General features: G+C 45.2%; 35 protein-coding genes. 12 read left to right on the top strand and 23 right to left on the bottom strand.

All coding sequences use genetic code 11. The features are described 5' to 3' along the window. Positions 1-157 precede the first annotated feature (157 nt). From QUB11_RS17730 to QUB11_RS17750, 5 genes are all read right to left on the bottom strand, one after another. On the bottom strand, positions 158-781 hold the full coding sequence (locus tag QUB11_RS17730; RefSeq protein WP_333201321.1) for a heme-copper oxidase subunit III: 624 nt from the start codon (positions 779-781) through the stop codon (positions 158-160). Positions 782-924: 143 nt separating this feature from the next. Then, positions 925-2,730 (bottom strand): cytochrome c oxidase subunit I, encoded by a 1,806-nt coding sequence (gene ctaD, locus QUB11_RS17735; protein ID WP_333201323.1) that lies wholly within the window; start codon positions 2,728-2,730, stop codon positions 925-927. A 78-nt stretch (positions 2,731-2,808) separates the two neighbouring features. Beyond that, entirely contained in the window at positions 2,809-3,810 is a 1,002-nt protein-coding gene (locus QUB11_RS17740; RefSeq protein WP_333055530.1) for a cytochrome c oxidase subunit II, read from the bottom strand. A gap of 221 nt (positions 3,811-4,031) precedes the next feature. Next, positions 4,032-4,790: a class I SAM-dependent methyltransferase gene (locus tag QUB11_RS17745; RefSeq protein WP_333201326.1), complete on the bottom strand. Its 759-nt coding sequence runs from the start codon at positions 4,788-4,790 to the stop codon at positions 4,032-4,034. A 104-nt stretch (positions 4,791-4,894) separates the two neighbouring features. Beyond that, positions 4,895-5,908, bottom strand: a complete 1,014-nt coding sequence (locus QUB11_RS17750) for an LD-carboxypeptidase (RefSeq protein WP_333201328.1) — start codon at positions 5,906-5,908, stop codon at positions 4,895-4,897. A gap of 194 nt (positions 5,909-6,102) precedes the next feature. On the opposite strand from QUB11_RS17750, the gene QUB11_RS17755 reads away from it, so the two are divergent. Together QUB11_RS17755 and QUB11_RS17760 are read left to right on the top strand one after the other, a co-directional pair. Next, positions 6,103-7,536: a carotenoid oxygenase family protein gene (locus QUB11_RS17755; protein ID WP_333201330.1), complete on the top strand. Its 1,434-nt coding sequence runs from the start codon at positions 6,103-6,105 to the stop codon at positions 7,534-7,536. Between the two features lie 712 nt (positions 7,537-8,248). Beyond that, the gene (locus QUB11_RS17760) at positions 8,249-9,070 is read left to right on the top strand and encodes an SDR family NAD(P)-dependent oxidoreductase (RefSeq protein WP_333201331.1); all 822 of its coding nucleotides are present in this window, start codon (positions 8,249-8,251) and stop codon (positions 9,068-9,070) included. Positions 9,071-9,576: 506 nt separating this feature from the next. On the opposite strand, the gene QUB11_RS17765 is transcribed toward QUB11_RS17760, so the two are convergent. Then, the gene (locus QUB11_RS17765) at positions 9,577-12,396 is read right to left on the bottom strand and encodes a tetratricopeptide repeat protein (protein ID WP_333201333.1); all 2,820 of its coding nucleotides are present in this window, start codon (positions 12,394-12,396) and stop codon (positions 9,577-9,579) included. Positions 12,397-12,547: 151 nt separating this feature from the next. On the opposite strand from QUB11_RS17765, the gene QUB11_RS17770 reads away from it, so the two are divergent. After that, entirely contained in the window at positions 12,548-12,811 is a 264-nt protein-coding gene (locus QUB11_RS17770; RefSeq protein WP_333201335.1) for a hypothetical protein, read from the top strand. 292 nt (positions 12,812-13,103) lie between these two features. On the opposite strand, the gene tsaB is transcribed toward QUB11_RS17770, so the two are convergent. Together tsaB and QUB11_RS17780 are read right to left on the bottom strand one after the other, a co-directional pair. Continuing rightward, positions 13,104-13,943 carry a tRNA (adenosine(37)-N6)-threonylcarbamoyltransferase complex dimerization subunit type 1 TsaB gene (gene tsaB, locus QUB11_RS17775; protein ID WP_333201337.1) on the bottom strand — a complete coding sequence of 280 codons (840 nt, stop codon included), beginning with the start codon at positions 13,941-13,943 and terminating at the stop codon, positions 13,104-13,106. A gap of 2 nt (positions 13,944-13,945) precedes the next feature. Further along, positions 13,946-15,658: a serine/threonine-protein kinase gene (locus QUB11_RS17780; protein WP_333201339.1), complete on the bottom strand. Its 1,713-nt coding sequence runs from the start codon at positions 15,656-15,658 to the stop codon at positions 13,946-13,948. A 65-nt stretch (positions 15,659-15,723) separates the two neighbouring features. On the opposite strand from QUB11_RS17780, the gene QUB11_RS17785 reads away from it, so the two are divergent. Next, complete coding sequence (locus QUB11_RS17785; protein WP_333201341.1) at positions 15,724-15,882, top strand: hypothetical protein; 159 nt, start codon at positions 15,724-15,726, stop codon at positions 15,880-15,882. A gap of 74 nt (positions 15,883-15,956) precedes the next feature. On the opposite strand, the gene QUB11_RS17790 is transcribed toward QUB11_RS17785, so the two are convergent. Continuing rightward, positions 15,957-16,205: a Ycf34 family protein gene (locus QUB11_RS17790; RefSeq protein ID WP_006632635.1), complete on the bottom strand. Its 249-nt coding sequence runs from the start codon at positions 16,203-16,205 to the stop codon at positions 15,957-15,959. A gap of 108 nt (positions 16,206-16,313) precedes the next feature. On the opposite strand from QUB11_RS17790, the gene QUB11_RS17795 reads away from it, so the two are divergent. After that, positions 16,314-17,567, top strand: coding sequence for a CCA tRNA nucleotidyltransferase (locus QUB11_RS17795; protein WP_333201343.1), 1,254 nt, complete (start codon positions 16,314-16,316; stop codon positions 17,565-17,567). A gap of 257 nt (positions 17,568-17,824) precedes the next feature. On the opposite strand, the gene QUB11_RS17800 is transcribed toward QUB11_RS17795, so the two are convergent. From QUB11_RS17800 to QUB11_RS17815, 4 genes are all read right to left on the bottom strand, one after another. Continuing rightward, positions 17,825-18,172 carry a DUF952 domain-containing protein gene (locus QUB11_RS17800; protein WP_333201345.1) on the bottom strand — a complete coding sequence of 116 codons (348 nt, stop codon included), beginning with the start codon at positions 18,170-18,172 and terminating at the stop codon, positions 17,825-17,827. Between the two features lie 19 nt (positions 18,173-18,191). Then, positions 18,192-19,784, bottom strand: coding sequence for a CocE/NonD family hydrolase (locus QUB11_RS17805; RefSeq protein ID WP_333201347.1), 1,593 nt, complete (start codon positions 19,782-19,784; stop codon positions 18,192-18,194). A 272-nt stretch (positions 19,785-20,056) separates the two neighbouring features. Beyond that, the gene (locus QUB11_RS17810; RefSeq protein ID WP_333256453.1) at positions 20,057-20,494 is read right to left on the bottom strand and encodes a cupin domain-containing protein; all 438 of its coding nucleotides are present in this window, start codon (positions 20,492-20,494) and stop codon (positions 20,057-20,059) included. A 227-nt stretch (positions 20,495-20,721) separates the two neighbouring features. Then, entirely contained in the window at positions 20,722-21,492 is a 771-nt protein-coding gene (locus QUB11_RS17815) for a cysteine hydrolase family protein (RefSeq protein WP_333201353.1), read from the bottom strand. A gap of 212 nt (positions 21,493-21,704) precedes the next feature. On the opposite strand from QUB11_RS17815, the gene QUB11_RS17820 reads away from it, so the two are divergent. The 6 genes from QUB11_RS17820 to QUB11_RS17845 all read left to right on the top strand — a co-directional run bounded on the left by QUB11_RS17820 (position 21,705) and on the right by QUB11_RS17845 (position 29,039). Next, the gene (locus QUB11_RS17820; RefSeq protein ID WP_333201355.1) at positions 21,705-23,222 is read left to right on the top strand and encodes an amidohydrolase; all 1,518 of its coding nucleotides are present in this window, start codon (positions 21,705-21,707) and stop codon (positions 23,220-23,222) included. Between the two features lie 113 nt (positions 23,223-23,335). After that, entirely contained in the window at positions 23,336-24,475 is a 1,140-nt protein-coding gene (locus tag QUB11_RS17825; protein ID WP_333201357.1) for a serpin family protein, read from the top strand. 131 nt (positions 24,476-24,606) lie between these two features. After that, positions 24,607-25,809: a glycoside hydrolase family 10 protein gene (locus tag QUB11_RS17830; RefSeq protein WP_333201359.1), complete on the top strand. Its 1,203-nt coding sequence runs from the start codon at positions 24,607-24,609 to the stop codon at positions 25,807-25,809. A 14-nt stretch (positions 25,810-25,823) separates the two neighbouring features. Then, positions 25,824-26,501, top strand: a complete 678-nt coding sequence (locus tag QUB11_RS17835) for a TIGR02117 family protein (protein ID WP_333201361.1) — start codon at positions 25,824-25,826, stop codon at positions 26,499-26,501. A 137-nt stretch (positions 26,502-26,638) separates the two neighbouring features. Continuing rightward, positions 26,639-27,412, top strand: coding sequence for a 1-(5-phosphoribosyl)-5-[(5-phosphoribosylamino)methylideneamino]imidazole-4-carboxamide isomerase (gene hisA / locus QUB11_RS17840; protein ID WP_333201363.1), 774 nt, complete (start codon positions 26,639-26,641; stop codon positions 27,410-27,412). A gap of 256 nt (positions 27,413-27,668) precedes the next feature. Beyond that, positions 27,669-29,039: a cation:proton antiporter gene (locus QUB11_RS17845; RefSeq protein WP_333256456.1), complete on the top strand. Its 1,371-nt coding sequence runs from the start codon at positions 27,669-27,671 to the stop codon at positions 29,037-29,039. Between the two features lie 357 nt (positions 29,040-29,396). Here QUB11_RS17845 and QUB11_RS17850 read toward each other — a convergent pair whose 3' ends face one another. From QUB11_RS17850 to kaiC, 4 genes are read right to left on the bottom strand one after another with little or no spacing between them, the layout of a single operon-like run. Beyond that, positions 29,397-32,102 (bottom strand): PAS domain S-box protein, encoded by a 2,706-nt coding sequence (locus QUB11_RS17850; protein WP_333201367.1) that lies wholly within the window; start codon positions 32,100-32,102, stop codon positions 29,397-29,399. Then, a complete protein-coding gene (locus tag QUB11_RS17855) occupies positions 32,077-32,469 on the bottom strand; it encodes a circadian clock KaiB family protein (RefSeq protein WP_333201369.1) in 393 nt (130 codons plus the stop codon). Before QUB11_RS17855 ends, QUB11_RS17850 begins: the two co-directional genes overlap by 26 nt. Positions 32,470-32,502: 33 nt before the next feature. Then, positions 32,503-32,841, bottom strand: a complete 339-nt coding sequence (locus QUB11_RS17860; RefSeq protein ID WP_333201371.1) for a circadian clock KaiB family protein — start codon at positions 32,839-32,841, stop codon at positions 32,503-32,505. A 24-nt stretch (positions 32,842-32,865) separates the two neighbouring features. Further along, positions 32,866-34,563, bottom strand: a complete 1,698-nt coding sequence (kaiC, locus tag QUB11_RS17865) for a circadian clock protein KaiC (RefSeq protein ID WP_333201373.1) — start codon at positions 34,561-34,563, stop codon at positions 32,866-32,868. A 539-nt stretch (positions 34,564-35,102) separates the two neighbouring features. On the opposite strand from kaiC, the gene QUB11_RS17870 reads away from it, so the two are divergent. Then, positions 35,103-36,293, top strand: a complete 1,191-nt coding sequence (locus QUB11_RS17870; protein ID WP_333201375.1) for a transposase — start codon at positions 35,103-35,105, stop codon at positions 36,291-36,293. Between the two features lie 35 nt (positions 36,294-36,328). Here QUB11_RS17870 and QUB11_RS17875 read toward each other — a convergent pair whose 3' ends face one another. The 6 genes from QUB11_RS17875 to QUB11_RS17900 form a co-directional block, all read right to left on the bottom strand. Further along, the gene (locus tag QUB11_RS17875) at positions 36,329-39,160 is read right to left on the bottom strand and encodes a PAS domain S-box protein (RefSeq protein WP_333201377.1); all 2,832 of its coding nucleotides are present in this window, start codon (positions 39,158-39,160) and stop codon (positions 36,329-36,331) included. A gap of 41 nt (positions 39,161-39,201) precedes the next feature. Continuing rightward, positions 39,202-40,290 carry a BMP family protein gene (locus QUB11_RS17880; RefSeq protein ID WP_333201379.1) on the bottom strand — a complete coding sequence of 363 codons (1,089 nt, stop codon included), beginning with the start codon at positions 40,288-40,290 and terminating at the stop codon, positions 39,202-39,204. A 219-nt stretch (positions 40,291-40,509) separates the two neighbouring features. Further along, the gene (locus QUB11_RS17885) at positions 40,510-42,684 is read right to left on the bottom strand and encodes a glutamine synthetase III (protein WP_333201381.1); all 2,175 of its coding nucleotides are present in this window, start codon (positions 42,682-42,684) and stop codon (positions 40,510-40,512) included. An 876-nt stretch (positions 42,685-43,560) separates the two neighbouring features. Next, positions 43,561-44,835: an alpha/beta hydrolase gene (locus QUB11_RS17890; RefSeq protein ID WP_333391299.1), complete on the bottom strand. Its 1,275-nt coding sequence runs from the start codon at positions 44,833-44,835 to the stop codon at positions 43,561-43,563. A gap of 356 nt (positions 44,836-45,191) precedes the next feature. Continuing rightward, positions 45,192-46,997: a serine hydrolase gene (locus QUB11_RS17895; RefSeq protein ID WP_333391301.1), complete on the bottom strand. Its 1,806-nt coding sequence runs from the start codon at positions 46,995-46,997 to the stop codon at positions 45,192-45,194. 47 nt (positions 46,998-47,044) lie between these two features. Next, the coding region (locus QUB11_RS17900; RefSeq protein WP_333391302.1) for a hypothetical protein at positions 47,045-47,303 on the bottom strand (259 nt) is incomplete at its 5' end.

The following is a 47,303-nucleotide window of genomic DNA, read 5'->3' on the forward strand; positions in this document are numbered from 1 at the left end:
TGGACGGGCGGGACGCCCATCCCACAATAACAATTAAAATTGTAAGTTATTTAATTCGCGATCCTATGAAAGTCGATCGCACTTTCCAAACAATAAAAAAACCCCCAATTGGGGGTCATACAAATCTCTTGTGGCAGAGGTTAAAAAGCCTCTGGGATCACAAAATATACAGTAACAGAAACAAAACAATCCAAATCACATCGACAAAGTGCCAGTAAATCTCAGTCGCTTCGATGCCGAAGTGGTGCTCGCTAGAATAGTGACCTTGCGCGCGCGATCGCCACACCACACCGGCCATCAGGAGCACTCCAAACGTAACGTGCAAGCCGTGAAAAGCAGTCAAAACGTAAAAGCAACTGGCATACAAATTCGTCGTCAAGCCAAACTCTAAATGAGTGTATTCGTAAACCTGACCTGCCAAGAAAACTGCGCCCATAGCAATAGTTACGAGCAACCAATTCCGCATTCCGGTGGCATCATTCTTTTTGATTGCAGTATCAGCATTGTGAATCACAAAACTGCTAGCAATCAAAATCACCGTATTAATTCCCGGCAGCAATAACTCTCGCCCCGGCGTACCTTCAGGAGGCCACACGGGGGCCATCGCCCGATAAATCAAATAGGCGGCAAACATACCGAAAAATATCATGCCTTCAGCGCACAGGAAGACAATTACACCTAACATTCGGTGGTCGGGATGCTCGACACCGTGTGCTTCTACTTCGCCCTCGTGGTGGTAATTTAGGGCTGTTTTTGTCGGATCGATCGCTGGAATTTGCATAAGAAATTGGTAATGAAGAAGTCAGTTGTCAGTTGTCAGTTGTCAGTTGTCAGTTGGCATTAGTCATCAGTCATTAGTTAACAGTCAACCGTCAACCGTCAACCGTCAACAATTCCCAATGACTAATGCCTGATGACTAATAACTATTCGCCATCTTGACTTTCATCAGCAGGAGAATCAACATCTATCTCTGATTCAGGAGCGACCAAAGTGGCAGTACCGCCAAAGAAAGTTGAAGCTTGAGCCTCCGCAATAGGAATACCTGTTTTCTGGGCGTTGCGAGTGGCATTTTCCCTCAACTTAAGTCTGAGACGTTCCCCTGTATTCTGAATTTTTTCCATGCCGTAATCGTAAGGCCCCGTTGCCAATACCGGCACTCCTTCAAAATTTTCGATCGGGGGCGGCGAAGTCGTCATCCATTCCAAACTCAAAGCTTGCCAAGGATTGTCACCTGCTTTCGGGCCATATCTCCAGCTCCAAATCACATTAATGATAAACGGGATTGTAGACACTGCCAGCATATAAGCACCGACAGTACAAATGACATTAATTGTGGTAAATTTCGGGTCGTACATTGCCACCCGCCGGGGCATTCCTTGCATACCCAAAGCGTGCATCGGCAGGAAAGTTACAGTAAAGCCCACATAGGTTAAAACAAAGTGAACTCTACCCCAAAATTCATTAATCATCCGCCCCGTCATTTTGGGGAACCAGTGGTAAAAAGCAGCGTAAATTCCAAACACTGAGCCGCCAAACAGCACGTAGTGTAGGTGAGCGACGACAAAATAAGTGTCGTGAACGTGAATGTCGAAAGGTACGGAAGCTACCATGATCCCGGTGATGCCGCCGAGGACAAATGTTGAGATAAAACCCATCCCAAATAGCATCGCGCTGACAAGCCGGAGTTTTCCTCCCCAAATAGTTGCCAACCAGCTAAATATTTTAATCCCAGTTGGTACGGCGATGATCATAGTTGTGATCATAAAAAACATCCGCAGCCAGCCGGGAGTGCCGCTGGTAAACATATGGTGCGCCCACACGATCAAGCCTAAAAAGCTGATAGCGAGACTCGAATATGCGATCGCCAAATAACCAAAAATTGGCTTGCGGGAATGCACCGGCAAAACTTCTGAAATCACCCCGAAAAAGGGCATAATCATAATGTAAACTGCCGGGTGCGAATAAAACCAGAATAAATGCTGGTAGACGATGGGATCGCCGTTGCCAGTCGGGTTAAAAAATGCCGTCCCCGCTAACAAGTCAAACGACAGCAAAATCAAAGCTGCTGCTAAGACTGGAGTAGCAATCAAAGTCAGCGCTGAAGTCGCAATCATCGCCCAGCAAAACAAGGGCATATCATTGAGACCCATGCTGGGAACGCGCATGGTAAAGATGGTAATGGCAAAATTTACCGCCCCCAAAATCGAAGAAGTTCCCAGAATCAAAACGCTGAGAATCCAAATTTCTTCTCCGGCTTGAGCCGTAACTAAGCTCAAAGGCGGATAGGAAGTCCAACCCGCCTGTGGAGCTCCTACCAAAAAACTGCTCAATAGCAACACGCCGCCTACGGGAATCATCCAAAAGGCAACGGCATTTAGCCGGGGAAATGCCATGTCTTTGGCCCCGATCATTAAGGGTATCAAAAAGTTAGCAAATCCGGCTCCGGCGGGTACAATCCACAGGAAGATCATCACCGTCGCGTGAACAGTAAATAAACTGTTATAGAGTTCGGGGGTGACAAAATCGGAGTCGGGGGTGGCGAGTTCTGTTCGCACCAAAGTTGCCATTACGCCGCCGATTAGATAGAAAATAAATGTTGTGACTAGGTATTGAATACCGATGACTTTGTGGTCGGTATTAAAAGTGAAGTAGTCGCGCCAATGTCTATCGGCGGGCGCTGTTCCGCGAGCCTCAGTGTTTGCACTTTCTTGGAACTGTGCTTGTGTCATAGTTATTAGTCATTAGTTATTAGTCATTAGTTATTAGCTCAGGGTCAAAGACCCAGTGCCAGGAACTAATGACTATTTTTAGTGATGAGTTGGGTGAAGTTGTTCTAGGGTTTCGGAATTAATTTTTATTTCCCTGACGTAGGGAGCCAAAAATTCACCGTCTGACAATTCCCCTGGATTGACTGCAACTGCTTGCTCTAAGTTTTGACTGCTAGCAACTTGCTGTTCTTGCAGCCAACTGTCGAATTCTTCGGGCGTGTGAACGACTGCTACAGCTTTCATCGCTCCGTGATAAGCGCCGCACAATTCAGCACAAACAACCCGGTATTCGCCGGTTTTAGTTGGTGTAAATCTCAGTTCGCTCGGCCGGCCGGGAATTGCATCTTGTTTGAGGCGAAATTCCGGCAGCCAAAATGCGTGCAGCACGTCTTGAGCTGAGATATTTAGCTGTACGTCGCGGTTTGCTGGCATATGCAGTTCGCCGGAACTAACGCCGCTTTCTGGATAGCTAAAAATCCAGGCGTACTGCAAACCTGTGACATTTACAACTAAGTCTGCTGGTTTGTCTTCATTTTCTGGGGAAGCGCCGACGCCTAGAGCAACAAGTTTTCTAGACGGAATTTGAGGGGCGTTTTGGGGTGTATCTGAGAGTGTGGCTGCGATCGCACTTCCCCGCATTTTAGAGTGCGCTTGCATCGTGCCGTGGTCATGATTGCCCATCGGATCGAGGCCTCCCATTGAGTTGTAAATCTCAAAACTGTAGACTCCGATTCCTAAAATAATCACCGCTGGCACGGCTGTCCAAAGAATTTCTAAGGGAAAGTTGTCATGCCAAGGCGGCCCGTCTGTGTTGTCTCCTTGACGGCGGCGATATTTAATTGCAGCAACGATGAGAATTCCTTGGACCATGATAAATAGTCCAGTGGAAATGGTCATCATTGTATTGAAAAGTGCGTCTATGTCGGATGCTTCGTCAGAGGCGGCGATCGGCATCAAACCGTGATTCTGCCCGTACCAGAGACTGATCAGAGTCACTCCGATGCCGGCGAGCATGGTGAGGATGGAACTTGGAATGTTCACGCTGGTACTTCTTAATAGCGACACTTCTTCGCTTGAAAAATGAAGGAAGCGCCTCTGGGTTATCAATTTTTAATTGTAAATGGTATTTTTAGTAAAATGTCTCTCTTAAGGGTTACTTAAGGCTTAGAATTTTTGACCGATCGCCTGCGCGCATCAAAAATACGTCTTTTGTACCTTGACAAAACTCAGTAAAAATGGTAGACAATCGCTCTATTTGGCTGCTAAATTTGAGATTTTTTCTCAAACACCATCAAATGCTGCTGGGGCAACATATCTTTTGTCTCTTTCCATACTAAACCGACGGCGGCCATTTCTTTTTTTACCTGCTTCTGCGTCATTTTGTGCAAACCTTTAATGGGAATCAGCGGGTTTTCGCCCCGATACTCGATCGATACCGTGCGGCCTCCCGGTTTAAGTGCTTTCACAATTCCTTGCATCATTTCTCTGGGATATGCAAATTCGTGATAAGCATCGACCATCACAACTAAATCCACGCTGTTTTCCGGTAAATTCGGATTGTCGATACTTCCCAAAACTGGCTCAACGTTAGCAATATTTTTTTCTTGTTTATTCAATTTAATAAAATTAATCATTTCCGGCTGCACGTCAACTGCCAAAACCTTTCCTTCTGGAACTAAGGGAGCGAGGCGAAAGCTAAAATATCCCGTTCCCGCTCCAATGTCTGCTACAATATCGGTTGGTTTTAAATCGAGATTGTTCACTAACCGAGCTGATTTTTCTTCCATGCCGCGGGACGGTCTTTCCAGCCAACTAGCGCCTTGGTATCCCATGACTTGAGCAATTTCTCGACCCATGTAAAATTTGCCGATTCCGTCGGGATTGTGGACTGTTCGCTGCTGGTAAATTGGGTCGCTGTTAGCGGTTTTACTTGCTGCTGCACAGGCATTGAGTGGCAACAGGCAAAGAATTGTCAAGATTATTGCTGTTAAGGGTTTAATTAATTGTTCAGCTTTTTTCACGATATTTCTGATTTTGTGTTTAAATTTATTTCTCGTTCCCTGGCTCTGCCTGGGAACGCAGATCCAGAGGCTCTGCCTCGGTAATATCCAGAAGAGTTCAAGATTTAATGGACAGCGGATTCTAACAATTTAATTGTACCAGAGTCAGCGTCGATTTCGACTTCTTGGCCGATCGGCAAAGTGAACTGCTCCCGAATGTGTCCCACCATTGAACCATACCACGCAGGAATATTCAAAGGGCGAATGTGGTCGGACAAGACTTGAGGCAAGGTTAGGGACTCTTGGGGTTTTTCAGCTTCGCACTTGGTACACTGTCCGAAAATAAAACCTGATATTTTATCAAGAATGCCCGCTAATTTAAGCTGCGTCAACATTCTATCGATGCGATAAACCTCTTCGCCCACTTCCTCAACAAACAAAATACTATTTTCCCACTGCGGTAAATATGCAGAACCCACCATTGCTGCTATTACTGATAAATTTCCGCCGATGAGTTTTCCCCTAGCTGTGCCGCGCCCGATTGTTTGAACTTGCACGCTTGGGGAGTTTTGCATGGTTATAGAGCCGCCCTCAAACAAAAGTTTTTTGACGTATTTTACTGTCAATGGACTCCAAGTTGACACACCTAAAGGGCCGTGAAAAGTAACTATATTAGTTTTAGCATAAATCGCCAATAATAGCGCCGTAATATCGCTGAATCCCATAATGATTTTGGGATTGTTGCGGATAATATTGTAATCCAGGAGTGGCAATATCCGACCGCAGCCCCAGCCCCCCATTCCGGTAAAAATAGCTCGCACTGAGTCATCGGCAAAGGCTGCGTTGACATCGGCGGCGCGATCGGCATCCTTGCCGGCTAAATAGCCGTAGCGGTCGTAAAAATGCTCTCCCAATTTAACTTTTAAACCCAGGTTATCCAGAACTTTAAAAAATGGCTGCACTTCTTTTTCGTAGTTGAAAGCCGCAGGATTGATTAAAGCTACAGTATCGCCGACTTGCAGGCGGCGCGGCTCGATCGCACTTTTGGGAGATAGGTTGGTTTGGGCGCTTGGCAAAAGCTGAGTACCAATAGCAGTCAGCCCAAAAGTTGTGAGCAGAGCGCGGCGGCGGAGAGTCATAGGTGTTATACCCTTGTTCGATTAAGTGAGGTACAGGTTGAGATTTTAGATTTTAGATTTTAGATTTTAGATTGGGGGATTGAGCAATTGTTAATTCATTGATGAATGGCTCACGCGAGAACTGTTATAGATGGTTTTTGCTATAATTGTATAGCAAAATATCTGTCAGATCAGTTTAAAATTGCGAGTTTCAAATGAAAACAGACACTAAAATCTCAGCTAAAAAATCTTGGGCTAAATCTTTAGCCAGTCCGGCGGCAGAGTTTCCGCTGACTCAGCTATCGGTTAAAACTGGTAAAATTCCCGACGGATTGCGCGGCACTCTCTACCGCAACGGGCCCGGACGTTTGGAACGCGGCGGTGTTGCTGCGGGACACTGGTTTGATGGCGACGGTGCAATTTTGGCAGTACATTTTACCGATGTCGGTGCTACGGCTGTTTATCGCTACGTGCAAACAGCGGGATATCTAGCTGAAGAAAAAGCTGATAAATTTCTCTACAGTAATTATGGCATGACAGCACCGGGCCCTGTGTGGTTGCGGTGGACTAAAACTGTTAAAAATGCGGCCAATACTTCTGTTTTAGCTTTGCCCGATCGCCTTTTAGCTTTGTGGGAAGGTGGCCCGCCTCACCGCCTCGATTTGCAAACCCTGGAAACTCAGGGAACGGACGATTTAGGCAGTTTAGATAGTAAATTTGTTTATTCTGCTCACTGCAAGCGCGACCCGATTACCGGCAATATTTTCAACTTTGGAATTACCAACGGTGCGACTACAAAGTTGAATCTGTATAAAAGCGATTTTACTGGAAAAATCGTGCAACAATCAACAGTTGCTTTAGATGGAATTTACGCGCTCCACGATTTTGTTTTTGCGGAAAAGTATCTGATATTTTTCATCCCGCCGGTGCAAGTCAATTTTTTGCCATTGTTAACGGGAATTAGCAGTTATAGCGAGTCCTTTAAGTGGAAACCGGAGTTAGGTACTCAGATATTAGTTTTTGACTCAGAAACTCTCTCTTTAGTTAGTCGCGGCGAAACCGAACCTTGGTTTCAGTGGCATTTTGCTAATGGTTTTGTGAAGGAAGATGGTTCGGTGGCTGTAGATTTTGTGCGCTTCGCTGACTTTCAAACTAATCAGCGACTGAAAGAAGTACCGACTGGTGAAACTAGCACCGATGCGGAGGGTACTCTTTGCCGAGTGCATCTCAATCCTCTGACGGCGAAAGTGACAGGAATAGAAGAATTGTTGGATAAACCTTGTGAGTTTCCGATCGTACCTGATGCCGAAATAGGGCAAGACGCACGATATATTTATCTGGCAATGTATCGGCCTGACGTTGATATTGTAGCCGAACGTTACGGTGCGATCGGCCGTTTGGACACGCAAAGCCGCAATCTCACAATTGCCGACTGTGGCGAAAATCGCTATCCCGCAGAGCCCATCTACGTTCCAGATATTTCCTCGGAAAAAGGTTGGATAGTAACAGTTATTTATGACGGCAATTCTGACAGCAGCGAAGTCTGGATATTTGACAGCGACGGACTTTCCCGCGAACCTGTTTGCCAGCTAGAATTGCCCGGTGTCATACCTTTGGGCTTTCACGGCACTTGGAAATCGGCAGTCTGAGAAAATTGTAAAGAAGTGTTGCGGAAGATTTATTAAAAATTGTTGCCGCTTCTCCGTCAAGTTGTTAAGGTGTGTGTAGATAGGAAATTCTCATATCTAGGAGGTGTGGAATTGATAATCTGCATTGCTCAATTATCCTGTGCTAATTCGCACGAATCCCCGGCGATTGTAAGTCGCGGTGGCACAGGATATGGTCTGCCTCTGCGGACTAAAAAAAGGGGTAATTAAGCCCCGAACAATGACTAATTCGAGGGGAATATTCCCGGCGAATAAATTCGCGGCTACACAGGCTTGCGTCCGCCTCTGCGGACTGAAGAAAACCAATCCCTGGCGAATAAATTCGCGGCTACACAGGCAAAGTCCACCTCCGCGAACAGAAGAAAAAGCGGTAACAAAGCCCGCTTGGCCATGATTTCCGACTCGGTTTGCCATCTCAGGTTTGTCTGCTTGCATGAGGTTAAATGACCAGATATTTGACTGATTCGTGGCAAACCAAAAGTTTAGTTCAACTCACGCGCACGTTAGCGATTCAACAGTTTTGGGTTTTGAGTTAACCCCACGAATAAATTAGGCTTATCGGAACAAGATAGCCTTTTAAACAATTATGAATTATGAGTTGTTATCGCCAAAACATTCAACTCATAACTAATAATTCACAACTCACAACTCATAACTCCGTGCCGCGATGAGAATCAACCAAAAGGTTTAATCTATGCAACTTCAAGGAAAAACAGCTCTTGTTACAGGAGCTTCGCGCGGAATTGGGCGATCGATCGCCCTGGCATTAGCGAGACAAGGAGTCAAACGTTTGTTGATTGTGGCGCGCAACCGCAAGCAATTAATTGAACTGGCAGAGGAAATCGATGTTTTGGGCACAGAAGTAGTGCCGTTAGCTTTGGATTTAACTCAGTCAGTTGCGGTGAATATTGCGATCGCCCAAGCTTGGCGAGATAGCGGCCCGATTCACCTGCTAGTCAACTGTGCAGGCGTCGCCCACCAAGCATCATTCTTGCGTTCCCCGCTGCCGTTAATCGAGGAAGAAATCGCCTTAAATTTGCTCGGAACCTACACAATTACCCGCTTGATAGCTCGGCGAATGGCGACTCAAAAAGAGGGAACAATCGTCAATGTTTCGAGCTTAATGGGCAAAATTGCCGCTCCGACAATGGCGACTTATTCTGCTACCAAATTTGCCATTTTGGGATTCACCCAAGCTTTACGCAGCGAGTTAACTCAGTACAATGTTCGAGTCACAGCTTTGCTGCCATCTCTAACAGATACCGACATGGTGCGAGACTTGGAACAATTCCGCTGGGTAGTGCCCACAACTCCCGAAAAAGTTGCCCTAGCACTTGTCGCGGGATTGCACAAAGATGCGCCGGAAATCTTGGTAGGATGGCAAAGTCATCTAGCAGTTTGGTGTCACCGAATTGCGCCTTGGTTGCTGGATTTTGTGTTGCGGATGGCGACTCCCGAACTTCGGGATAAATCGCGGGGCCGCAAATTGCGGGAGGCTTTAGCTAGCGGGCGATAAACTTTTTTCTGGGCGGGCTCTTCGGCCATTGGTGTCAACTTAAGCTGTCAGCCCGCCCACCCGTTAGTCCGCCAGTCCGCCAGGGGTTGAAACCCCTGTCTAATAGCTAAAGTCCTCTGAAGAGGACTGGGAAAAAGAATCTTTGACGTTGCTGATTCTGGCGTAGGAATCAACTTTTCGCTTGATGTTACAAAACTGACCATACTTGTTTTATAGCAATTGGGAAATCTGAATTCCTACCTGTATTCAGCAACGCCCAGCAACGCCGAATTTTTAAACTCATTAGTCCTCTTCAGAGGACTTTAGCTATTAGACAGGGAATTCATTCCCTGTCGGACTGTCGGACTGTCGGACTGTCGGACTATCGGACTATCGGACTATCGGACTATCGGACTGTCGGACTGTCGGACTGTCGGACTACGGATTTAACGTTAAGTTGACACCAAGGGGCATTGCCGTGTCCGTACAAGGGCTATGTACTTACTTACCAGCAAAAGTGCTATATATCATTTCCACTCCCCTTGCAAGGTAAAAGCAGCCCAATAATAGGGAGATTTCCATTTTTCCTGCTGCATCATTTCCATCTGCGCCGCCCTCAAAGCAGCAGCCGGCGCTAACTTTTGTTGCACCATGTTTTGATAAAACTTTTGCATTAACAAAGCAGTTCCTTCATCATCCACATTCCACAAACTCACCGCCACCCGCTGCGCCCCCGCATACATAAAACCCCTTGTTAATCCCACCATTCCTTCGCCTTTAACATTCTGTCCCCTGCCCGTCTGACAAGCACTTAAAACCACTAAATTTGCCGCCAGTTTCAAGTTGAAAATATCGGTGAGGCGCAAAAAGCCATTGACAAGATTGCCCTTGTCATCTACCATCGACATCACAATTCCTGAGAGTTCGGGATTTTTGCTGTTGGCAATGCCGTGGGTGGCGAAGTGAACGATTTGATAATTAGCTAAGCTGCCGTCGGTGGCGGTAGTGCGATTGGCATCAAAATCAATCTTTTGACTGCTAGAAGTTGAGGGGAATAAGCTGGATATTGTTTGGGCTTCTTGGCGGGTAAATGCGAGACGTTCGGGCGGCCATCCCCGATTAGAAGCACGAAGCGATTGATTTAAACCGAGGTTGTTTACTTCTAATTTTTCTGTTGTTGCTTGGGTGATTTTTCCTTTAATTCTTTCATCATCTGGGCTGAAAACTGGGTCTGCTAAAATTGCTAAATTTCGGTTCGGTGGTTTTCTATCTCCGTAATTTTGCCTGAGAATGGCGAGAGTTGAGGCGGAAGGCAGGGTGATAATTTCATGTTCGGCAATTAAGGGAACATTGGTGTTTTGTCCAGCGGTTTGGGGAAGAGTTAAAGCCGAAAAAGGGGTATAATGCAGCACGCCGTCGGGAACAATTAATAGGCGTTTATTGCCTAATTGGGCTGCTGCGGGTTGTAAAATCACTTGACCTAGATTTGCACTCGCTTGGGCAACTTGTTGGGGAATATCTCTTTGAACTGGGCTAGTTATTGCTTCTAGGAAGTTCTTAGCTGCTGTTTCAATATCTGCGCGTTTTGGCAATTCATAGCTAGTTAGTCCTGTTGATGTCACAACCCACAAATAACTGCGGTTTGTGCCGAGGGAATACTGCAATAAAATCGTGTTTTCATCGAGAATCTGTTTCTGAATTTCTGGCAGTGTTAAAGGTTGGGGTTGGGTGAGGGCAGCGTAGCGGGGGCTAGCGGTACGAATCTTGGTTTGAAGTTCCTGATATTGTTCCAAAAGTGCGAGGCGCTGTTTGTCGATTTCAGCGATTTTAGTTGCGTTGGGATTGGGGGTGCTGATTGTTTCGATGCGCTGCTTTTCAATGGCATCGAGTTGCTGTTGCAAGCTCTTTTCTTGTTGCAGTAAATCGGGGGAAATACCTTCGCGAATGTTGGCGTTACTTTCAACGAGGAGTTCGAGGAGACTGCGGGCCCTCGAACGTTCGCTGGCTTCTAAGGCTTTTGTATCGTAACCGGATTTAGGATGAGTTTTATGCAGTTGCATTAACAAATCGATGTAGAATTCATAGTAATCCTGTACTGTGGAAAAGTATGAGCTGCGGAGTTCAGGACTGACAATTTTAGTGCGGAGGTTTTCGATGATTTTGAGAGAGGATTCAATATCGTTGAGGGCTTCGGTAAAATTGTTTTGAGCGCGTTTGGCAACAGCTATGTTGTAAAGGGTGATAGCTTCCCCAGCGCGATCGCCAACTGCCCGAAACAGGGGAAGCGACTGGCTGTAATACTCTAGCGCTTTCTGTTTTTCTCCCAATTGTGAGTAGACTACGCCGATGTTGGTGAGGGTGTAAGCTTCTCCGCGGCGATCGTCGGTTGCCCGACTCAGGGAAAGCGACTGGCTGTAATACTCTAGCGCTTTCTGTTTTTCTCCCAATTCTGAGTAGACACTGCCGATGCTGTAAAGGGTGACAGCTTCCCCACGGCGATCGCCTACTGCCTGCACTAGGGAAAGCGACTGGCTGTAATACTCTAGCGCCTTCTGTATTTCTCCCAATTCTGAGTAAACACTGCCGATGCTGGTGAGGGTGTAAGCTTCCCCACGGCGATCACCTACTGCCCGCACTAGGGGAAGCGACTGGCTGTAATACTCTAGCCCTTTCTGTATTTCTCCCAATTCTGAGTAGACTACGCCGATGCTGGTGAGGGTGTAAGCTTCCCAACGGCGATCACCTACTGCCCGAAATAGGGGAAGCGACTGGCTGTAATACTCTAGCCCTTTCTGTTTTTCTCCCAATTGTGAGTAGACTACGCCGATGCTGGTGAGGGTGTAAGCTTCTCCGCCGCGATCGCCGGTTGCCCGAAATAGGGGAAGCGACTGGCTGTAATACTCTAGCGCCTTCTGTTTTTCTCCCAAATCTGAGTAGACTACGCCGATATTGTTGAGGGTGCGAGCTTCCCCACCGCGATCGCCTACTGCCCGCCATAGGGGAAGCGACTGGCCAAAATACTCTAGTGCTTTCTGTTTTTCTCCCAAATCTGAGTAGACACTGCCGATGTTGCTGAGGGTGGTAGCTTCCCCGCGACGATCACCCGCTTTTCGATACAGTTTTAATGCTTCTTCATATTTGACGATCGCACCTCTTAAAGCTTCCTCCGTTCCTTGCTGGGACAGTCGCATCGCCTCTTGGAATGCTGTTTTAGCAGCGTCGTTACTGTTAGTTTGTGCTGTTTGTACGACTTTGCCAACGGGCACGGCTGCTGCCACTGGCTGACTTAACTGAAGCGAAAGTGCGATCGACATACCAGCCAAAAACCATTGAGTGCGATCGAACATAACCACCCTTTTTGTATTTTTGTCGATTTTAGTTACTAGCCTGCTTAGTGTTAAGGCAGGAAGAAGTCAGGGCGATCGGCATTTTTGCTAGAGTTAACGAGTAGGTGCGATTCCCTACGGGATCGCTACGCCGCGCGTACTTTTTCCCAGCATGAACAACATCCTAACTACCCCCGATCCCGTAACAACCCACTGGGATTGCCCCGAATGCGGCGGCACTGGTACCCTCAGCCCAGAAATTTGCCCTGTTTGTCTGGGAGCAAAATACATCGATCTCGCTGCGATAACTAACTGGATGCTCGATTTTATGGAATCTCGCGGCTGCGATCGAGCTGAGATCGATCGATTGCGAACCGAAAGCCCAGACCCCCTAACATTAACTTTTTGCCTCGAAGTTTGTATCGCCCTTAAATAAACAACGATATCAAGTCTACTTAAGGGCTTATCAATCATTTACGGGCATCGAGCATAGGGCATCGAGCATCGGGCATTGTCGGAAAAAAAACGCACTCTACAAGTTGATTTAATTTATATCTTGCATTATTCTAAATTAGCCTTTTAGGAACAGGCAAGATGCCTGTTCCACAAAGAGTAGATTCTCTTGTGGAACAGGCATCTTGCCTGTTCTTGAGAATGGTGCAAGATGTGAGTTTAACTGAAACGAAATAATGCCCAATTCCCTATTCCCAATGCCCAATTCCCTATATTCAGTGTCCCTTAACCGGATGTTGACCGTAAAAAGGCAAAGCATCCGACCAATCAGGACGACTTCCCATTTGCCACTCCAAATAAGCCAATTCCAACACACTAGAAACCGACCATCCCAACTCGCTACCAACTTCAATTAACTGATAAGAATTCCCCCAATTATCCAACTTTTCCTGCCAAGATTCAGGAGTCATCACCGTATCAAGAAACAACTCAGTTAAACCAGAATCTTTGTTAACTGAATAAACCGCCCCAAACAATTGTCCCCGCTGTGCAGGCATTTGCAGCGCTATATCCTCTCTCAAAAGCCCCCCCTTAGCAAGGGGGGGTTGGGGGGGTTCGGTATTCAAAAGCCCCTCCTTAGCAAGGAAAGGTTCTGCACTCAAAAGCCCCCCCTTGCTAAGGGGGGGTTGGGGGGGTTCGGTATTCAAAAGCCCCCCCTTAGCAAGGGAAGGTTCTGCACTCAAAAGCCCCCCCTTAGCAAGGGGGGGTTGGGGGGGTGCCGCCCAAGCGACAGCCGCCAAAGTTGAAATCGCAAAAACCGGAATATCCAACTGTTGAGCCAAAGTCCGCGCCGTCACCATACCCATGCGAGTCCCCGTGAAGCCTCCGGGCCCCTTCGCCACAGCAATAAAAGCCAAATCCGCCCAAGTTTGCGGCTGAATAAACTCGACTAAATACTGATGCAAATGAGTTGCTAAATCGCGATCCAAATTCCAAGTTTGGCAGCGAGAATCCCCGGCAAAATTGCTGATGGCTAAACCGAGTTCGCGACTAGCTGTGTGCAGGGCTAAGCCGTATTTTTTAACTAATGTTCCGTCTTGGGGATTGCTATTCACGATTACTGATAATTTTCCTTAACAAAAAACAGCGGTAAAGCCACAACTAAGCAACCCAAAAGAATGCCAAATATTCCCGTATTTAAAATCCTCGAATTACCCATGCCCCCACTCACCAAAAACAGCACTACTAAACTTGCAAATAAATTTTTGTTGGCAAATTCTTTGTGTTGGGAAACTTGATGCTTCACCGTCATAAAACCCGACGCAACTATTAGGGCGAACCACGAATTAAAAATGACTATTTGAGAGCCAAAGATAAACCAAACTAAGGCAAACATTAGCGCATCTATCCAAAAATCCTGACTTTTCAACTTCGGCAGCCAAAATTCTTGGGTAGTAACAGAGGCCGCCTTCTTGAGTAATTGATTGTGTTGCAGCCGCACGAGTTTGTTTCTCAATTTAATCTTGGGATCGATTTGCAATATTTGCTTCCACTCCGGGCGGCGAGAATTGTTGACTCTTCCCAACAGCTTCACGGCTGCGACTTTATTTAACTGCAAATCGGTGAGTCTGGTGGCAATTATTTGAGATAAGTGCGGATAGTAAACGGGGTTGTCTTCGGTTCTGTTGATGACGATATTGAGCTGTTGCTTGGCTTGACTGACTTGGATTGTAACATTGTACGGGGCGAGATCCTCTTGTAAAGCTTGCTGAATTTCGGCTTGCTCTTGGCGAGTGAAAAGCGACACACCGGGCGCAGGTGTAAGAACCCGTTCTGCGGGCGTTTCCGGCGCGTCTAGCACCGGCTGTGCGTCTAAATACACCGGTTTGGGGTTCAAGTGCCGGATGACTGCTGATGCTGAACTGTAGCGCCGATTGGTGGCACTTTGAAGCATGGTGTCGAGGATGCGGCCGAAATCATCGCTAACAGCGGTTTTCAAATAATTTCGCCAAGCCCAAGAATCCTCTGTACTGTCGAACAAATCGAAGGGAGGAATTTCTGTCAGCAAGTGAATGCAGGTAACGCCCAAACTGTAAATATCGCTGGCAAAAACTGCTTTTCCCATCAATTGTTCTGGGGCTGTATAAGCAGCACTGCCGATGATTGTACCTGTTTGCGGCAATCCGGTTGCTGTTACTTTCTTAGCTGCACCAAAGTCTACTAAAACAATATCTTTTTGGAAAGGAGAGGGTTGATAGGAAGTTTCTAAGACGGGTAAAGGAGTTGGAGATAGTCGGCGGCGAATGATATTTTCTGGTTTGATATCGCGGTGAATGACTTTGGATTTGTGGACGAAGTGGAGCACTGGCAATAAATCGTTGAGGATTTGCCGAATTTGAGTTTCGGTGAATGCTCCTTTTTGTTCTAATTCTCTGGCTAGGTTTTTGCCGTCTATAAATTCTTGTACTAAATACTGTCTCCCGTCTTGTTCAAAATGCGCGATTAATTCGGGAATCTGGGGATGTTTTCCCAAGGTTTGTAGCTGGGCTGCTTCTTGGTGAAATAGTTGAGCGGCTTTTTCGGCTGCGGTATTTTGCTGCAAAAATTGCTTGATTACGCACTGCGAAAAAATCAGGGGTTTGGTTTCATCAACTGCTAGAAATGTTCGGCCAAAGCCTCCTTGCCCGATCGGCTTTATGGTTCGGTAGCGAGATGCTGATGGCGTTTCTGAATCAAGAGTTAACAACAAATTGGAGCCGCAACTTTGGCACAATTCTGCATCCCCTGGGTTTTGCGGATTCTGACAAGTTGGGTTTAAGCAATAGCACATTGGATTTTAGATTTTAGATTTTAGATTTTAGATTTGTAATTGGGAATGGGAATGGGGAATGGGGAATGGGGCATCGGGCATCGGGCATCGGGCATTGGGCATCGGGCATCGGGAATTGGGCATCGGGAATTGGGAATTGGTTATTGGTTGTTATCGCCAACAACTCACAAAAAACCTATAAAAAACAACAAATAGCAACCAACCAACAACCAACAAATAACTAATGACTAATGACTACTGACTAATGACTAATGACTACTGACTAATGACTACTGACTACTGACTAATGACTTCTTCCTTAAGTCGGGACGAGTTCGCCTGGCCGCAATTTTGCCCATTTGCCGGTCTCTTGCTTGAAACTTTGACAGCCAACTACATCCCATTCCATTTCAATTTCGTCTTGGCGGGGGCGGATGTTGACGTTGATGGTGGGTTCTACGGGGTCGAAATCGGGTGTTTCGGTGAGGTGAAGCTGTTCGTGCTGTTCTTCTACGGCGTGGTAGGTGAAGCAGCGGTCTACATAGTGGCAGTTAATACAAATACACATTCTTGATATCCTCTGTGCATTTCAAAAAGATTGGTGAAATTTGAGCTTTCTGTTAATCTAGCGTAGCAAGAGTTTAATTGTTTGTAAGGAAAGTAGATTTTTGTTGCGATGCCGATTAATTTGCCCTCTTCATTATCTCCTGATACTTGGCCGTTTGATTTGGAACTGCTGACACCGCCTGCTTATTTGGTGGGCGGTGCGGTGCGGGATGCGCTGCTGGGGAGGCGATCGCACTATTTTGATTTAGATTTCGTTATGCTAACACGGGCCGTGAAGACTGCTCGAAAAATTGCCGATCGCACGAAAGGTGGATTTGTCTTGTTGGATGCGGAACGCCAAATTGCGCGGGTGGTGTTTGCGGGCGGTACGGTGGATTTGGCGCAGGCGGAAGGGGGGAGTCTGGAGGGGGATTTGCTGCGCCGAGATTTTCGGATAAATGCGATCGCCTGCAATCCTTTTACCGGAGAAATCATCGATCCTTTGGACGGTCAAACTGATTTGCGGTTGGGTTTGCTGCGGATGATTTCGCGGTCAAATTTGGAGGACGATCCGCTAAGGTTATTAAGAGCTTACCGCCAAGCGGCGCAGTTGGGTTTTGCGATCGAACCTGAAACTCAATCGGCGATTCGGGAATTAGCGCCGCTGTTGAGTCGGGTAGCGGTGGAACGGGTGCGGACGGAATTAGGTTATTTGTTGAGTAATCCTGACGGTGTTCCTTGGATTTGTCGCGGTTGCGAAGACGGTTTGTTTTCGATTTGGTTTGAAAGTGCGATCGACCGTTTTGATATTTTGACAAAAATTGATGCGTCTGCTGCCAAGTTAGCGGCAATTTATCCAGATTTGGGGAGAGAATTTTCGCGATCGATTCGAGATACAATTAAAACGCCTTTGTTGGCGGTTGCGAAGTTGGCTGTTTTGGCAGATTCCGACCCGACAATTGCTGAAACTCAGTTGCTGCGGTTGAAGTACAGCAATGCGGAGATTAAAAGTGCGATCGGGCTTTTGAAATACTTGCCCAAATTGCAAGCAAAACCTATCGCGGAAATGTCTTTGAGAGAACAGTATTTTTTGTTTCGGGATGTGGGAATAGTATTTCCTGTTTTAGCGGTTTTGGCGGTGGCTGCGGGAGTTGCGGTTGAGGATATTTCACTGTTAATTAATCGCTATCTGGATGCTGATGATATTATTGCTCATGCCACACAATTAGTTAGCGGTAATGATTTAATGGAATATTTGAAATTGCCCAGAAGTCCACGCATCGGTCAATTGTTGATGGAGATTCAATTAGCGCGGGTGGAGGGTAGAATTGCGACTCGCGAAGATGCGCTGAAATTGGCGGCAGAGTTGGTTGATGTTAATTGATATTTTGCAGAAATTAGAACGGGCAAGATGCCCGTTCCACAAAAGATAAAATTTCTTGTGGGGAGTAGGGGTTGGGCTTCTAGCCAGCCCTAAAAAGTTAGTATACAATGCTGCCAAATGTGCATATTAACTTAGATATTGCACCATTCTCAATTAGCCTTTTCTTAACAGGCAAGATGCCCGTTCCACAAGACACTTAATTCTCTTGTGGAACGGGCCGGAGAGCCCGTTCTTGAGAATGGTACAAAATGTGCATATTAAACAACATCCCTTAATTCTTCTGGCAGTTCAAACTTGCCATCGGCACCCGGTTCAAACTCAACAACTTTCAACACAGCATCAACATTCAGCGGCCCGTAAATGTGCGGGTAATTCTCACCTGCTGCCAATTCATACTTAAGTTCAGCTTGCACTTTGTCCGAGTCAATCCAAAGCAGCAGCAATCCTGTTTGTCCCACAAAAAATTTATTAGCAGATCTAAGAACTTGTGTCAGAGTCGAACAGTGGATAAATCCTTCAGTATCTAGCGTATCGCCGCGATAGGATTGAACTTGTTTTGCTTCTTCCCACTGTTGACTGCGGGTGATGTGAAAAATAATGCTCATAATTGAATAAGTTCTAGGTTTAATTGACAATTGGCAGCAAAATTTGAGAGGGACAATTCCCGCCACAACTTACTGTCAGCGTGATAATTTTAGCATCCATCGCCCGCGCTTCACCGTCCGGCGCACCCGTTCCCGGATTCACGCCGTAAGCGGGAAAACAAGCCGCACTCAAACTCAGACGCAAGGCATTACCTTTGGCAATTTGCATACAAGTTGCTTGCAGCACAATTCTTACAGGTGTTTCACATAAATTTACCCGCACGTAACCTTGAGTAAAATTGTAGACGCTGCCGCTATCTTTGACCTCGGAAAGTATTGCACACAAATCAAAACTCGGCGCATCTGCTGTACAAAATACTTCGATAATTATATCTCCAGCTAAGCGCAAATCGGCTGTTAGCGGTGCCGAAGTGTAGGTTAACACATCGGTGCGACAGTCAATAGTCGATCGCTCCATCGCACCTGCAGGAAATGCAGCGTGACCTCCCAAGGATGGCACCGGCCGCCAAGGGTCATGTACGAATATATCATCAGTGCAAACATCCGCGCCACTCTCTGTTAAAATACCCGCATCTTCTCTCATGGCGGCAAGTCCGGTACTTGCTAAAAAATAATATTTATGATTATTATTAGGCCATTTATCAAATTTCCGCCAATCATTCCTCCCCATCTCAAATAGCGAAATCTGCCGATCGTCTAATATTCCTGTATCAACTCCTTTGAGGAATTGATCAAACCAGCGAATTTGCAACTCATCCACAGGATTTGAAGCTGCCAAACCATAATCCAACGCTCCAAGTTTTCGCCCCCAAGGTAAATGCGCCCAAGGGCCAATTATCAAATGCTGCGGATAGGAACTCCGGGTCACCATTTCCTTATAAAGATGGATTGTTCCCCGCAAATAAGTATCAAACCAACCACCAATGTGCAGCATCGGTAAGTCTAAATCTTTGATGTTTGGCGATAACTTTTCCCAATAGTCGCTCGGTCGATAATTATGCAACCAATCGTGATAATATGAGTCTGGCGCAAGATTTTTAATAATCTCAGGACGCGCAGGCACGGTATCGTATAGCGGGAGATTTCTCGAAGCTGCATAAAAGGCTTGATAGGCAGAAATATCGGCTTTTAAGCGAGCGGTTTCTGCGGCTAGTTGAATTGCCCAGCCGAGATTTGATTGCAGGCAAAATGCGCCACCTTCATAGGCCCAATCTGCATATAAATTGCAGCCTACCATTGCCGGACAAATTGTGATTAATGCGCTCGGTTTAGCAGCCGCCGCGTAGAGTTGAGTCATTCCTTGGTAGGAAAAACCGTACATTCCGACTTTGCCGTTACTCCCCGGCAGATTAGCAGCCCAATTGACGCTATCAAAACCGTCTTGTGTTTCGCTAACAAATAGGTTAAATTCCCCTTCGGAAGTGCCGCGTCCCCGCACGTCTTGGATGACAACGATGTAGCCGTGTTTGGCGTACCATGCGGGATGGGAATATACTACTGTAGAGGCGAGATCCCTTCCGTAAGGTTGCCGCATTAATAATACTGGAAATTCGCCCTCCGCATCGGGGCGGTAGATGTCAGCATCTAAACGAACCCCATCTTTAGTTAGCATTGACGCTTTTTCTTTCGGACAAAGTTTCAGCATAAAGCCTAAAAAACATCAACTAAAAAAGTTCGTAGTAACTGAGATGTTGCACCATTCTCGATAAGCATTTTATGAACAGGCTTTCCGGCCTGTTCCACAATAAAATTCATCTCTTGTGGAACGGGCCGGAGAGCCCGTTCTTGAGAATGGTGCAACATCTCAATAGTAAGGGCTTTAGCTTTTTCTCTAAGCACTCAAGTTTTTACTACAAACCTAAAACTCAAGTCCTTAGTACAAACCTAGCACGGTACGAGTACATCCGATCGCCCCAGAACTCTCATATCCTCCTCATCGAGTTCGACTGGTGTGCCGCTGCGAATTAGTTCCACAAAATCCTCATTCGGCACCATGATGCACAAAGTGTACAAACGTTCACTGCCCGTATTCTCAATTACGTGAGTGCCTGTTGGAGGCACTAACAAACTATCTCCAGGTTGAATACTAACTGTTTTGCCGTCGCAGGTTGCTTGCCCTCTTCCTTTGAGTACAAAAAACATTTCTACTGCGAATTGATGGCGGTTGGGAGGAGTTTTGCCACCCACATCGAAAATCTCCACGCAAACTGTTAATGAAACATTAGCTATTACCGGATCGAAGACGATAGCTAATCTATTAGTATCGCCCGGACTGATGCGAAATGCTTGGTAGTCTTTCGGAGACTTTATAACAGGAATCATGCACTGGTTTGTCATTTTTTTATTGTTAGTTGTCAGTGGTTATGTTTCTGCTGTCATTAGTGGTAAATCCAGAGTCATTAGTCCGCCGCTCAACCTCCAAAGTTTATGGATTTCACAGGAGAGTTCGCTGTCAGAGCAGGAAGCGAGATATAGGCTTTGCTGTACGGGACTCTCGCACTCCTAAAAAACGCTTTTTCTACTCCAGAGGGATACTCCCCTGATGACTGCTATTTAATTGCTTCTAACATAGCCTGAGAATCCGACAAAAAACCAAAACATTGTTTAACGTTATAAAGAGTAGCTTGCCAGCAATACTCGGGAGATGTCGTAGCTGTACAATCTTTGACTAAAATACAATCATAACCGAGGAAATTAGCATCTTGCAGCGTAGCCATCACGCACTGATCGGCGTTTACTCCTCCGAAGAAAAGTGTAGTTCTGCCGAGGTTCCGCAAGATACTATCTAAAGGAGTATCCCAAAAGCCGCTCATCCGATATTTATCAACGCAAATATCCTCCGGTATGGGTTTTAATTCATCGACAACCTGCGCCGCCCAACTCCCTGCCATCAGTACAGGTGCGTTGTTTTTTGGCAGCGGATCTCCCAAACCTACGCCGGATCCTGTGGGATTGTAAACGTGACGGGAAGCTGCACTAATATTGAGCAAATCGGGGCGGTTTCCCCAGTTTATCCAAATAATTGGTACTGCGTGCGATCGCAATTTTGGCAGTAAATTTGTTAAAGGATTAATTGGAGTTCGGGCGGGCGTTACATCTACGCCAATATGTGCTAGCCAACCGTCGGGATGACAGAAATCGTTTTGCATATCTATCACCAACATTGCTGCTTTTGCTAAGTCCAAACGCAGGGTTTTAGTTTCTGTTTCCAGGGTAACAGGTTGAGGCGCGATCGGCGATCGGGTGATATCGGCAATTTTGGCATCAACTTTCCAAGCATTCGGCGGTACGCCCAAGGTGCGGAGAGAATCAGGATTCATATGATTGTGACTCAAAAACAATTTCAATCTTATAACTATTTGATTGTTACTAACTTGTCATATCTTAAATCTTTGTTATAATTAAGTATCCGGGGTAACTTTTTGAGAAAGTTTAGGATTTATTAACTTTATTCTCGTTGGGCGATCGCAAATGTTAGCGCCAGGGAATCATACAATAAAAATCAATGTAAATTTACAAAAAGGGTAAATCTATGAGCTTGACAATTCAAAATACTTTAATTCCGGTTGATAGCGGTTATGAAACCGCAGATGTGCAAGTGGTGGATAATTGCATAAGTGCGATCGCCCCCAATAACCCCTCCTCTAATTCCCCCGCTTACCAAGGGGGGAACCCCCCCTCTAATTCCCCCGCTTACCAAGGGGGGAACCCCCCCTCTAATTCCCCCCCTTACCAAGGGGGGGATAGGGGGGGTCAAACAGTTATCGAGGGCAAAAATAAGCTGCTGCTGCCCGGTTTTGTCAACGCCCACACTCACTCTTCAGAAATGTGGCAACGGGGCATTATTCCCCCTCTGCCCCTAGAGTTGTGGATTGCCGAATTGTACGATTTTACACCTCTCGATCCCGAACAAGTTTACTTGAGTGCCTTGGGAACTGCGGTAGAAACATTGCTGTCAGGCGGTACAAGCGTAGTCGATCATTTAGTTTTGATTCCGGGGCAAGAATTAGAGACGATCGCCGCCGCAGTTCGCGCTTATCAAGAAATCGGTATCCGCGCTTTTATCGGGCCATTAATTCAAGATGAATCCCTGACGGCGGGAATGCCTGCGGGCGATAGCGGTATCGAACACGCGGCTTACATTCGATCGACTAAGGCCACTTTGGAATTAATGGAAACAGCCATAAAACAGTTTCACAATCCCGAAAAAGGTGTTAATATGTTGTTGGCGCCGACGGGAATTCAACTGTGTTCCGATGCTTTGTTTGAAGGCTGCATCGAATTGAGCGATCGCTACAATCTTTGTCGGCACGCCCACCTCTTGGAAACCCCCGCTCAAAAACAGTTAGCTCACGAAAAATACGGCTGTAGCGCTGTCGAACACCTGCAAAAAATTGGTTATTTGAGTCCCCGAACTTCTTTAGCGCACTGCGTTTGGCTGGACGATTCCGACATTGCAATTATGGCAGAAACGGGAGCGACTGTTGTACACAATCCCCTCAGTAACTTGCGCTTGGGAAGCGGGATTGCACCGATTTTGAAATACCGGCAAGCGGGAGTCAACGTATCTTTTGGCTGCGACGGCGCTGCTAGCAATGACTCTCAAGATTTGCTGGAAGCGATTAAAATTGGTTCGATTTTGCACAATATCACGGATTTGGATTACCGCCAATGGATTACACCGCGCCAGTCTGTAGAAATGGCATCCTTGGGAGGAGCAAAAGGCTTGAATCTCGCCGATGAAATGGGTTCGCTTACAGTCGGTAAAAAAGCCGATTTTGTGCTGTATGATTTAACCAGTTTATCATTGCTGCCGCGCACCGATCCGATCGGCTTGCTGATTTTGGGACGCCCGACTAATGCGGTAGACGGCGTTTGGGTAAACGGCAAGCAAATTGTCGCCGAAGGTAAGGTGAAAACGATCGATGTTGATGCTTTGAGGCGGGAATTATTCGATCGCAGCGAGTGGACTAGCAAGCGTCAATCGCAAACAGTAAGTGAAATAGAAGCCCACTATCGAAAAGTCATGAACCTGCAAGGTTATTCTTAAAAAAACAACCAATAGAATATGATATCATGTCCGGTTGAATCACATAATTAGCGCGGCAACTAAAAATTAACGCAATCAACCTCCCACATCCCAATCACTTAGAACTTCTAGCCATGACACCCCCTAACAACCAGATAAATGTAGACGCCAGACTTGTTGCAGCTAATACCCAATTTGGCTTTAACTTGTTCAACACCCTCACCAAACAAGAGCCGAATCAAAATATCTTTATTTCCCCTACTTCTGTCGCCCTCGCACTGTCAATGGCATACAACGGAGTCAGCGGAGAAACCAAACAAGAAATGACAAAAGCTCTCGAATTAACGAAAATGAGTCCAAAAGCAATCAACGCAGCCAATCACAATTTGCAAAAGAGTTTGCAAAAAGATGACCCCAAGGTTCAAGTATCAATTGCCAACGCGCTTTTGGTCAGACAAGGCTTCTCATTAAAACCCGAATTTTTGCAAATAAATCAACAATACTACCAAGCCAATCTTACCGAAATAGACTTTGAGAGTCCGCAAGAAGCTCTCAGCATCATTAACAACTGGGTGAGCGAAAAAACTCACGGAAAAATTGATAAAATAGTCACTAAAATCAACCCTAATACACTTTTGTTTTTGATTAACGCCATCTATTTCAAAGGCAACTGGGAAACGCCCTTTGATAAATCTCACACTGCCAACAAAACTTTTTATTTAACAGACAGCAGTTCCAAACAGCATCCAATGATGTCCCAGATGGGCTCTTATCGGTGCTACGAAACAGACACTTTTCAAGCAGTCAGTTTACCTTACGGCAAAAAAGGCGCTCTGAGTATGTATATTTTCTTGCCAAACTCCCATACCAATTTGGCAACTTTCTCGCAGCAATTAACACCAGAAAACTGGGATAAATGGATGCAAGAATTTAGAGTTAAAAGTGGAATGATTGAAATACCGCGCTTCAAAATGGAGTATGAAGTTCAACTGAAAGACACACTTATAGCTTTGGGAATGGCAGAATTTTTCGGTGGATTGAAAACAGACTTTTCCCCGATGACTGATAGCCAAGTAGCAGTAGAATCGGTAAAACACAAGACATTTGTCGAAGTTAACGAAGAAGGTACAGAAGCAGCAGCCGTGACTGTAATAGAGATGACGAGATCTATGCCGGCTTTTGAAATGAATGTCAACCGTCCATTCTTTTGTGCCATTCGAGACAATACTACAGGAACAATATTATTTATGGGTAACATCGTTGACCCCCAATAATATCAAAAATATTAGGTGCGTCAGGAAATGTTCGAGTGACTTTTAATAAAATAACCTTCGCTGAAGCACCCTAACAAGCTAATTATACGGTAAAATATCAGTCTAAAAATAATCATATTTGCGACAAATTGATGATTAAAGTACACAAATGGCAGCGGATACTGGCTTTAATAGTTGTTTTTACGATCGCCCTTACCTCCTCCGCGATTTTATCCCCGCGTCTCTTGGCTCAAACCCCGCTCAAAACCCCAACAACCGAATTGCGCGGCGTCTGGCTGACGAACATTGACAGCGAGGTTATTTTCTCCCGCAACAACATCATTGACGCTGTAAATCGACTGGACAAACTTAATTTTAATACCATCTATCCCACGGTTTGGCAAGGAGGCTATACGCTTTATCCCAGCGCTGCCGCCCAACGAGTATTCGGACAGTCGATCGACCCATCCCCCGGATTGAAAGACCGAGACATCCTCAAAGAAATTATAGCACAATCCCGCCAAAAAGGTATAGCAGTAATCCCCTGGTTTGAGTTTGGTTTCATGGCTCCAGCAGAATCAGAATTAGCCACACTTCACCCCGACTGGCTGGCGCAGCGGCGCGACGGTTCAACTATTTGGAAAGAAGGCAAACATGATCGAGTTTGGCTGAATCCCTTTCATCCCGAAGTTCAGCAATTTATCTTAGATTTAATCCTAGAAATTGTCGATAATTATGATATAGATGGCATTCAATTTGACGACCATTTCGGCTTGCCAGTAGAATTTGGCTACGAGCCATTAACAGTGTCAATGTATCAGGAACAAATCAAAAGTCCTCCCTCCAACGACCCCCGCGAAACCTTTTGGGTGCGCTGGCGCGCTGACAAAATCAACGACTTCGTGGGCAGAGTTTCCCGCGCCATCAAATCCCGCAAAGAAAAATGTATTGTCAGCTTATCTCCAAACCCTTTTCACTTTTCTTTACCCGCCCACCTACAAGACTGGTTTACCTGGGAAAGACGCGGCTACATCCAAGAAATTGTGTTGCAGGTTTATCGCAGCGATATCAAGCGTTTTAGTGCCGAACTGGAACGGGAAGAAGTTAAACTGGCTAAACTTAACATTCCAACTGCGATCGGCATTTTAACTGGTCTTAAAAATAATTCTGTTCCCCTCAAACAAATTCAAGAACAAGTGCAAGAAGTGCGAAAAAGAGATTTCGCTGGCGTGTCGTTCTTTTTCTACGAAAGTTTGTCGAATTGGGCGAGGGAAACCCCCGAACAGCGCAATTCGGCTTTGCAAGAATTCTTTCCCACAAAGATGCAGCGCCCGCCCTCCGAAGGCATAATTTGAAACCTACGGTTAAAATGAGAAAAAGCATACAGCGCTTAGGAATTGTCATCTTATCTTTGAGCGCTTTCCTAACAATTGGCTATCTCACTCCCAGAAAGTGGGGAAATTACTCGCAAGCAGATTGCACAATCTCTCTATACATTTCCGACCAAGGCATCCACACCGAAATCATTGTTCCAGTTAAAAATGAATATTTTGACTGGAATCAATTTTTACCGCTAACAGAAATAGGGCGGGATGCCACTTCTGATTATAAATATTTGTCTTTTGGCTGGGGAGATAGAGCTTTTATGCTGGAAACTTCCACCTCAGCAATCGTCAACCCAGTTACAGCTTTCAAGGCGCTATTTCTCCCTACTCCGTCTACCGTACACGTTCAAAGTTATCGGGTCATCCCCCGAAATCTAGAAACCAAATGTGTGAAAATTAGTGGGGAAAATTATCTGAGGCTGGTAAATTTTATTAAAAATTCATTCCAATTAGACGCAGCCGGTAATAAAATTAAAATTAGCTACGGCTACGACAAAAGCGACAGTTTTTATGAAGCAAAAGGTAGTTACTATGTTTTGAGAACTTGCAACGACTGGACGGCAGAAGCTTTGCAAAAAGCTGATATCAATACTCCTTTATGGTCTACGCTTTCTTCGGCGATTATGTTTCATCTTAATAGCGGTTGCGAATGTCACAAATAAATGGTACTAGGCAATCGTAAGACTCTCTTTACTTTAGGTTATAAAATTTATAATGAATGATTATGTATGGGTGGGAATCTTCCCTAAAGTTGCATTCTTTTTTTTAGCTGGTATAATTAGCAATTTGAGGAAAAATTATGAATGTAATTCCAGCGATCGACTTATTGGATGGAAAATGCGTCAGATTATATCAGGGAGACTACGCGAAGTCTCAAACTTTTAACGACAACCCCGTCGAAGTAGCCAGACAGTGGGTAAATGAAGGCGCAACCATGCTGCATTTAGTAGACCTCGACGGCGCCAAAGCAGGTCATCCAGTCAACCAAGCAGCCATTGAAGCGATCGTCCGATCCGTAGACGTTCCCTGTCAAGTAGGTGGGGGAATGCGCGATCGCGCTTCTGTTGCTGCTATCCTCAATTTAGGCGTCCGGCGCGTCATTCTCGGCACTGTCGCCGTCGAACAACCGCAATTAGTCGGCGAATTGTGCGCCGAATTTCCCGATCGAATTCTGGTTGGCATCGATGCCAGAAATGGTAAAGTTGCTACTAGAGGCTGGCTAGAAACTTCGGAAGTTTTAGCGGCAGAATTGGCGCAAAAAATGGCCGAGTTAGGGGCGGCTGAAATTATATACACCGACATTCACCGCGACGGTACTATGGAAGGGCCGAATTTGGACTCTTTGCGCGAAATTGCTAACGCTATTTCGATTCCGGTGATTGCTTCCGGCGGCGTTAGTTCGATCGCCGATTTGTTGAGTTTGCTGGCTTTGGAACCAATTGGTGTCAAAAGTGCGATCGTCGGTAGGGCAATTTATACCGGCGATATCTTGCTAAAAGAAGCAATTCAAGCAGTCGGGCAAGGGCGGTGGCAGGATGTACCGCCAGATTTGGGTTCTTCAAGTTTTGCTTGATAGTCATGTCGAGTTAACTGGCTACCCAATATGTAACAGTTATCAATTTTCCGACTCACAGTCATCAGTCATTAGTCATTAGTCATCAGTCAACAGTCATTAGTCATCAGTCATCAGTCAACAGTCAACAGTCATTAGTCATTAGTCAACAGTCAACAGTCATCAGTCAACAGTCAACAGTCACCGTAGAATCGTCTTTCTTACCATCATCGTACCCATGTTTTTAAACCATACAATTACAGCTTTAAGTTCTGGGATGGCTTCTCTAGTTGCCCCCATACCTTTGTTAGCAACAGTCGAGGCAGAAAATTCGCCGATCGTCCTCAGCGGAGTTTTGCTCACTTTGGTAGTGATTTATATCGCCAGTAAATTAGGCGCAGAAGCGGCTAGAAACTTCGATTTTCCGCCGGTTTTGGGTGAACTTGTAGCAGGGGTAATTGTTGGGGTATCTGCTTTACACCTAGTCATTTTTCCCGAAGCAGGGCTGTCAGCATCCAACTCAGGGATTATGACAGTTCTGCAATCGATTAATCATCTGTCTCCTGCCGCCCTCACCAGTGTGTTTGAATCCCAGAGTGAAGTCATTTCAGTGCTGGCTGAATTGGGCGTAATTATTCTGCTGTTTGAAATTGGCTTAGAGTCGGATATCAGACAACTCAAGGAAGTGGGGGTTCAAGCTGTCGTTGTCGCTTGTGTCGGCGTGGCAGTTCCCTTTGCCGCCGGTACTGCGGGCTTGATGATCATTTTCCACACGGCGGCGATTCCGGCGATTTTTGCAGGGGCTGCTTTGACGGCAACCAGCATCGGAATTACCTCCAAAGTTTTGTCGGAATTAGGACAACTCAAATCTAAAGAAGGTCAAATCATTGTTGGTGCAGCGGTGATTGATGATGTGCTAGGAATTATTGTCCTAGCTGTTGTTGCCAGTTTAGCGAAAACTGGTGAGATTGATGTTGTTAATGTCATCTATTTGATTGTCAGTGCAACTGCCTTTCTGCTTGGTTCGATTCTATTGGGCGGTGTGTTTAACAAAAGCTTTTCTGCCATCGTAGACACACTCAAAACTCGCGGCAATATAGTCATCCCAGCATTTATCTTTGCTTTCTTCATGGCGTTTCTGGGCAATGCAATTCATCTCGAAGCGATTTTGGGTGCGTTTGCGGCTGGTTTGGTATTGGATGAAAGCGATGCCCGCGAGGAGTTGGATGAATTGGTGAAACCCATCGCCGATTTATTTGTACCCATCTTTTTTGTAACTGTGGGAGCTCGGGCGGATTTGGGGGTTTTGAACCCAACAGTGCCGGATAATCGGGCTGGTCTTTTGATTGCCGTATTTTTGATTGTGGTTGCGATTTTTGGCAAGCTGGTGACTGGTTGGGTGGTGTTTGGTCTGCCGGGAATCAATCGATTGGCGATCGGAGTGGGGATGATTCCTCGGGGCGAAGTCGGGTTAGTTTTTGCCGGCATCGGTTCCGCGAGTGGGATTTTGGATAAACCGTTAGAAGTCTCGATTATTATCATGGTGATTCTGACGACATTTTTAGCGCCGCCTTTTCTGCGGGTTGCCTTTGGCGATACGGTAGAGCCTCCTGCTAGTGGGGAACTTTCTAGCGAGAAAATCGTTTGATATCAAATCCGCCCTTCATCGTCCTGTATTCATCTCTCTGTTCTCGAACTCTGCGTTCTCTGCGTTCTCTGCGGTTTAATCATTCCAATGCAACCGGAAACGATATGATTGAGGGAATTTGAGTCTGGGCGATCGACTGATTGAGAAACACAAAGGTCGATCGTCCCAATTGTTTTACCCGTAATATCCTGTCCCCTCGATTACCCGAAATCAGGTAGGGGCCCGTGAGCCAACCATATCTGCCAATAATTGACAATCTCAAAAACCCGCCCCGGCCGGGATATTATGGTCAATCGATCGTCCCAATTGTTTTACCCGTAATACTTTTTATTCAGCAACTTTAATATCCTTCTCTTCCTAGGGATCTTTCGTAAGTCCTAATTTAGATAAATCAGTTAATTCCATAATGATATCCGTTTTAAAACTCAGCGTTAAATCTTTGAGAGCCTTCGCGATCGCCACTTGAGAAGTAGGTAGTTGTTCAATTAATTGCAGCATGAGATCCCCATCACAATAGTACGCCGCATCATACATTTTCTGTAACCATTCGCGGGGCATCATTGCTACAGCATCTCTAGACAATTCAACCCTCGGCAGTGAAGAAGACTCTTGAGAGGTACGGGGCGGGATGCGATTTGCTTTATTCTCCTCTGCCGGCAGTATCTCCGCTAACATTTGTAATAACTGTGCGATCGTGTAAGGTTTTAACAAAAATGTTTTGACATTAGCATCTAATGCCAGCTTTTTGTTAGCAAATAGTCCGCTAGTCGCAATGATCTTCACCCCAGGATTAATTTCTTGCAACGCGCGCATTGCGGAAACACCATCTAGGTTGGGCATCATCATATCCATTAAAACCACACTAATTTCCTGTTGATTTTCCCTATAGACAGCGAGGGCTTCAAGCCCATCACTAGCGAGTATTGTTCTGTAGTTATAGTTTTCTAGAGAAGTCTGTGTTATCTCTCGAATAGAGGCTTCATCATCAACAATTAAAATCAACTCCCGCTTACCTCTAGGCATTGCTTGCTCTATCGTTGTGAGGCTCACTTCTCCCTCTATAGCTGGAAAGAAAACCCGAAATTCCGTACCCTTACCCAACTCGCTATAAACCTTAACAAAACCGCCATGATTTTTGACAATCCCCCTTACTGTGGATAATCCTAGCCCTGTTCCTTTCCCAACTTCCTTGGTAGTGAAAAAGGGGTCAAAAATTCGGTTTAACAATTCGGGCGGAATACCAATTCCTGTATCAGCCACCGTCACAGCCACATAACAGCCTACTTTTGCTTCCACATTCAGCAGGGCATCATCTTCATCAAAGGAGCGATTTTCGGCAGAGATGCTCAAAGTTCCTCCTGATGACATGGCATCCTTAGCGTTAATCATCAAATTCATAAATACTTGGTGTAGCTGGGTAGCATCACCCGATATTGTCCATAGTTCCATTGCGGGAATTTTAGTCGAAATAGTTATTGATTTGGGAAATGTGTGTTGAACAACACCGATTACTTCGAGGAGCAAATAGCCTAGTTGTAATATTGCATATTCACCATCCGTTGTTCGACTAAAAAAAAGAATTTGCTTGACCAAATCAACCCCACGTTTAGCACTACCCGAAAGGAGTTTTAACAGTCTTTGTGTCGGTTCATTCATATTGGTAATTTTGAGAGGAAGCAGTTGACTAGCTCCCAAAATCGGGGTGAGAATGTTATTTAAATCATGGGCAATTCCACTTGCCAACGTTCCTAAACTCTCTAATCGCTGGGCATGATAAAACTGTTTTTCAAGTAGTTTTTTTTCAGTAATATCACTATTAACAACGAGGATAGAGCGGGATTGGGAAAATTTATTGTGTATCAGTGTTTTACGACTTTCTACGATTATATTATTACCGATTTTAGTAAGTTGCTCTATTTCCCCCTGCCAACTGCCTTGCTCGGTAGTGATTTGGATCGGCTCAGTTAGTTTACAGGGTTGATTAAATAAGGTTTGAGTTTTCTGCCCTATAACTTCGGCTTCTGCCCAACCATATAAACGTTCAGCTCCTTTATTCCAAAATAAAATATGATCGTCTAAATCCTTTACAAAAATGGCATCACTAGCAATATCAATTAAGGCTGCTTGTTCGGCAATTTTTTGCTCTGTTTCTTTACGTTGGGTAATATCCGTAATAATTTCTATGCCCACCCAACAATCTTGTTCTTTATCCCATTCAGCAACATAGTTGGAGGCAAGCCATCGAATCCTGCGATCGCCATGCAAAAACTGATATTCGATAATACCCGATCGCCCTGCTTGAATATTTTCGATCAATGAGGCGATCGTTTTGTCTCGATCTTCGGGCAATATATTCGCTATGAATAAGGCAGAATCTGCTTGCACAGCTTCTAAGCTATAGCCCAAAATCTGTTGAGTTCCGCCTGTCCAAGAATCAATCTCTAAAGTACCATCAGTCCAAAGACGAAAATTTTTAATAACTGCGATCGCGCTGTTGAGAATCTGACTGATTTTCGCAGCTTCTTTTATTTTAGATTCTGTAATATCAGTAACAATAATACTATTCACTAAAATCTCATCTATCTGAAGTTGTTTCAACGATAATTTAACAGGTACTTCCTTATTTCCCGTTGCTGTGAGCAAAGATAATTCTCTAGTGAAAGTTCCATCGGTCTGAACCTGCTGCAAAAATAGTAAAAATGCTTTTTTATCCTTGGGGCTAATAAAGGTTTCTAACTGAGAGCCTATCAGATTTTTTAAAGGAAAATTTAATAGTTCTGAGAGTCGCTTATTACAGTACAAAATCAAACCTTCAGAAGATACGGTAGCCGCTCCTTCGCCCATTTGTTCCACTAAACACTGATAAACATAATCTGCCCCCTGAAGCGTAAAAACTCGATCTCCTCGCGGAGTAGAAACAACAACAGCATCAACTTCCCCACAACGAATCGCCTGCAACGTTTCTTCCGCTACATTTAGGCGTTCCTGCACCTGGGCCAATTCCCGATTTAGGGTTGCGACTTCTTGGCTCATTTTTTCAATAGGGGTCAGAGAATCCTTCATTGTTTCCCTCTCCAATTATATTTTTTTTCGGCACTAGATTAAGACCAAGTAAGACTTTTTCTGTATTCGATAAATTGCCAATCATCTTTTGTAAGGGCAGAGGTAACTTTTTTATCAAGGTGGGAACAGCCACAATGTTCTCCGAAATAACAGCTTCTGTCTGTTGATAAATATCAATAACTTCTAACTCATAACGCCCTTGGAGATGTTCCTCACAAATCTTTTTGATGTTTTGCAACGCCGTCACCGATTGAATCGTTGTACCTGAAATATAAAGACGTAAGATATAAGGCTCTTCCTTTGATGAAGAAAGAGACTCTTCAAAAAGTTCTGTGGTTGTTGGTTTAACCTCTTCGGAGTCAATCATTGTTAGTACCTATATCTTAATGGGTTTAATGGGTTATTGTTCATCGACTTGACGAAGAATTTGCAGTCCTACCAGAACTTTTTCAGTATTTGATAAATCACCAATAATCTTTTTAATCGGTTCTGGCAATTGTCTCACGAGAGTCGGTATAGCAACGATGCTATGTTCTATGGCTAGCTGCGGCTGTTGACTTAAGTCAATAATTTCAATGTTATATTGACCCTGAAGATATTCCTCACATATCTTCTTCAAATTGGCAAAAGCCACCAAAGATTTAGGTGTTTGTCCCGCCACATATAATCGCATTTGCCAAATCTCTGACCCTTTTGTGTTAGTTGGATCTGAGGAATTATCTGTTAAATGAATTGTCATGTTTTTTCTCCTTATAGATAGGTTTTAGCGATTAAGATGACGTAACCTTGCCATAAAGGTTCGATTCTCCTGCACCGCTTTTTCTTCCTCTTGTTCTTCTTCAAGCAGCCAATCTAACTCCGCCTCTCGATTGAGCAATTGCATTTGTAGATCATTTATCTGAGCTTGTACGAGTTTTTTCTCTTGTTCATACTCACGTTTTTTTAGTTCAAAATTCTGTCGGCGTTTTTTAGCGGCAGATTTTTCCTTTAGTTCTTGATTGACTCTTTCCGTTCCTGTTAATACCTTGCCATCTCCCAAGTAAACCTCGACCAACTTTACACCTTCATTGGTGACGATAAATTCCCGTACTTGATTTGAGTGCATCATGCCGCGAGATTTGAGGGCATAGATAATGCGATTGCGCTCCCCATTCACCTTGAGCGTTTGGAGCTCTAACCAAGTATCCATCAGAGAGGAAACACCCACTTCTGTCTGTTCGTGGTCATGGTCAGCATCACCAGCCGTTAAGTTGGTCATAAAAACGGTTATTTGCTTACTCTTTAAATAGTCAATTAAACGCATGAAAAAGTTTTTTGTTTGCATCAAACTCCCACTCAAGACGAGATTACTCATCGGATCAATGATGATTGTCCTTGGTTGAAATTCTTGTACCCAGCGATGGATTTTAAACAAACGCATTTCTAAATTGTAATTGGTGGGACGTACCGCATCAAATTGGAGTAATCCCTGCTCTACATAAGGGGCTAAGTCAAGACCAATCGACCTTAAATTGCGGATAATTTGTTGGGGCGATTCTTCAGTGGCGAGATATAAACACCGTTCGCCCCTCAAACAGCTTGCATGGGCAAAATAATTTGCAAGAGTCGTTTTGCCCGTTCCAGCCCTGCCTGTGACTAGAATACTGCTACCCCGATAATAGCCTTGGCCACCAAACATTTCATCAAGTTCGGCGATGCCCGTTGAGACTCGCTCATTAGAAACCACATGGTCTAATTTTAAGGAAGTAACGGGTAAGACCGAAATGCCATTTTCTTCAATTAAAAAAGGATATTCATTATTACTATGACGAGAGCCGCGATACTTGACAACTTGAAGGGTTCTTGTGGCGATGTCTTCAAAGGTTTTTTGATCTAATTTGATCACACAATCCGAAACGTATTCTTCTAAACCTTGACGGGTTAAGGTGTTATCTCCTCGCTCCCCTGTGATCACGGCTGTCACACCTTGGTCTTTTAACCAATGAAATAAACGGCGTATTTCTGCTCGGACAATGTTGGAATTGGCTAAACCAGCAAACAAGACTTCAATCGTGTCTAAAAGCACCCGTTTAGCGCCAATTTTTTTGATCGCATACCCTAGACGAAGAAATAGGGCTTCTAGGTCATATTCTCCTGTTTCCTCAATTTCGCTGGGTTCAATATAAATATGATCTATTAATATTTTCCCCTCAGCAATTAACTGATTTAAATTCCACCCTAAAGAGGCGACGTTTTTGGTAATTTCTGACGCAGTTTCTTCAAAGGTGACTAAAACGCCTGGTTCTCCGTACCGCGTTGATCCGCGTACGAGAAACTCCACACCAAATAAGGTCTTACCGCAACCTGCAGAACCACAGATTAAAGTTGGTCGGCCTTGGGGCAAGCCTCCATCGGTGATTTCATCGAGTCCCTGAATTCCCGTTGGGCATTTGGATAATTGTAACTCTTGAATTTTTTCCATAAAAACACAAAAATTCCCTTTTTGATAGGAGTTACATAAGCGCACAACTATCCTACCTGCGACACTTTAGGAATCTGTGCTCTTGTCTTGACTACCTGTATATGATCAACGATAGCACTGTTCCTCACTTGAGTATCCATAGCTTTTCGTTTCTTAATGGAATCGTAAGCAGGTGGCGGATTACATCGCGGCGGAGCATCTCACTTGTGTAGTCCAGCAAGCTAGAAATTGGAGTTGTGAGGCAGAAGGCACGAGGAAGAAGGAAGGAGCCAGAAGAAGTGTGGTTACAAATATGAGAGGCTCCCCATCGCAACCATTCTTGAGTTGATAAAATATGCCCGCATAAAATTTGTCACTTTGTCTAGAGTGGAGCTCAAGTTTTCTTCTTCTGAGGCAGTAAGGGCTCGATAATTTCCCACTCTTTATCGAAAAACTGGGTTAAAAACCCCGTCCTTCTAGGACGGCTTGAATTGTAACTTTTCATTGCACATATCTCCGTTTTGTGCCGACTGCGGTAGCATAAGACTGGAGGTAGAGCAATGCTAGTTTTTGAGTTTAAATCTTACGGAAAATCAAGCCAGTTCAAGGCAGTAGATGAAGCAATTCGTACCGCTCAGTTTGTCCGCAATAGCTGTTTGCGCTATTGGATGGACAATCCTAAAAAGAACAAATACGACTTGAATAAATACTGTGCTGTACTGGCAGCTACGTTTCCGTTTGCTGATGAACTCAACTCCCAGGCAAGGCAGTCGAGTGCTGAACGCGCTTGGGCAGCTATCTCTCGATTCTACGAAAACTGCAAGAAAAAGATTCCTGGTAAAAAAGGGTATCCGCAATTCCAGCGAGACTGCCGTTCGGTTGAGTACAAGTCAACTGGATGGAAGCTTGCAGATGACAGAAAATCGATAACTTTCACTGACAAAAAAGGAATTGGCAAACTTAAACTCAAAGGTACACGCGACCTGCATTTTTACCAAATTAGCCAAATTAAACGGGTTCGATTGGTTAAACGTGCTGATGGTGTGTACGTCCAGTTCTGTATTGATGTCAGCCGAAAGGAAAACACAGAGCCAACTGGTAGCACAATTGGATTAGATGTTGGACTGAAAGAATACTATACTGATTCAAATGGAGTCACGGTTGAAAACCCTAGATTCCTGAGAAAAGGCGAACGCATTCTCAAACGCAGTCATCGTCGAGTATCTAGGAAAGTTAAAGGTTCAAAAAACAGAGGCAAAGCTCGACAGATTCTCGGCAAGCGCCATCTCAAAATAAGCAGGCAACGTAAAGACCATGCCGTGAAGTTGGCAAGGTGCGTAATTCAGTCAAACGACTTGATAGCCTACGAAGATTTGAGAATTAAGAATATGGTGCAGAATCACTGTCTTGCTAAGTCTATTAACGACGCATCTTGGTATCAATTCCGTGTCTGGCTCGAATATTTGGGAAAAGTATTCGAGCGTGTAACAGTTGCGGTAAATCCGCAATATACCAGTCAAGAATGCTCTAGTTGCGGTGAAATTGTCAAAAAGACTCTATCTACAAGGACTCATGTTTGTAAGTGTGGATGTTTGCTAGATAGAGATTTCAACGCCGCGAGAAATATCCTAAGTCGGGGATTGGGTACGGTAGGGCATACCGGAACCTTTGCACTAGATGCAAACAACGCTTCGGGAGAATTGACCTCTACTTTGGTTGGAGAAATCCAATTAGAGCAAGTCAGCTCGTAGATCGAAGAATCCTCATGCCTTCAGGCCCAGGAGTGTCAATTACCAACGAGTGCTACAGCACCGCTTTGCAACACAGGAATTTCAATTAGGAACTCTGTTCCTTGAGCTGGTTGAGAGAAGCACTGGAGTAAGCCACCGTGCTTATCAACTACAATTTGATAGCTGATGGATAGTCCTAATCCAGTTCCTTTACCAGTGGGTTTTGTAGTGAAGAAGGGATTGAACGCCTGTTGTCTAACAGTTTCCGTCATCCCAGGCCCATTGTCTTGAACTTGAATTACCACATTTTTTGAATAACCAGAATGAGTTTCTTTTGTGACTAGCTTAGTCCGAATAGTGATGCGACTGGGATTCTTTTGGATGTCTTTTGTATAACGCTGATTGTCGTAGTTTTCTAAAGCATCGATCGCATTTGCCAGAATATTCATAAAGACTTGGTTCAACTGTCCGGCATAGCACTCTACTCGCGGTAAGTCGCCGTACTCTTTAACAATTTCAATAGCAGGATGAGCCGGATTTGCCTTCAGTCGATTTTGCAAAATCATCAATGTGCTGTCAATTCCCTCGTGGATATCAACAGGCTTCATTTGGGCCTCATCCAGCCGCGAGAAGTTTCTTAGCGACAGGACAATTTGACGAATGCGATCGGCTCCTACCTTCATTGAAGTCAGGATTTTGGGCAAATCTTCACTAATGAAGTCCAGCTCGAACTCTTCAATTTTTTCCTCAATTTGGGCATTAGTTGGATAGGTTTGCTGGTAAAGCTGAATCAACTTTAGTAAAATTTGCGTGTAGTCGGCAGTATGGCTCAGGTTGCCATAGATAAAGTTGACTGGATTATTAATTTCGTGAGCAACACCAGCAACCAGTTGCCCCAAACCTGACATTTTCTCTGCCTGAATAAGCTGTGCCTGAGTTTGCTGCAAGGTTTTGAGTGCAACCTCCGCTTCCTCTTTTGCTTGCCTTAATGCAGCTTCGGCTTGCTTGCGCTCAGTAATATCCAGTGCCAAGGATGCAACTCCAACAATCTTTCCAGCATCCCCTACTAAAGGCGTATTGAACCATTCGCAAATAATGGTTTTGCCGTCTCTGGTAATATTTTCGTTGACACTGTAGATTCCTCCAACCTGAACCAACAACTCGTTCATAACTCGATCGACGACCTTTCGGGCAGACGCAGGCACAATTAATTCTGTGACATGGTGTCCGATCGCCTCTTTCGCCGTGTAACCAAAAATCTGCTCTGCCGCTGGATTCCAGGCAGTGACTTTAAAGTTTAAATCCCATTCCACAACTGCCAGTGAAGTTTGGCGGAATAGAAAAGATAGTCGCTGTTCCGACGCTTTGAGTTCTTCTTCTACCTGTTTCCGTTCCGTAATGTCAATCCCTGTTTTGATGATGTACTCAATTTCACCTTCATTATCCAGTAAAGCAGTATCTGACCAGGCAATGAGTCTGAGTTGTTGATCTTTGCTCACCCAACTGCCTTCATACTGCTGGGGAAAATTACCAGATTGTAAAGACTCAAAAGTAGTTTTGGCTTGTCCTGCTAAGTCTGAGTTCGGGAACAAGTCCCAAATGTAGCGCCCTTTTACTTCACTAAATGAGTAATGAGTCATTTGTTCGCAAGCTCGGTTAAAGCGAACGATTTGTCCCTGCGGGTCGAGCACAACTACCAGGGCACCTGCAATTTCAAGAATTGCTGAAACAAAATTGCGTTCCACTTCAACTGCTGTAATCAGTTCCTCTAACTGGGTTGCCATAGTGTTAAAGGCGATCGCCAATGTCCCCAGTTCGTTTTGGCTGTCGATGTTGACCCGCGTCTCTAATTGCCCCGCACTGAGTTCAGTAGCTGCCGTGGTTAAGTGCTGTAGCGGCACCACAATTTGCCGAATAAATAGATACCCAATGCCAACAGCGACGATCGTCACCACCATCAATGAGCCTCCCATAATTGAGAGCATTTGGTAAACGGGAGCATAAGCCTCAGCCGTTGGCAGTTCTACAACCACATTCCAATTCACACTCCGAACTAAGGCACTGGCTCCCAATACTTCTACCTGCTTTAGACCCTGATAAACGTTAAGGTGCTTAGTATTTTCGGAGGCTTTCAAGAATTGAAAGAAGGGGCGCTTAGAAAGATCTTGAAGTTGAAAGGTTTCTGGCTTACTACCCTTTTGAGCAATCACAAAATTACGCTCATCGACTACATAGACATAACCCGTCTTGCCAACCTCGATTTGGGAAACAACAAACCAGAGAAAGTTGAGATTTATCTCTGCTAATAGCACCCCATCCACCTCATCTCGCTCATTCCGAATCGGAACCGCCAGAATGGTGGTTGGTTGGTTTGTTTGAGGATTAATTTCTACAGGACTGACATAATCTTCCTGTTGTTTGAAGGCACGAATAAACAGTGGCGAATTGGCTGGATTTTCTAACTTGAGCGGTTCGTAGGGTGAAACTGACGTGACAACTTGTCCCTTCCGGTTCAAAATGGCAACGGCTTCATAAGCATCATGATGACGAATCAATCCTTCCAACAGGCTCTGCTGCACTTGAGGTTGAAAGTTTGTGAGTCCTTTGACCCTAGCTAAATAGCTCAGTTTTCGTTTCAAGTCATCTAAATAATTATCAATCTGCCCTGCTGCTGTCTGACTACGCTCTTCTTGGAGCGATCGCGATTGCTGGATCTGCGCCTGAAAGCTGAGGTAGATCAGCAAACCACCTGTGGGCAGTAAGCTCAGGAGAACCAAAAATATCAAACCATAGCGGAGCTGATTTGCAATAGAAAAGAAGCGTTGCCAGAGAAGTGAAGGGGAGCTTTTGGCAATCGGAAGAGCGCGATCGTTGCGTTGATTTTGCATCGGACTTAGAATCAATATTGGTAAATCAATTAATGCGCGCACTAAGGAGAAACATCAATTTGGCCAGTCGTCACAGCTTCTCGGATAATCTTGAAAGTGTCCTCTTCCTGAGACGTGAGACTACCACGGAAAGGGGCAAAGTCGTAGATTTTTTCCTTGAGTCCAAACTTGTAAAGTTTTCCTTCCCAGCGACCTTCCTGGGTTAATACGGCCGCATTTAGCACCAGATTGGGAATGTCCTGCAGAACGCTAGTTAGGACTTTGCCGGGAGCCAGTTCGTACTGATCCTTGGCCCAACCAATCACAAGGACTCCTGGCTTTTGCGTAACGGCTTTTAGCGCGGCTAATCCTGCCTCATCCGCGTTGATTGTCAAAACATCTACTCCAGAGGCAACCATATCCGTTGCGACTTTGGTGGCTTTTTCCGTATCAATCCAAGAGTTGAGAAAAGCTGTCGAGGCTTGAACAGAGGGATTCGTTGCCTTCACTCCCCGCCTAAACAAAGCTTCTTCTTCTTTGTAAACCGGATAAGCAGCACCCACAATATAGCCAACTTTATTGCTTTTAGTCTTCATGGCAGCCAAAGCACCTGTGAGGTACCCCACCTCACCCGATCGAAAGGCAACAGCCCCCAAATTTTTGTTATTCCCTGGATAGGTTGTAACCAGGGCAAATTTCGTTCGCGGAAATTCTTTAGCGACCTTTTCGGCCGCTTTGATATAGCCACCACTGGCTGCAATTACCAGGTTATAGCCTGACTGGGCATATTTGCGAAGGGCAGCTTCACTATGTTCACCGTCAATACTGCCAGTAAAGTCTACCTGAGCATTAAATTTATCTTTGATTAGGTTTAACCCTTCAAAGCAGGCTTGAGCCCAACTGTTGTCGTCTTTGGAGCCTGTCGTGATCAACGCCACTCTAAAGCTGCTAGAGGTACTTGCTTCAGGGGAAGAGTTTACGTTCGGAGTCGATCGACTGCAACTGATCGCAAAAACCAGAGCTAGAGCCGCCACAGTCATTTGTTTCAAGAGAGATTGAATTCGCATAATAGCTTTTCGCAACCCGATTACTTTTTCTACGCGATAAATTTCTTGAACGGTAAGCTGTTCTACATTTAAATTGTGTGCCAAAAATCACTAAAACTTTTGTGGGACGGGCTTCTAGCCTGTCCCGAATTTCCAATTTAAATGCGTAACAGCTTATCTCAACAATCTTCACAAGTTTTACTCTCGTTCGTATTTAATGCCTTTGGCAGATTTAACGTAACACTCATTTAACCTCAAAAACAAATAAGGACACGGCATTGCCGCGTCCTTACAAATCTAACCTGCAATTAACCGAATTTGCTATTACTTAACAAACAGCATTTCTTGATAAGTAGGCAGTGGCCACAAATCATCAGCCACTTCACCTTCCAGAGCATCCGCATACTTGCGAACCTCATCCATCAAAGGACGAATTGTTTGCGAAGCATATTGCATATGGTCTTCGGTCGAAGCAAAATCGTGCTTGCTCAAAGCATCACTCAATTTGCTCGCAGTATCCATCATGGACTTAACCAGCACCGCTACTTTTTCGGCACTTTCTTTTTCCAGTTCAATCCCAATCTCTTTCAATTTAGAAATCGTGCCAGAAAGTTCAGCTAAATACCTCACCGCTGCGGGGTAAATAATGGTTTTTGCCATGCTTATTACCAGTTTGGCTTCGACTTCAATTGCCAGCAAATACTGCTCAGCATAAACATCGTAACGGCTTTCCAATTCAATTGGAGTCAGAACACCTGTCTTTTCAAACAAGTCTTCAATGTATCCTTCCTTCAACACGGGTAAAGCATCGGCCGTAGTCCGCAAGTTAGCTAAACCCCGTTCCTCAACAGCCATTTTGTGCCATTCTTCGGAATAGCCGTTGCCACCAAATACAACCGCACCGTGCTCGTCCATCACTTCTTTGAGAATGGTTTGGATGGCAGCATTCAGTTCAGTTCCGTTAGCCAAATCGCTTTCTAATTTGTTAGCAATCCAGTCCAAAGAATCTGCAAGAATTGTATTCATCGCCACCAGCGGCCCGGAAACAGACTGACCGGAACCTACTGCACGGAATTCAAATCGGTTTCCTGTAAAGGCAAAGGGCGAAGTCCGGTTTCTGTCTCCAGCATCCTTCATGAAAGTAGGCAGTGTTTCTACACCTAAGTTCATAATTCCCCGACCTTGAGAGTCCTTAACTTCTCCTCGGCTAATTTGCCCGAAGATATCTTCTAATTGGGAACCCAAATAGACAGAGATAATTGCTGGCGGAGCCTCATTTGCACCCAATCGGTGGTCGTTGCTGGCAGTAGCAACTACCGCGCGCAATAGAGGGCCGTATTTATGAACTCCGCGAATCACAGCGCCGCAGAAAACTAGAAATTGTATGTTCGAGTGCGGTGTATCGCCGGGGTCTAATAAGTTTCCTTGGGTGGCATTGCCGACCGACCAGTTGACGTGTTTGCCAGAACCGTTAATGCCGGCGAAAGGCTTCTCGTGCAGCAAACACATAAAACCGTGTTTCTTCGCTGTGTTGCGGAGAATTGTCATGGTTAATTGTTGGTGGTCGCTGGCGACGTTTGCTGCTTCAAAAACGGGTGCAATTTCAAACTGACCGGGAGCGACTTCGTTGTGGCGGGTTTTGGCAGGAATTCCCAGCCGGTACATTCTTTCTTCTACTTCCTGCATGAAGACTTGAACGCGCTCTGGAATCGCTCCAAAATAGTGGTCGTCAAATTGCTGACCTTTCGCAGGAGGTTTGCCAAACAGGGTGCGACCTGCTAGCAGTAAATCGGGGCGGTTGTTGGTGAAATTGGCATCTACCAGGAAGTATTCTTGTTCGGAACCGCAACTAGAATTTACTGGAGCAACTTCGGTATTTCCTAATAGCTTTAACACTCGGGTTGCTGCTTTGTTCATGGCGGCAATGGAACGCAAAAGCGGCGTTTTCTTGTCTAAGGCTTCACCTGTCCAGGAGATGAAAACAGTAGGAATGCACAATGTCATGCCGTTGTCTGTTTCCATGACATAAGCAGGGCTGGTGACATCCCAGGCTGTATATCCGCGAGCGGCCGCAGTCGAGCGAATGCCGCCGTTGGGGAATGAGGAGCCATCGGGTTCGCCTTGTACTAGAACTTTGCCTGCAAATTCTGAGATGACGGAGCCGTCGCCTTGCACTGAGATGAAACCGTCGTGCTTTTCGGCGGTGCCGTTGGTTAGCGGGTAGAATACGTGGGCGTAGTACAGGGCTCCTTTGGAAATAGCCCAATCTTTCATTGCTACTGCAACTACATCAGCTACGGAAGCATCGAGTTTTTGGCCTGTTTGAACGGTGTTTTTTACTGATTTGAAAATGCTTTTGGGCAGACTTTCTTGCATCTTGCTCAGAGTAAAAACGTCTGTTGCCCACATATCTTCGAGCCGCTTGGGAGGCCGACCAGGCATCAATTTGCGGTTGACGATTTGAGAAATTGCTTGAACGCGAGATTCATTTCCACTCATGGTTATTTTTATTGGTATTGCGGGACGAGTAGTTGAGAAAAAATAGATGTTAGCAAAAGTTTAACGATTGACGAATATTTTGGATTTACCAAGATTTTTTGTCAAAGCTAACTTTTGGGAGGATGCCTTTTTTGGCAGGCTCTACAAGATTGGTGGAGCGAGGCTCAATCAGTTCGCCGTCCACCGGGCGTGACAATCCAGTGTGAGATGCGGTTGGATTTCGGTTATTAGCAATAAAATAGATGACAAGAGCCTGTACTAATTTGAGTCAACATGATAGATGTCTGCACTGCACAAATTTCGTAACTAATCTTCACCCTGGTCAGCTCAAAAATTTTGTGCAAATCAATTCCGATGAATTCAGGTCAAAACTACTTATGGTTTTTAACGGTTCGACGATCGATAAATCGCAGTCCAGCAAACAACGCACTCGTTTAGGGGTTTTGGAGAATTATGGAGAGTACACAATCTACAATTGGAGAGTTTAAACAATCATTAACTAAATAAATGTATTGTAGGCTACAGAATTTTAGGTTTTTTTCAGAAAGGTCGATCGCACCAAGCGCACACAACCGCAGGGTTTCAGTGTAACAGGACGCGGGGCGCTCAAACTAAGGGCGATCGTACTCGCATAGGGCATAGGGCATAGGGCATAGGGCATAGGGCATAGGGCATAGGGCATAGGGCATAGGGCATAGGGCATAGGGCATAGGGCATACCTCACTTTCTTAAGAACTGCTATATGATAAATAAAGTCTGGCAACTCTTCTAAAAGTTGGTGCGACAATTTGCCGTAGAAATCTTTACGAGATTTGGGAACTTATTAAACTGTTATAGCCGCAGTTTATTGAGCATAAATGAGTAAGTTGATAGTTTTTATTTAACTCGTTGGTAATCCGAAGACTTCAGAGCATGAGCCAAAAAGCGTTCTGTGTAGTACAAAGCTAATTGATTGCTCGGCCCATTAAAAACTGCATCAAAGGCGTGTTCAGCCCAAGGAATTTCGAGCAAAATAGCCCGTGAAGCGAAGCTATCCCGTAGGGAATCGCCCGTGGCTCGCAATCGTTCGTAGAGCGATCGACCAAACTTGGGCTGAACGATATGGTCGCGACCGGCATAAACCAGTAAAGAAGGGGGAAGATTCGGTTTAATATAATTGATGGGAGAAGCCCGACGGTAAAGCTCATTGAGTTCGTCTGGCGTTCCTCCCAGAAAAGCACGCAAGACGGCTCGAACATTTATGGCATCAGGAAAAGGTGGGTCATTATATCCCCGAATCAGGTCATTTGGCCCGTAATAATTTACCACTGCTCTAACTGGAATCACACTTGAATTATAAGCAGTTAGCATTGCTAAATGGGCACCTGCAGACCTTCCCATCAGAGCAATGCGATCGAGATCAATTTCCCAATCACCAGCATGAGTTCTGATATAGGAAAGAGCGGCTTGTACGTCGTCAAGCTGAGCAGGAAATCTATACTTAGGAGCGTGGCGGTAATCAATTGCGACAACACAATAGCCTTGGGCGGCCATATAGCGGCTGAATTCCTGATTGTAATCGGGATTGCCTCTTTGCCAAGCTCCCCCGTAGAGTGTGATAATCGCCGGATATTTGCCAATTTGCATCGGCCGGTAAAGGTTTAGTTGCAGTGAAACTCCGTTAGGGTTGGCAAATCCAATAGCCCGATCGATCCTAACGTCTCTGAGGGGAATTCCTCGGAAGGCATCTGCGAGGATAAACGGTTGAGGGCGTAGCTGCGCGCGTAAAGCTTGAGGAATGGCTGCTAAATAGTTTTCCCCTAGAACAGCTTGCATTTGGGTAGCTATCGCTGCATTGGCTGCTGGGAACTGAATCAGGGGAAGCAGGCCTAGGATGAGGGCGAACAGGTTACAAATCAGTAAAATAATGTAGACTTTGCCTTGATGCCGTCTGAGCAAGTTCAGCAGAAGGGCGATCGTATTGATACCAACCAACCAAGGACTGATTTCTGGTGCTCCCACCGCCAAAGGGTACAGGAACATCGTGGGTGCTGGTATGATGACCCAGAGACTGAGAAATAGGGCGATCGTACTCAGGAACCAAGAAATAAATGGCGAGACTAAGAACGCTGCCAATAAGGGTAACTTTTTGCGGTTCTTATTGTGGATCATCGGATTTTCGCAGCCTAATTTTTAATCAGTTTAAATTAATCGGGCGGTTCCTAGATTGATAATAAAACCGCAGATTAAGGCAGATTAACACAGATTAACGCAGCTAATTTCAATAGCTGCCGGAGAATGGCAATCACTTGTAGAACAAAGCACTGCTTTGAGCAGCCTCCGAAAATTTGATTAAAAAGACTTTTGCAAGAGGTCTAGTAATCACCTCATTGTGCGAGGCACAATGCTTGCGAATGGATATCCCATCGCTTATAATTAACTCTGCCTCCAAAGCCTTTTACGAGGTTAATAAAAATATTTTTAGCTGTTAAAATGTACAGAAAAAACATTTCATTGAGTTATAGTTTCTATCTTTTAACTGCACGAGGTGCAACCAGATTCCAATTTACCTGAGAAACACCGTACAAAATAAAATTATCCAAAAGTCCGTAAGCATCCCCACAATTGTAACCTTTAGCATCAACACATTTCTTGTCTGCCCTTTGATTCACAGCCACAAAAACATCAACTCCATCCGGCAATAAACCCGCATACATCTTCAAATTAGCAAAATCATCAAGGATGCGACCTTTATCATCCAGCGGCGGCAATTTCCACTCTTTCGGATTGCGATTTCCCCCTAACTGGATTGCCCAAGCATAAGTACCGTCTAGCGCTCCGTTGTGGGCAGTATATCGATTCCAAACCTGCTTTCGCTTTTCTCCGATGCGCGGATTATTTTCATAGCCGCCCACCCAATATTGTGACATAAATTTGAGGAAAACTTCAGCTTCTGCAGCTAGGGAACCAGTACCGGGACTCAAATCAGTGTTTCTGCTGCTAAAAGGAACTTGGCTTAAATTCCAAGACCAATTTATCCTCCCCGGCTTCGGATTTAGCCAAGTAGCAAAATCGCAGAAGCTACCCTTCCAGATGCAGTGCGGACGCTTCACATCCCATCCTTGACCATAATAACTTTTCCCGTTCCAATGGCGTTTTTCTGGTTCGCGAGCGCCAATATTTTCTACTCCTTGGGTCATGAAAATTCCCCGATCAGCCGCAGTAGAAATTCCTAACTCTGTTTTGAAGAAAACCTCCAAAGCCGAACCTTGATGAGTTGCTGGTTTACCCATTTTAGCAGCATAGCTGCCGGAAGCTATAAGCTGCTCCAAAATAATCGTAGGAAATGCGGGACTGGTATTGGAATAGTGATATTGACCGAGAGGATACTGAAGACATCGCCCAGCCAAAACCTGCATAGTTTCTGTTAAAGTAGGACTTGGCAAAAAATAGCCCGCGCTAGGAGAAATGCCGAGTTGATTTTTTGCTAAACTGACAGATTTGCTGCCCCACTCATTGACAAGTAGCTGTTCTTGTGCATGAAAATCGGCTGGAATTTTGAGATTGCGAAGGACGGGCAAATTTGCAATTATATCTTCACCGTATCTGGGCGCGCTGCGCTGAAGTCCCGATCTGTGCGACAAAAAATGTCCGAGGGTGACGTTTTGCCACTGTTTGTCTGCAAATCCTGAGTTAAGATTGGCACACTTGCTGTCTTTCACGGGAACGGGAAATTGTATTTTTCCCGAAAATACGGCGTGCAAGTTTTCAGGGATAATCGCTACTGGATATTGCTTGTTAAAACCGGGAATTAGCGGCGGATAATGCTGGGGGTCGAACAATTTCATCCCTTCAATTTGGTCGTCAGTCAGTTCTAAACCGGCCCGATCGCGCGCCGTCTGTTTAAGCGCCCAGCGTACCATTGCAAAGGTAACAGGCTTGCTGATACTGCCCATACGCATGGGGGTATCTGCCGCGACAGAGGGAGCCAGAGGAGCCTGCATATCGTCGCCACAAGCCGGATTCCAGTTATTAGTAGGTCTGCCTTTCATGCGGCCGAAACCCCAAACACCGACGGGTTTACCTTTAACAGAAACACCCAGTACGGCCGCACCGACGCAGCGGTGGCGCATGAATTCAGTTAGGGATTGCTTTAGAGGCTGGAGTTGCGCGTCACCGCTACCACTAATGGGGATGTTTTCTTGCGCTAAAGCTGTGTTGTTGTTGGACTCGGAAAGCTTCCCCAAGCCTCCTAAGAGGATAGCTGAAATTAATGTCAAACTTGTGTATAAAAGTCTGTTAAATCTTGGTAGATAATCGGCAATTTTTATCATAAGAAAACCTCATTAAACAATTTATCAATTATTAGATTAAACACAACTTACACGCAGGTAGCCAGAAACCGGGTTTTTAACCAAAATACTTGCCCACCACCCTCAATAATAGTAAAAAACCCGGTTTCTTTAGTCCCGGCGTGGGTAGCCAGAAACCGGGTTTTTAACCAAAATACTTGCCCACCACCCTCAATAATAGTAAAAAACCCGGTTTCTTTAGTCCCGGCGCGGGTAGCCAGAAACCGGGTTTTTAACCAAAATACTTGCCCACCACCCTCAATAATAGTAAAAAACCCGGTTTCTTTA

Source organism: Microcoleus sp. B6-A1, from assembly GCF_036705085.1.
Classification (GTDB): Bacteria; Cyanobacteriota; Cyanobacteriia; order Cyanobacteriales; family Microcoleaceae; genus Microcoleus.

What these genes read in the sequence shown, in the direction of transcription:
- QUB11_RS17730 (WP_333201321.1), bottom strand. Translation starts at nt 781, where the DNA reads ATGCAAATTCCAGCGATCGATCCGACAAAAACAGCCCTAAATTACCAC.
- ctaD (WP_333201323.1), bottom strand. Translation starts at nt 2,730, where the DNA reads ATGACACAAGCACAGTTCCAAGAAAGTGCAAACACTGAGGCTCGCGGA.
- QUB11_RS17750 (WP_333201328.1), bottom strand. Translation starts at nt 5,908, where the DNA reads ATGACTCTCCGCCGCCGCGCTCTGCTCACAACTTTTGGGCTGACTGCT.
- QUB11_RS17755 (WP_333201330.1), top strand. Translation starts at nt 6,103, where the DNA reads ATGAAAACAGACACTAAAATCTCAGCTAAAAAATCTTGGGCTAAATCT.
- QUB11_RS17760 (WP_333201331.1), top strand. Translation starts at nt 8,249, where the DNA reads ATGCAACTTCAAGGAAAAACAGCTCTTGTTACAGGAGCTTCGCGCGGA.
- QUB11_RS17765 (WP_333201333.1), bottom strand. Translation starts at nt 12,396, where the DNA reads ATGTTCGATCGCACTCAATGGTTTTTGGCTGGTATGTCGATCGCACTT.
- QUB11_RS17770 (WP_333201335.1), top strand. Translation starts at nt 12,548, where the DNA reads ATGAACAACATCCTAACTACCCCCGATCCCGTAACAACCCACTGGGAT.
- QUB11_RS17780 (WP_333201339.1), bottom strand. Translation starts at nt 15,658, where the DNA reads ATGTGCTATTGCTTAAACCCAACTTGTCAGAATCCGCAAAACCCAGGG.
- QUB11_RS17785 (WP_333201341.1), top strand. Translation starts at nt 15,724, where the DNA reads ATGGGGCATCGGGCATCGGGCATCGGGCATTGGGCATCGGGCATCGGG.
- QUB11_RS17790 (WP_006632635.1), bottom strand. Translation starts at nt 16,205, where the DNA reads ATGTGTATTTGTATTAACTGCCACTATGTAGACCGCTGCTTCACCTAC.
- QUB11_RS17795 (WP_333201343.1), top strand. Translation starts at nt 16,314, where the DNA reads ATGCCGATTAATTTGCCCTCTTCATTATCTCCTGATACTTGGCCGTTT.
- QUB11_RS17800 (WP_333201345.1), bottom strand. Translation starts at nt 18,172, where the DNA reads ATGAGCATTATTTTTCACATCACCCGCAGTCAACAGTGGGAAGAAGCA.
- QUB11_RS17805 (WP_333201347.1), bottom strand. Translation starts at nt 19,784, where the DNA reads ATGCTAACTAAAGATGGGGTTCGTTTAGATGCTGACATCTACCGCCCC.
- QUB11_RS17810 (WP_333256453.1), bottom strand. Translation starts at nt 20,494, where the DNA reads ATGATTCCTGTTATAAAGTCTCCGAAAGACTACCAAGCATTTCGCATC.
- QUB11_RS17815 (WP_333201353.1), bottom strand. Translation starts at nt 21,492, where the DNA reads ATGAATCCTGATTCTCTCCGCACCTTGGGCGTACCGCCGAATGCTTGG.
- QUB11_RS17820 (WP_333201355.1), top strand. Translation starts at nt 21,705, where the DNA reads ATGAGCTTGACAATTCAAAATACTTTAATTCCGGTTGATAGCGGTTAT.
- QUB11_RS17825 (WP_333201357.1), top strand. Translation starts at nt 23,336, where the DNA reads ATGACACCCCCTAACAACCAGATAAATGTAGACGCCAGACTTGTTGCA.
- QUB11_RS17830 (WP_333201359.1), top strand. Translation starts at nt 24,607, where the DNA reads ATGATTAAAGTACACAAATGGCAGCGGATACTGGCTTTAATAGTTGTT.
- QUB11_RS17835 (WP_333201361.1), top strand. Translation starts at nt 25,824, where the DNA reads ATGAGAAAAAGCATACAGCGCTTAGGAATTGTCATCTTATCTTTGAGC.
- hisA (WP_333201363.1), top strand. Translation starts at nt 26,639, where the DNA reads ATGAATGTAATTCCAGCGATCGACTTATTGGATGGAAAATGCGTCAGA.
- QUB11_RS17845 (WP_333256456.1), top strand. Translation starts at nt 27,669, where the DNA reads ATGGCTTCTCTAGTTGCCCCCATACCTTTGTTAGCAACAGTCGAGGCA.
- QUB11_RS17850 (WP_333201367.1), bottom strand. Translation starts at nt 32,102, where the DNA reads ATGAAGGATTCTCTGACCCCTATTGAAAAAATGAGCCAAGAAGTCGCA.
- QUB11_RS17855 (WP_333201369.1), bottom strand. Translation starts at nt 32,469, where the DNA reads ATGATTGACTCCGAAGAGGTTAAACCAACAACCACAGAACTTTTTGAA.
- QUB11_RS17860 (WP_333201371.1), bottom strand. Translation starts at nt 32,841, where the DNA reads ATGACAATTCATTTAACAGATAATTCCTCAGATCCAACTAACACAAAA.
- kaiC (WP_333201373.1), bottom strand. Translation starts at nt 34,563, where the DNA reads ATGGAAAAAATTCAAGAGTTACAATTATCCAAATGCCCAACGGGAATT.
- QUB11_RS17870 (WP_333201375.1), top strand. Translation starts at nt 35,103, where the DNA reads ATGCTAGTTTTTGAGTTTAAATCTTACGGAAAATCAAGCCAGTTCAAG.
- QUB11_RS17875 (WP_333201377.1), bottom strand. Translation starts at nt 39,160, where the DNA reads ATGCAAAATCAACGCAACGATCGCGCTCTTCCGATTGCCAAAAGCTCC.
- QUB11_RS17885 (WP_333201381.1), bottom strand. Translation starts at nt 42,684, where the DNA reads ATGAGTGGAAATGAATCTCGCGTTCAAGCAATTTCTCAAATCGTCAAC.
- QUB11_RS17890 (WP_333391299.1), bottom strand. Translation starts at nt 44,835, where the DNA reads ATGATCCACAATAAGAACCGCAAAAAGTTACCCTTATTGGCAGCGTTC.
- QUB11_RS17895 (WP_333391301.1), bottom strand. Translation starts at nt 46,997, where the DNA reads ATGATAAAAATTGCCGATTATCTACCAAGATTTAACAGACTTTTATAC.